The organism is Embleya sp. NPDC056575 (genome assembly GCF_042793325.1).
Classification (GTDB): domain Bacteria; phylum Actinomycetota; class Actinomycetes; order Streptomycetales; family Streptomycetaceae; genus Embleya.
Window position 1 is genome coordinate 55,979 of the sequence record NZ_JBHTVA010000009.1, and the last position, 57,671, is coordinate 113,649.

At 71.4% G+C, this 57,671-nt stretch carries 48 protein-coding genes, 1 tRNA gene and 1 riboswitch (1 of these 50 cut by a window edge); of the genes, 28 read left to right on the top strand and 21 right to left on the bottom strand.

Annotated elements, in window-relative coordinates; all coding sequences use genetic code 11:
* Window positions 1-11: 11 nt before the first annotated feature.
* Window positions 12-1,340, bottom strand: coding sequence for a PIG-L family deacetylase (locus ACFRCG_RS09115; RefSeq protein ID WP_380030144.1), 1,329 nt, complete (start codon window positions 1,338-1,340; stop codon window positions 12-14).
* Between the two features lie 722 nt (window positions 1,341-2,062).
* Between ACFRCG_RS09115 and ACFRCG_RS09120 the strand changes: the two genes are divergently transcribed.
* Complete coding sequence (locus ACFRCG_RS09120) at window positions 2,063-4,096, top strand: hypothetical protein (RefSeq protein WP_380030145.1); 2,034 nt, start codon at window positions 2,063-2,065, stop codon at window positions 4,094-4,096.
* 109 nt (window positions 4,097-4,205) lie between these two features.
* On the opposite strand, the gene ACFRCG_RS09125 is transcribed toward ACFRCG_RS09120, so the two are convergent.
* Complete coding sequence (locus ACFRCG_RS09125; protein WP_380030146.1) at window positions 4,206-4,667, bottom strand: GtrA family protein; 462 nt, start codon at window positions 4,665-4,667, stop codon at window positions 4,206-4,208.
* A gap of 153 nt (window positions 4,668-4,820) precedes the next feature.
* Here ACFRCG_RS09125 and ACFRCG_RS09130 point away from each other — a divergent pair, with 153 nt between their 5' ends.
* The gene (locus ACFRCG_RS09130; RefSeq protein ID WP_380030147.1) at window positions 4,821-6,314 is read left to right on the top strand and encodes a DUF2142 domain-containing protein; all 1,494 of its coding nucleotides are present in this window, start codon (window positions 4,821-4,823) and stop codon (window positions 6,312-6,314) included.
* 31 nt (window positions 6,315-6,345) lie between these two features.
* Here the strand turns inward: ACFRCG_RS09130 and ACFRCG_RS09135 are convergent, their stop codons facing one another.
* From ACFRCG_RS09135 to rfbB, 6 genes are all read right to left on the bottom strand, one after another.
* Window positions 6,346-7,230, bottom strand: a complete 885-nt coding sequence (locus ACFRCG_RS09135) for a glycosyltransferase family 2 protein (protein WP_380008735.1) — start codon at window positions 7,228-7,230, stop codon at window positions 6,346-6,348.
* 171 nt (window positions 7,231-7,401) lie between these two features.
* Window positions 7,402-8,736, bottom strand: coding sequence for a lipopolysaccharide biosynthesis protein (locus ACFRCG_RS09140; protein WP_380030148.1), 1,335 nt, complete (start codon window positions 8,734-8,736; stop codon window positions 7,402-7,404).
* Window positions 8,733-9,434 carry a glycosyltransferase family 2 protein gene (locus ACFRCG_RS09145; RefSeq protein WP_380008729.1) on the bottom strand — a complete coding sequence of 234 codons (702 nt, stop codon included), beginning with the start codon at window positions 9,432-9,434 and terminating at the stop codon, window positions 8,733-8,735. Before ACFRCG_RS09145 ends, ACFRCG_RS09140 begins: the two co-directional genes overlap by 4 nt.
* Complete coding sequence (locus ACFRCG_RS09150; RefSeq protein WP_078976024.1) at window positions 9,427-9,825, bottom strand: DUF2304 domain-containing protein; 399 nt, start codon at window positions 9,823-9,825, stop codon at window positions 9,427-9,429. Before ACFRCG_RS09150 ends, ACFRCG_RS09145 begins: the two co-directional genes overlap by 8 nt.
* Window positions 9,826-9,843: 18 nt before the next feature.
* Window positions 9,844-10,746, bottom strand: coding sequence for a dTDP-4-dehydrorhamnose reductase (gene rfbD / locus ACFRCG_RS09155; protein ID WP_380030149.1), 903 nt, complete (start codon window positions 10,744-10,746; stop codon window positions 9,844-9,846).
* Complete coding sequence (gene rfbB / locus ACFRCG_RS09160) at window positions 10,743-11,726, bottom strand: dTDP-glucose 4,6-dehydratase (RefSeq protein WP_380030150.1); 984 nt, start codon at window positions 11,724-11,726, stop codon at window positions 10,743-10,745. The genes rfbD and rfbB overlap by 4 nt, the downstream gene beginning before the upstream one ends.
* Before the next feature lie 50 nt (window positions 11,727-11,776).
* On the opposite strand from rfbB, the gene rfbA reads away from it, so the two are divergent.
* The 5 genes from rfbA (at window position 11,777) to ACFRCG_RS09185 (ending at window position 18,833) form a co-directional block, all read left to right on the top strand.
* A complete protein-coding gene (gene rfbA, locus ACFRCG_RS09165; protein WP_380030152.1) occupies window positions 11,777-12,673 on the top strand; it encodes a glucose-1-phosphate thymidylyltransferase RfbA in 897 nt (298 codons plus the stop codon).
* A 121-nt stretch (window positions 12,674-12,794) separates the two neighbouring features.
* Window positions 12,795-13,403 carry a dTDP-4-dehydrorhamnose 3,5-epimerase gene (rfbC, locus tag ACFRCG_RS09170; protein ID WP_380030153.1) on the top strand — a complete coding sequence of 203 codons (609 nt, stop codon included), beginning with the start codon at window positions 12,795-12,797 and terminating at the stop codon, window positions 13,401-13,403.
* A gap of 268 nt (window positions 13,404-13,671) precedes the next feature.
* Window positions 13,672-15,624, top strand: coding sequence for a cell wall-binding repeat-containing protein (locus ACFRCG_RS09175; RefSeq protein WP_380030154.1), 1,953 nt, complete (start codon window positions 13,672-13,674; stop codon window positions 15,622-15,624).
* 145 nt (window positions 15,625-15,769) lie between these two features.
* Window positions 15,770-16,738: a UDP-glucose 4-epimerase GalE gene (gene galE / locus ACFRCG_RS09180; RefSeq protein WP_380030155.1), complete on the top strand. Its 969-nt coding sequence runs from the start codon at window positions 15,770-15,772 to the stop codon at window positions 16,736-16,738.
* A gap of 519 nt (window positions 16,739-17,257) precedes the next feature.
* Window positions 17,258-17,479, top strand: a riboswitch (cyclic di-AMP (ydaO/yuaA leader).
* Between the two features lie 4 nt (window positions 17,480-17,483).
* Window positions 17,484-18,833, top strand: a complete 1,350-nt coding sequence (locus tag ACFRCG_RS09185) for a transglycosylase family protein (protein WP_380030156.1) — start codon at window positions 17,484-17,486, stop codon at window positions 18,831-18,833.
* Window positions 18,834-18,965: 132 nt separating this feature from the next.
* Here ACFRCG_RS09185 and ACFRCG_RS09190 read toward each other — a convergent pair whose 3' ends face one another.
* Window positions 18,966-20,993 (bottom strand): PIG-L family deacetylase, encoded by a 2,028-nt coding sequence (locus tag ACFRCG_RS09190; protein ID WP_380030157.1) that lies wholly within the window; start codon window positions 20,991-20,993, stop codon window positions 18,966-18,968.
* Between the two features lie 150 nt (window positions 20,994-21,143).
* Window positions 21,144-22,334: an NlpC/P60 family protein gene (locus ACFRCG_RS09195; RefSeq protein ID WP_380030158.1), complete on the bottom strand. Its 1,191-nt coding sequence runs from the start codon at window positions 22,332-22,334 to the stop codon at window positions 21,144-21,146.
* 235 nt (window positions 22,335-22,569) lie between these two features.
* Here ACFRCG_RS09195 and ACFRCG_RS09200 point away from each other — a divergent pair, with 235 nt between their 5' ends.
* From ACFRCG_RS09200 to ACFRCG_RS09225, 6 genes are all read left to right on the top strand, one after another.
* Complete coding sequence (locus tag ACFRCG_RS09200; protein ID WP_078979333.1) at window positions 22,570-22,893, top strand: hypothetical protein; 324 nt, start codon at window positions 22,570-22,572, stop codon at window positions 22,891-22,893.
* A gap of 316 nt (window positions 22,894-23,209) precedes the next feature.
* A complete protein-coding gene (locus tag ACFRCG_RS09205; RefSeq protein ID WP_380030159.1) occupies window positions 23,210-24,022 on the top strand; it encodes a hypothetical protein in 813 nt (270 codons plus the stop codon).
* A complete protein-coding gene (locus ACFRCG_RS09210) occupies window positions 24,012-25,349 on the top strand; it encodes a hypothetical protein (RefSeq protein ID WP_380030160.1) in 1,338 nt (445 codons plus the stop codon). Before ACFRCG_RS09205 ends, ACFRCG_RS09210 begins: the two co-directional genes overlap by 11 nt.
* Window positions 25,349-26,860: an SCO6880 family protein gene (locus tag ACFRCG_RS09215; RefSeq protein WP_380030161.1), complete on the top strand. Its 1,512-nt coding sequence runs from the start codon at window positions 25,349-25,351 to the stop codon at window positions 26,858-26,860. Before ACFRCG_RS09210 ends, ACFRCG_RS09215 begins: the two co-directional genes overlap by 1 nt.
* 67 nt (window positions 26,861-26,927) lie before the next feature.
* A complete protein-coding gene (locus ACFRCG_RS09220) occupies window positions 26,928-28,283 on the top strand; it encodes an ATP-binding protein (protein WP_380030163.1) in 1,356 nt (451 codons plus the stop codon).
* Window positions 28,284-28,796 (top strand): hypothetical protein, encoded by a 513-nt coding sequence (locus tag ACFRCG_RS09225; protein ID WP_380030164.1) that lies wholly within the window; start codon window positions 28,284-28,286, stop codon window positions 28,794-28,796.
* A 794-nt stretch (window positions 28,797-29,590) separates the two neighbouring features.
* Here ACFRCG_RS09225 and ACFRCG_RS09230 read toward each other — a convergent pair.
* The 3 genes from ACFRCG_RS09230 to ACFRCG_RS09240 form a co-directional block, all read right to left on the bottom strand.
* Window positions 29,591-29,857 carry a hypothetical protein gene (locus tag ACFRCG_RS09230; RefSeq protein ID WP_380030165.1) on the bottom strand — a complete coding sequence of 89 codons (267 nt, stop codon included), beginning with the start codon at window positions 29,855-29,857 and terminating at the stop codon, window positions 29,591-29,593.
* A gap of 101 nt (window positions 29,858-29,958) precedes the next feature.
* Complete coding sequence (locus ACFRCG_RS09235) at window positions 29,959-30,243, bottom strand: hypothetical protein (RefSeq protein WP_380030166.1); 285 nt, start codon at window positions 30,241-30,243, stop codon at window positions 29,959-29,961.
* Window positions 30,244-30,291: 48 nt separating this feature from the next.
* Complete coding sequence (locus tag ACFRCG_RS09240; RefSeq protein ID WP_380030167.1) at window positions 30,292-30,846, bottom strand: MarR family winged helix-turn-helix transcriptional regulator; 555 nt, start codon at window positions 30,844-30,846, stop codon at window positions 30,292-30,294.
* A 370-nt stretch (window positions 30,847-31,216) separates the two neighbouring features.
* Here ACFRCG_RS09240 and ACFRCG_RS09245 point away from each other — a divergent pair, with 370 nt between their 5' ends.
* The 4 genes from ACFRCG_RS09245 to ACFRCG_RS09260 all read left to right on the top strand — a co-directional run bounded on the left by ACFRCG_RS09245 (window position 31,217) and on the right by ACFRCG_RS09260 (window position 35,701).
* Complete coding sequence (locus ACFRCG_RS09245) at window positions 31,217-32,485, top strand: MFS transporter (RefSeq protein WP_380030168.1); 1,269 nt, start codon at window positions 31,217-31,219, stop codon at window positions 32,483-32,485.
* Between the two features lie 193 nt (window positions 32,486-32,678).
* Window positions 32,679-33,824, top strand: a complete 1,146-nt coding sequence (locus ACFRCG_RS09250) for an acyl-CoA dehydrogenase family protein (RefSeq protein ID WP_380030169.1) — start codon at window positions 32,679-32,681, stop codon at window positions 33,822-33,824.
* Window positions 33,825-33,888: 64 nt separating this feature from the next.
* Complete coding sequence (locus tag ACFRCG_RS09255) at window positions 33,889-34,929, top strand: phosphotransferase family protein (protein ID WP_380030170.1); 1,041 nt, start codon at window positions 33,889-33,891, stop codon at window positions 34,927-34,929.
* A 319-nt stretch (window positions 34,930-35,248) separates the two neighbouring features.
* Window positions 35,249-35,701 (top strand): universal stress protein, encoded by a 453-nt coding sequence (locus ACFRCG_RS09260; RefSeq protein ID WP_380030171.1) that lies wholly within the window; start codon window positions 35,249-35,251, stop codon window positions 35,699-35,701.
* A 96-nt stretch (window positions 35,702-35,797) separates the two neighbouring features.
* On the opposite strand, the gene ACFRCG_RS09265 is transcribed toward ACFRCG_RS09260, so the two are convergent.
* The gene (locus ACFRCG_RS09265; protein WP_380030172.1) at window positions 35,798-36,541 is read right to left on the bottom strand and encodes a TetR/AcrR family transcriptional regulator; all 744 of its coding nucleotides are present in this window, start codon (window positions 36,539-36,541) and stop codon (window positions 35,798-35,800) included.
* A gap of 219 nt (window positions 36,542-36,760) precedes the next feature.
* Between ACFRCG_RS09265 and ACFRCG_RS09270 the strand changes: the two genes are divergently transcribed.
* Complete coding sequence (locus ACFRCG_RS09270) at window positions 36,761-38,092, top strand: NAD(P)/FAD-dependent oxidoreductase (protein WP_380030173.1); 1,332 nt, start codon at window positions 36,761-36,763, stop codon at window positions 38,090-38,092.
* A gap of 222 nt (window positions 38,093-38,314) precedes the next feature.
* A complete protein-coding gene (locus ACFRCG_RS09275) occupies window positions 38,315-39,931 on the top strand; it encodes a SpoIIE family protein phosphatase (protein WP_078976044.1) in 1,617 nt (538 codons plus the stop codon).
* A gap of 327 nt (window positions 39,932-40,258) precedes the next feature.
* Here ACFRCG_RS09275 and ACFRCG_RS09280 read toward each other — a convergent pair whose 3' ends face one another.
* Window positions 40,259-42,190 (bottom strand): asparagine synthase-related protein, encoded by a 1,932-nt coding sequence (locus ACFRCG_RS09280; protein WP_380030175.1) that lies wholly within the window; start codon window positions 42,188-42,190, stop codon window positions 40,259-40,261.
* A 626-nt stretch (window positions 42,191-42,816) separates the two neighbouring features.
* Between ACFRCG_RS09280 and ACFRCG_RS09285 the strand changes: the two genes are divergently transcribed.
* The gene (locus ACFRCG_RS09285) at window positions 42,817-44,163 is read left to right on the top strand and encodes an MFS transporter (RefSeq protein WP_380009202.1); all 1,347 of its coding nucleotides are present in this window, start codon (window positions 42,817-42,819) and stop codon (window positions 44,161-44,163) included.
* A gap of 73 nt (window positions 44,164-44,236) precedes the next feature.
* Here the strand turns inward: ACFRCG_RS09285 and ACFRCG_RS09290 are convergent.
* Window positions 44,237-44,310 (bottom strand) — tRNA-Met (locus tag ACFRCG_RS09290).
* Between the two features lie 258 nt (window positions 44,311-44,568).
* On the opposite strand from ACFRCG_RS09290, the gene ACFRCG_RS09295 reads away from it, so the two are divergent.
* From ACFRCG_RS09295 to ACFRCG_RS09320, 6 genes are all read left to right on the top strand, one after another.
* Window positions 44,569-45,963, top strand: a complete 1,395-nt coding sequence (locus ACFRCG_RS09295; protein ID WP_380030176.1) for a cytochrome P450 — start codon at window positions 44,569-44,571, stop codon at window positions 45,961-45,963.
* Window positions 45,964-46,049: 86 nt separating this feature from the next.
* Window positions 46,050-47,267, top strand: coding sequence for an L-2-hydroxyglutarate oxidase (gene lhgO, locus ACFRCG_RS09300; RefSeq protein WP_380030177.1), 1,218 nt, complete (start codon window positions 46,050-46,052; stop codon window positions 47,265-47,267).
* A gap of 52 nt (window positions 47,268-47,319) precedes the next feature.
* On the top strand, window positions 47,320-49,587 hold the full coding sequence (locus ACFRCG_RS09305; RefSeq protein ID WP_380030266.1) for an FGLLP motif-containing membrane protein: 2,268 nt from the start codon (window positions 47,320-47,322) through the stop codon (window positions 49,585-49,587).
* Between the two features lie 12 nt (window positions 49,588-49,599).
* A complete protein-coding gene (gene trmB / locus ACFRCG_RS09310; RefSeq protein WP_380030178.1) occupies window positions 49,600-50,343 on the top strand; it encodes a tRNA (guanosine(46)-N7)-methyltransferase TrmB in 744 nt (247 codons plus the stop codon).
* Between the two features lie 139 nt (window positions 50,344-50,482).
* Window positions 50,483-52,171, top strand: a complete 1,689-nt coding sequence (locus ACFRCG_RS09315) for a PrsW family intramembrane metalloprotease (protein WP_380030179.1) — start codon at window positions 50,483-50,485, stop codon at window positions 52,169-52,171.
* 73 nt (window positions 52,172-52,244) lie between these two features.
* Window positions 52,245-52,733, top strand: coding sequence for a YcxB family protein (locus ACFRCG_RS09320; protein WP_380030180.1), 489 nt, complete (start codon window positions 52,245-52,247; stop codon window positions 52,731-52,733).
* 221 nt (window positions 52,734-52,954) lie between these two features.
* On the opposite strand, the gene ACFRCG_RS09325 is transcribed toward ACFRCG_RS09320, so the two are convergent.
* Window positions 52,955-54,592 carry an MFS transporter gene (locus ACFRCG_RS09325; RefSeq protein WP_380030181.1) on the bottom strand — a complete coding sequence of 546 codons (1,638 nt, stop codon included), beginning with the start codon at window positions 54,590-54,592 and terminating at the stop codon, window positions 52,955-52,957.
* 152 nt (window positions 54,593-54,744) lie between these two features.
* On the opposite strand from ACFRCG_RS09325, the gene ACFRCG_RS09330 reads away from it, so the two are divergent.
* Window positions 54,745-54,948: a hypothetical protein gene (locus ACFRCG_RS09330; RefSeq protein ID WP_380030182.1), complete on the top strand. Its 204-nt coding sequence runs from the start codon at window positions 54,745-54,747 to the stop codon at window positions 54,946-54,948.
* 64 nt (window positions 54,949-55,012) lie between these two features.
* Here the strand turns inward: ACFRCG_RS09330 and ACFRCG_RS09335 are convergent, their stop codons facing one another.
* From ACFRCG_RS09335 to ACFRCG_RS09345, 3 genes are all read right to left on the bottom strand, one after another.
* Entirely contained in the window at window positions 55,013-55,297 is a 285-nt protein-coding gene (locus tag ACFRCG_RS09335; RefSeq protein ID WP_380003513.1) for a hypothetical protein, read from the bottom strand.
* A gap of 70 nt (window positions 55,298-55,367) precedes the next feature.
* The gene (locus ACFRCG_RS09340) at window positions 55,368-55,886 is read right to left on the bottom strand and encodes a nuclear transport factor 2 family protein (protein WP_380030183.1); all 519 of its coding nucleotides are present in this window, start codon (window positions 55,884-55,886) and stop codon (window positions 55,368-55,370) included.
* A gap of 14 nt (window positions 55,887-55,900) precedes the next feature.
* On the bottom strand, window positions 55,901-56,644 hold the full coding sequence (locus ACFRCG_RS09345; protein ID WP_380030184.1) for a nuclear transport factor 2 family protein: 744 nt from the start codon (window positions 56,642-56,644) through the stop codon (window positions 55,901-55,903).
* A gap of 222 nt (window positions 56,645-56,866) precedes the next feature.
* Here ACFRCG_RS09345 and ACFRCG_RS09350 point away from each other — a divergent pair, with 222 nt between their 5' ends.
* Complete coding sequence (locus tag ACFRCG_RS09350) at window positions 56,867-57,289, top strand: hypothetical protein (RefSeq protein WP_078976054.1); 423 nt, start codon at window positions 56,867-56,869, stop codon at window positions 57,287-57,289.
* Window positions 57,290-57,381: 92 nt separating this feature from the next.
* Here ACFRCG_RS09350 and ACFRCG_RS09355 read toward each other — a convergent pair whose 3' ends face one another.
* On the bottom strand, window positions 57,382-57,671 hold the 3' portion of the coding sequence (locus tag ACFRCG_RS09355) for a serine/threonine protein kinase (protein ID WP_380030186.1). 1,780 nt of this gene lie beyond the right edge of the window; the window shows 290 of its 2,070 coding nt (coding positions 1,781-2,070); its start codon lies off the right edge, out of view — the gene reads right to left on this strand; its stop codon occupies window positions 57,382-57,384.

The window sequence follows — 57,671 nt, forward strand, 5'->3', positions numbered from 1 at the left end:
CCGCACCGAATTCACACCGGGATGAAATCCCATTTCTGCAACGGACTCTTGTCGCTCGGCGCCTGGACCACGTCCGCGCCGCCCTGTCGGGAAGCGGTCAACGCCATACCGGAATGCGCGAAGAGAAGTTCGAATCCATCGGCGACATCACCGTGTACGCGCAACGCCTGGGCGGCGTCGAGAGCGCGTTCCACCAGGCGCGCCGGGTGATTGGCCTCCTTATCCGAATCGGGCATCCCGACGATCAGCTCCCCGCCGATCGGCGCCAGTCCCCAGCCGAACCTGATACCGAGCAGTTTGAAGACATTGCCCGGGGTCGACTTGGCCGGCGTCAGGGTCAACGGCGCGTTCTTGCCGTCGGCCCGCACGGCGAGTTCGAGCCGGGTCGCACGATTGACGATGCGATAGCCGGTCCCGACATAGGGTCGACCGGCGACCTTTTCCCGGCGATCGGGCACGGGCAGCGGAATGACGAGATCCCCGCGCCATGCTTCGTTCACCTGGTAGGTCTTTCGCAGCCATGGTCCGTACACTTTGCTGCGCTTGGCGTCCGGGTCGTATTCGGTATACGTCCGAAACGCCTTCGACTTCGCCTCGACCCCGGCCGGCGTGAGGTTCGCGGGCTCGGACTCGATGGTGTAGTCGCGGAAATAGTGGACGGGCGTGGGCACGGTGTCCTGCTCGAGCGCGTACATCACCATCCGCGACACGGCCACGTGGTCCTGGTGGAAGCCGCCCTCGGGCTCGGGCCTGCCGTGCAGGTCGGCGAGCGGGTCCAGGGTGTTGACCCGATCGGGCCGGACCTCGTCGCGCACCGCGCGCAGGAACGCCACCAGCGCGTCCCGGTTGAATTCCTGGACCGGAAACGTGTCCCCGGGACGGGTCTTGATCTGCATGTTCTCGGAATACAGTCCCCACATGCGCTTCGCGCCGAGCGGAGTCTTCATGAAACCGTCCGGGATCCGGGTCTCCAGCATCGAGACCCGGTCGCCGAGCGTCCACAAAGTGGCCTGCACGCCGCCGTGCTCGTAGGGCTGCTTCTTCCACTGCCCCGGCTTCATGCCCAGCGCGTCGGCATAGACCCGGCGCAGGCCGATCTCCCGATCCTGCATGAACTTCGGATAATTCGAATAATCCGAGGCCATGAAATATATGGTGCGCACCGTGGCGCCGGCCCGCAGGTTGTCCAGGAGTTCGGGGCTCAGGAAAAGCAGGTCGTCGTCGTGGTGGGCGACGACATTGAGCACCCGCTCCGCCGAGGAGGCAGGCGGCGGGGACGCCGGATGTGACGCGCCCTGATCGTCGTCCCGAAAGAATTCATAGGCGCCGCCCACACCCACGACGGCGACCAGGCCGCATCCCGAGGCGAGCACCGCCCTGCGCGAAACCGACGGCCGGGAATCCGAGTTTGTTCCCATATGAGAGAATTGTCGACCCTTCTCAATAGATCCCGTCGGGGCGTCGGTGAGTGTTCCTTCGCACACGCAGGCGGATCATGGATACCACGATCCGGCGAAAGGATTCGATTCACGCGACGTGCATCGGATCCATGGGCGCCGGCCACCTTCCGGACAGGCGATAGCGCTATTGTATGTGGCGCCCGACGGCGGCCGACTCCGTCCCCCGATGGTTCGGTTCCCCACGCCTGTCGGCCAAACGGATTTACCGACATCCGGTCGACTTCGAAGATCGCGGATGTCGTGAGAGACCATCCGGGGCGAACCCGACGATTCCGTCCGGTAAACAGGGAGAACAATCCCCATGCCAGGGTCGATCCGCGCGGGCGCACCGGCCCGCACGCGCTCGTGTCCGGGCGATCGCACTCGGGTGCGCACGCCGAATCCGCGCCGGGCGCGGACGGCGAAACCGACGACCTCCTCCGCCGGACTCGTCCAACCGGTCGATTCGTGTTCCCGCTCCCGCCCGTCGGCCGACCGTTCGACTCCTCCGACGATTCCATAGGATCCGCATTGACCCCAGGTATCGGAAGCCCGCCCTCACGCCCCGGCGCCGGCATGGCGGCGACCGCGACGACGCACGGAATCAGCGAGAGAGAGCCCTCATGAGCAGCACCTTGAAATCGGACACGGAGGAGCGGCCGACCGAGCCCGTGCCGACTCCGCGTGCCGGCCGGCCGCCGAATTCCAAAGCCGTGCCGATGTTCGCGGGACTCTTCGTGGGCGCCTGGGCACTGCCCGCGCTGTTCCATGTGGCCCGCCTCGACTGGTTGTCGCTGTTGCTGCTGTTCCTGGGCACCGCGTCGCTGGTGCGCGCGGGGGTCGCGCTGTTCGACCGGCTGATGATCGCGGCACTGTTGCTGATGGGCGAATTCATCGTCGCCGGGCTGCTGTTCTCGGTCTGGCCGTGGGGCCTGAACCCGTTCGCGATGTCGGGCACCCTCCTGTCGGTGACGCTCGTGGTGGCCCTGGTCACCGGCCGCCGGCCGGTGCTGCCGCGCCGCGCGGCCTGGACCGACCTGATCGCCCCCGGCGCGGCCCTGTACGCCATGTACCAGCTGTACAAGCCGCTGTCGGGCAAGTCGCTGACCCAGCGCCTGGCCATCACCGTGATGACCGAGGACAAGCCCAGCCACTTCTCCCTGTTCGACGCGATCCACCGGGTCGGCGGTTACACCTACTTCCACGCCGACAAGGCGAGCACCTCGATGGACCCGGAGATGGCCCGGGTCTACCCGCCGGGGACCCACTTCCTGTACACGGTGCTCGACACGTTCCTGCGCTCGACCACCGACGCCGGCACCGGTCCAGCCGCGTACAACCGGTACTTCCTCTACACCATCCTCGGCTACGGCTTCCTGGTCCTGGCCCTGGTCTGGGCGGCCCGCTGGATCGCCGGACCCAACCTCGCCGGCTGGCGCACCGCACTGGTGTGCGCGACGGTCGGCGGGCTCGCGGCGACCGGACAGATGATCACCGTGTTCACCCTCGGCCACGACTCCGCCGCGCTCGGCGTGGCCGTGCTGGTGATGACGGTGGCGGTGCTGGTGCGGCCCGCCGGGAAGGTGCGCGAACAGGTTCTCGTCGCCGCGGCGGGACTGGTCACCCTGGCCTTCGTCTACAACCTGTTCGTGGTGCTCGCCGCCTGCGCGGTCCTGGCCGCCGCGGTCGTCTACTGGTCGCGCGTCCGCGAGGCGCTGCTGTTCACCTCGATCGTCGCGGCGATCACCGGCGTGATCGTGCTGATCCCGATCATCGGCCCGCAGCTCACCGGCTTCAGCCAGACCAAGCAGCTCCAAGCAGCCGGCGGCATCTACCCGATGAGCCGCAACCTCGTCATCGTGTGCGTCGTGCTCGTGCTCGCCTCCCTGCTCACCCGCGCCGGCCGGCGGTCGCCGGTGTGGCGCGCGATGTCGGCGCAGATCGTGCTCGCCGCGGTCGGTGTGGCGGCGTTCGGCGCCTACCAGGTGCACACCCTCGGGGAGACCTCGTACTACTACGAGAAGGCCGTCCAGGGCCTGTACGGCCTCGGTCTGGTCGGCATCGGGGCGATCGGCCTGCTGCTGCGGCCCAACCTCGCGCCGATCCCCGCCCCGCCCCGGCTGCGCCCGCTCGCCCGCGCGGTGCCGATCGTCGCGGCGGTCGTGGCCGGTGTCACGCTCGCGGGCGCCGTGCAATTCGGCAAGATCAACGCCCGGGCCAACGCCACCGCCCCGGACACGCCCTACTCCGCCGCCTGGGCACACGGGGTCTACCGCCAGGACATCGGCGTGGTCGCCCGCAAGCTGCAGTCCCAGGGGCTGCTGGCCAAGGGCCCCTCGACGCTCTACCTGTTCACCGACAGCAGCACCGACAACTGGCGGGTCACCTTCCTCGACTCGATCCTGCGGCGCGAGCTCGGCGGACAGATCAAGACCGTCTTCGGCATCCAGTGGTTGCGCGGACTCGCCTCGTACAACGAACTCAACGCTCGCGAACGCGTGGACACCCTCAAGGAGCTGGAGAAGGTCATCGCCGACAGCCCCAAGCCGCTGCGCGTGGTGGTCACCAGCGCCTGGCTCGCCAGGGATCTGCGTCAGTTCGCCGCGAGCGACCCCAAGCTCGGCCTGCAGGTGGTGCTGATCGACCCGGTCGAGTAGTCGATTCGCACCGACCGCCACGACCACGAAGCCGGCCACCGACGGACGTCGGTGGCCGGCTTCGGACGCGGACTCGGACTTCGGCCCCCGGAGCCGGGGGCGGCGACGCTCAGGCCACCGGCACGTCCTGCGGCTTGCCGCGGAAGACCCACATGCGGTACGCGAAGTAGTTGACCACGGCGTTGAAGACGACCGTGACCAGCTTCGCCACCATGTAGAACACGCCCATCCAGGCCAGCACGCTCACGAAGACCACCGTGATCGCCCAGTTGACCCCGGCCAGGATGAGGTAGCGCACCATCTGGCCGCCGACCGGGGAGACCGTGCTGCCGAAGGACCAGAAGCGGTTCATCGTGAAGTTGACCGCGAAGGAGGTCGCGGTGGCCAGGAACGTGGCCGCCGGCAGCCAAAGACCCCATATCCCGTGCAGGAGATACAGCAGCCCCATGTCGATCACGACACTCGCGGCGCCCGAGACCAGGAACCGAGGAAGACTATGGGTCAACAGAGCGGCCCACCGGCTCTGCGGCTCAGGGGTGTTGCCCTCGGTGGAACGCTCGGTAGCTGTCACGAAGCCAGAGTATAGAGACCTCTACGCCCGTCGAAACTCCGCCCGCAGACCAACAGGTAAGGTCTTGCCGTGACAACCGATGCCGCCCCGGTGCACACCCCGGGACCGACGCAGGACCCCCACCACGAACGAAGGTCGACCGTCTCCCGGCGCTTGTCGGGACCCGTCCGGCATTGGCTGCTCGCCTTCGTGGGCTTCCTTCTCCTGGGCAGTGCCTGGGCGCTGGCCGCACCATACGACGGCACCCCGGACGAGATGCAGCACATCATCCGGGCGGCGGGGGTCGCGCAGGGCGAGTTCGCCCCCACCCCCACCGACGCCGACACCGGCACCGGCGCCTTCCAGAACGTGCCGCGCAGCCTGGTCCGCAAGAACTGCTGGGCGTTCAAGGAGGAGCAGCCCGCCTCCTGCGCCCGAGAGCCCGGCGGCGACAAGAGCCTGGAGCGCACCGCGACCCGGGCCGGCCGCTACAACCCGGTCTACTACGCCGCGGTCGGCTGGCCGCTGCGGGTGTCGCCGGACTGGACCGGCATCCTGCTCGCCCGACTGATCAGCACCACGATGGTCGCGGCGCTGCTGGCCACCGCCGCCTACAGCGTCGTGCACTGGACCCGGCACCGACTGCTGCTCGCGGGCGTGCTGGCGGCCACCACCCCGATGACCCTGCACCTGTCGGGCGCGATCAACCCCAACGCGCTCGAAATCGCGGCGGGCACCGCGCTGTTCTGCGCGCTGGTGCCACTGCTCCTGGAACCGGGCGCGAAACTGCGGCGATCGGCGCTGGTGGTGGCCGGGATCTCGGGAGTGATCCTGTGCACGCTGCGGTCGGTGGGCCCGCTGTGGCTGGTGGTGGCGCTGGCCACCCTGGTGATCCCGACCCGCCGCACGCTGCTGAAGTCGCTGCGCCGCTCGAAGCCCGCCCTGTGGGCGGGCGGCGCGATCGTACTCGCCGCCGTCGCCGGTGCCGCGTGGACGGTGGGGATGAAGGCGAGCCAGCTCGGCAGCGTGGGCGACCACACCCACATCACCTTCCGCCAGGCGGTGCGCTTCGAGATCATCGGACGATCGGGCAACTACCTCAAGGAGATGGTGGGCGTCACCTCGTGGCTGGACATGTCCGCGCCGCAACCGGCCTACACGGTGTGGTACATGGTGCTGGGCGTGCTGGTGGTCGCCGGCCTCGCGTTCGGCTCCTGGACCGACCGCTGGCGGATGTTCGTCCTGGTGGCCGTGGTCTTCGGATTCCCCACGCTGACCGACGCGATGGGCGTGAACAAGTACGGCTTCGTGGCGCAGGGCCGCTACATGCTGCCGATCGCCGTCGGGGTCCCGATCCTGGCCGCGTTCGCGCTCTCGCGCCGCGAGGTGTTCGGGGCCCGGCGCGACGCCACGCTGATCCGGACCTTCGCGATCGTGCTGATGCCGCTCCAGTTGGTGTTCCTGTGGTTCACCATGATCCGGTGGCAGCACGGCTGGACGAGCACTCCGCGCGGGATGACCCTGAACGCGTTCGCGGGCCCGTGGCATCCGCAGGTCGGCTCGGTGGTACCGGTGGTGTTCGCGCTCCTCGGCGGCGCCGCGATGATCGCCTACTGCTGGACGGTCACCCGGGACCGGGACCTGCCCCGCGAGGTCGCGACCGGCTGAACGGCCGCGACCCACGCGCGAGTTCGGCCCGTCACGCGGTGTGGCGGGCCGAACCGAAGGTGTGCCGGGCCAACTTGCGCACACCCTCGCGGTTACCACTGCGCACCATCATCGGCATCATCGTGAGCGCGTGCAGCCGGGACGACATGTGCTTGCGGGCGACCCGGGCCGCCTCGTGCCAGCCGTGCCGCTCCATGCGCTCCGCGACGTCCAGGAAGAAGCCCCGCTCCTCGACGAACCGGCGCCCGTCGAACGCCTGGAGGGCCGACTCGCTGACCGCGTGCCGGCGATACTGGAAGCAGACCGCGTCGGTCGCCACCAGGTCCTCGCCGCGCTGCAACAGGTCCAGGACCAGCGCGAGATCCTGGATCACGTGCAGGTCCTCGCGGAAGTTGATCGCCTTGACCGCCTCGGTGCGCCAGCACACCGACGGGAAGTAGAGCCAGTTGCCGCGCAGCAGGCTGACCGCCAGGCGTTCGCCGCCCAGGCGCCGGCTGCCCTCGATCTTCGGCGCGTACAACCGCCGCTTGGTCTGGTCGACCAGGGTCTTGGTGGGCAACCCCCGGCCGTCGATGACCTGTACGCCGGGCTGGACCATGCCCGCCTCGGGGTAGCGCCGCAGCACGTCGCGGATGGTGGCGATGTAGTTCGGCAGGAAGACGTCGTCGCAGCCCATCATGACCATGTGGTCCTGCTCGGCGAGTTCCACGCACTTGCGGAAGTTGCCGGTGACGCCGAGGTTCTTCTCGTTGCGCAGGTAGACGATCCGGTCGTCGTCGAGGGCGGCGAACCATTCCGGCACGCCCTTCTCCCGACCGTCGTCCACCACGGTCAGCCGCCAGTTGCGGTCGGTCTGCGCGAGCACGCTGCGCACCGCGTGCTGCATCAGCCCCACGTCGCCGTAGTACGGCATCATCACGTCGATCGTGTGGACCTGCCGTTCGTCGGCCCCTCCCTCGAGTGTCGTCTCGGCGAGACGGACGGTTTCAGAAGGGCCATCGGCGCACTCGCGCACCCTGAACTCCCGGCTATCGATCCCAACGGGCACGAGACGTCCTCGTAGGCCACCCACACGACGCGATCGATCCTACTCACCCCGCGGCGCGCCCCCGACGGGGTTCGCCACCGGCCGCACCGGCGACGCGGTGCGCGCCGGCGCCGGAAAGCGCCGAGCACCGGACCGCAACATCACCGCCATCAGCAGCGCGGTGGCGGCGGTGGCCGCGGCGAAGGCGATCTCCACCCGGACCCGGATGTCCCCGGGCAGGCAGGTGATGGCCACCAGCACCGCGGTGCCACCGATCCAGGCGACGAGTTGGGCCCGATGGCGGTTCATCGCCATCACGCCCTGGCCCAGCACCATGGCCAGCATGTAACACAGCGTGCCCGCCGAGAACCACGCGAAGTCCAGCGGGCCCAGGACGTCCTTCGGGGCGTTGAAGAACACCCGGATGATCCACGGGCCGAGCACCGTGGCGCCCAGCCCGCCGGCCACGCCCAGCGCGCTCACCACGAGGCAGGCCCGGGTGATCAGACCGCGGAAGGCGCCACGATCGCCGTCGGTGAAGGTCCGGGACAGGCCCGGCAACAACGACGCCTGGAGCGAGCCGAAGACGAACAGCGGCACCCGGGCCAGGATCAGCGCGCTGAGCAGCGCGGTGACCAGCGCGGTCTGCTCGGGTTCGAGCAGCTTGACGCTGAGCACCGCGGTGTTGACCATCAGCTGCGCGAGCAGGGTCGAGACGATCAGCAGGCCGAGGCCGCGGTACAACTCCCGCCACGCGAGCACCGTGCCGGGCCGGGCGGCGCGCAGCACCGGCCGCAGCGTGGCCAGCGTGGCCAGGATCGGGGCGACGGTCAGGATCAGCGAGAACAACAGCGGCGAGTGGCTGCCGGCCGCGCCGAGCGCGATCGCGAACACGATCCGCAGCCCGCCGTCCAGGGCCAGCTGCGTGCCGTAGGCGGTGAACGCGCCGTGTCCGGCGAGCACGCCGCGGGTGACCGAGACCACGGCCAGACCGACGAACGCGCCGCCCAGCGCCACCAGTAGCCGCCGGTCGCCGTCGAAGAGCCGATCGGCCATCGGGCCGGACGCGGCGGCGAGCAGCACCAGCACGGCGAGCAGCAGCCCGCCGGCCAGCACCGCGCCGCGCCGCAGTACCGGCGCGGTGCCCGAGCCCTCGGCGGCCCGGGCGGCGACGATCCTGGTGATCTCCTGTTCGACCGGGAAGAACAGGCCGAGCCCGATCGAGAAGATGATGGTCCACAACACCGAGACCCCGGACATGTCGTCCGGGTTCAGCGAGTGGCCCGCGATCGCCAGATGTACATAGGAAGCGCCACCGAGGACGACCATGCCGGCGCCCACGAGGAGGGTGCCCTGGGGCAGCGCGCGGATCGCCCGCAGCAGCAGCGTCTTCATCGGCGGGCGATCGCCAGCAGCAGGGTGATGAACGCGCGGCCGAGGTAGATCATCGCCTTGGCGGGGGAATGGCTGGGCGTGCCGGCCTGGCGGGCCCGCATCGCCACGGGGACCTGCATCACCTTGTGCTTGAGGCGGATCACCCGGACCGTGGTCTCGACCGTGTCGCCCAGGTACTCGACCGGATACCACTCGGCGAACAGCCGGATGATGTCGCGGTTGCAGGCGCGAAAGCCCGACGTGGTGTCGGTGAGCTTGGTCTTGGCCATCCTCGACAACACGCCCGAGAGCATGACCATGGTCCACTTGCGCGGGCCGCGCACGGTGTAGTCGCCCTCGCCGGCGAAGCGCGCGCCGATGACCAGCGACGCCTCGTCGAGGTGATCCACCAGCTTGGGGACGTAGCGGGGGTCGTGCTGACCGTCCGCGTCGATCTGGATCGCCACGTCGTAGTCGTTCTCGTACGCGTAGCGATAGCCCAGCCGCATCGCGCCGCCGACGCCGAGGTTGTACGGCAGTCGGGACACCGTGGCGCCGGCCGCGCGGGCGACCTTCGCGGTGTCGTCGGTCGAGCCGTCGTCGACGACGAGGAGGTCGACCTCGGGCAGTTCGCCGCGGACCTCGCGGATCACGTCCGCGATCGACGCGGACTCGTTCCACGCGGGGATGATGATCAGGACCCGCTTGTTGTTAATCATTTGCGCGTTCCCGCTCGGCCGACTCGGTACGGATGAGGGCGATGGCTGCCGTGCGTTCCTGCTCGGCCAGTTGGGTCCGGATCAGGGCCACCTCTTCGGCGAGCGAACGGGTTTCCTCCTCCAACCGACTCGATTCCCAGCTCAGGTGAATACACACGAGGAGCAGGAAGACGAAGCCGAGGAAGAGGACGAGGCTGACACCCGATCGCACACCCGCGGTGGTGGCCACCGAGTCGAGCATCTTCGGGAACGCGCCGAGCGGTACCACGATCAAGCCGACGACGAGCCACAACACCGCGTACTTTTCACGCAGTTGGCGTCGCCTCAGCAGTTCAAGGATGACGACGACCACCAGCAAGCCGGCAATCGCGGTGACAATCGTAAGTTTCATGACACGCTCGATTTTTGATCAGTCGGGCCGCAGGGCGACGAACCCCGGGCGATCCAATGCCTGTGCAAGCATGTCCCGCCAGTCGGCCATGGGCGGCAGTCCGGCATCGGCCCACCGGTCGTGGGCGAGCACACTGTAGGAAGGACGCTTGGCGGGGCGCGTGAAGTTCTCGGATGTTGTCGGACGAACGCGGTCGGCGTCCAGCCCCGCCCCGGCGAATGTGGCTCGCGCGAGGTCGTACCAGGTCGCCTGCCCCGAAGCCGTGCCGTGATAGATCCCCGCCGGCGCGCGGCCGGACAGCGCGGCCTCGCCGAGGCGGACCACCCGCTCCGCCAGCGCGGCCGACCAGGTCGGCTGACCGAGTTGATCGTCGACGACGTCCAGGGTGTCGCGGTCGGCCGCCAGTGTCAGCATGGTGGAGACGAAATTCCGCCCGTGTTCGCCGTACAGCCACGCGGTGCGGACGATGTAGCCGTCGGTGGGCAGCACGTCGGCGACGAGTTGCTCGCCGACCAGCTTGCCCCGTCCGTACGCGTTCAGCGGTGCGGTGGGCGCGTCCTCGGGATACGGCGCGGTGCCGTCGCCGCCGAAGACGTAGTCGGTGGAGATCTGGATCAGCCGTGCGCCGTGTACGGCGCAGGCCCGGGCCAGGTGACCCACCGCGGTGCCGTTGACCTCGGTCGCGGCCGGCTCGGCCGTCTCCGCGCCGTCCACATCGGTCCACGCCGCGGCGTTGACGACGATGTCGTGTCCGGCCGTCGCGGCCAGGACCGCGGCGGCGTCGGTGATGTCGAGGTCCTTGCGGGCGACGGCGGTGACCACCGCGCCGGGGACCTCGTCCAGGACGGCGAGCAGATCGCGTCCGAGCATTCCGTGTGCTCCGGTGACGAGCCAGCGCCGGCCGTCGACCGAGGTGGTCAAAGCGCCGCCTTGAGCTGCAGTGGCTCCCACCACGCACGGTTGTCGCGGTACCACGCGACGGTCGATTCGAGACCTTCTTCAAAGGACACGCGTGGAGTGTAGCCAAGCTCGTCGCGCAGCTTGTCGATGCTCAGCGAGTAGCGCCGATCGTGGCCCTTGCGGTCCTCGACATGGTCGACGCTGTCCCAGTCGGCGCCGCACGCGGCGAGCAGACGGCCCGTCAGTTCCTTGTTGGTGACCTCGGTGCCACCACCGATGTGGTAGACCTCGCCGGGCCGCCCGGAGCGCATCACCAGGTCGATGCCCCGGCAGTGGTCCGAGACGTGCAGCCAGTCCCGGATGTTGCCGCCGTCGCCGTACAGCGGCACCCGCTTGCCGTCGAGCAGGTTCGTCACGAACAGCGGGATCATCTTCTCCGGGAACTGGAAGTGACCGTAGTTGTTCGAGCAGCGGGTGACCACGACGTCCATGCCGTGCGTGCGGTGGTACGCCAGCGCCAGCAGGTCGGACGCGGCCTTGCTGGCCGAGTACGGGGAGTTGGGCGCCAGCGGCCAGTCCTCGGTCCACGAGCCGATCTCGATCGAGCCGTAGACCTCGTCGGTCGAGACGTGCACGAAGCGGCCGACGCCGTGCTTGCGGGCGGCGTCGAGCAACACCTGGGTGCCCAGCACGTTGGTGACCACGAACGGTCCCGAGCCCGCGATCGAGCGGTCGACGTGCGACTCGGCGGCGAAGTGCACCACGACGTCGTGTCCGGGCATCAGCTGGTCCACCAGGTCGGCGTCGCAGATGTCGCCCTCGACGAACGTGTAGAGCGGGTCGGCGGCCACGGACGCCAGATTCGCCACGTTGCCCGAGTAGGTGAGCTTGTCCAGGATGGTCACCCGGGGTTTGTCCTGCGAGGTTGCGTCACCGGACAACAGATTTCGAACGAACTCGGAGCCGATGAATCCGGCTCCACCGGTGATCAGGATCCTCATGGACACGGGAGTCTACCGATCCCCGGACGCGCAGAGCCTATGGTGTTCGCATGCGCGGCATCCTTCTCGCGGGCGGCACCGGCTCCCGACTCTGGCCCATCACCCAAGCGGTATCGAAGCAACTGATGCCGGTCTTCGACAAGCCGATGATCTACTATCCGCTGTCGACGTTGATCATGGCCGGCATCCGTGAGGTGCTGGTCATCACGACCCCCGAGGACCAGCCCCAGTTCCGCCGCCTGCTCGGCGACGGCTCGCGGATCGGCATGCGGCTCGAATACGTCGAGCAGGCCAGCCCCGACGGCATCGCCCAGGCGTTCCTGCTGGGCGAGGAGTTCATCGGCGGCGAGCCGGTGGCGCTGATCCTGGGCGACAACATCTTCCACGGTGTGGGTCTGGGCCGGCAGCTGCGCCAGGGGGCGGACCCGGTCGGCGGTCGGGTCTTCGCCTACCCGGTCGCCGACCCCAAGGCGTACGGCGTGGTCGAGTTCGACGCCGAGGGTGTGGTCCGCTCGATCGAGGAGAAGCCCACCCAGCCGAAGTCGCGCTACGCGGTGCCCGGGTTGTACTTCTACGACGCGCGGGTGGTCGAGATCGCCAAGGCGCTCAAGCCGAGCGATCGCGGCGAGCTGGAGATCACCGGGGTCAACGCGGCCTACCTGGAGCGCGGCGAGCTGATGGTGAGCGTGCTGGACCGGGGCACCGCGTGGCTGGACACCGGCACCTTCTCCTCCCTGGTGCACGCGGCGGAGTTCGTCCGGGTCATCGAGGAGCGGCAGGGGCTCAAGATCGGCTGCATCGAGGAGGCGGCCTGGCGGGCCGGCTTCATCGACGACGCGCAGTTGGCCGCGCTCGCGCAACCGCTGCTCAAGAGCGGCTACGGCAAGTATCTGATCGACCTGCTCGCCTACGGCGGCGGCATCGCGCCGCTGCCGGACCCCGCCTGAGGCGCCGGCGACCGGCCCGGCTCGACGCGGGTCGCCGACGGCCACCGCGTTCCTTCACGCTCCACCCATGTCAACCCATCCGGACCCGGCCGCCCGGGTCCGCCGGACAAGGACACGACAGATGAAGTTCCGCCCCCTCTCGATCGAGGGCGCCTGGGAGATCAACTTCCGGCAACACGGGGACCCCCGCGGCATGTTCATGGAGTGGTACCGCTTCGATCTGCTGTCCGAGGAGGTGGGACACCCGCTCCGGCTCGCGCAGGCCAACATGTCGGTGTCGGCGCGCGACGTGGTGCGCGGGATCCACTTCGCGGACGTGCCCCCGGGGCAGGCGAAGTACGTGACCTGCGTACGCGGCGCGGTCCTGGACGTGGTGGTCGACCTGCGCGTCGGCTCGCCGACGTTCGGCACCTGGGAGGGCGTCCGGCTGGACGACACCGAGCGGCAGGCGGTGTACATCTCCGAGGGCCTGGGACACGGCTTCTGCGCGTTGACCGACGACGCGACGCTCAGCTACCTGTGCTCGGAGACCTACGCGCCCACGCGCGAGCACGCCGTGCACCCGCTCGACCCGGACCTGGCCATCGCCTGGCCGACGGTGGGCGCCGCGCAGTTGTCCGAGCGGGATCTGGCCGCGCCCACGCTGGCCGAGGCCCTGCGCGACGGGTTGCTGCCCGACTACGGGCAATGCCGGCGATTCACCGAGTCGTTGGGCGAGGTTTCCCCGTAGTCGCCCTCCCGGTGGGAGCGCGAAGAGGTGGGCGTCGGGGCCCGTCTAAACGTCTGGTGGGTGTCGTCGCGCGGCGATAGTGTCTGCGCGACGACGACCCGATGCCGCGGGGGGGTACCCGGCCCGGATTCGTCGTTCCATCGTTGGTGATCCGACTCGACCACACCACGCGCGGAACTCGTGTCCCCGCCGGAAGTACCCGCGTGGAGATGTCGGACCACCCTCCTCGGGAGGACCTTTTTTGAAGATCCGCACGCTCCGCGGTTCCATGGCACTGCTGTCGGCGAGCGCGCTCGCCGGCGGCATGCTGGTGGCGCTGGTACCGACGTCCGCCCAGGCCGCGCTCAGCGGTGGGGACGGCGTCATCGCCGGCACCACGACATCCACGAATCACCTCGAAGCCCGTCGGACCGACGGCACCTCGGTCGATCTCGGTCTCGGTGACGGCCTGTTCCCGTCGTACTCGCCCGACGGCAGTCACGTGACGTTCGTCCGAGGCGACCGGCTCCAGGTCGCCCGGGTCGGTGGGGCCCACCCGATCGAACTCACCGGGGCCTCCGCCCAGCAGGTCGTGATGCCTCGGTTCTCGCCCGACGGGCGCTACATCCACTTCACCGCGTCCCTCAACGGCGCCGCGCCCCAGGCGTATCGGGTGCTCTCGGACGGCAACGGCACCCCGGTGCCGGCGTTCGAGGGGCAGGCCTCCTGCGACAGCTACGTGTCGGCGAACTCGCAGTGGATGTACGTCTTCCGACGCGGGTGCGGCACGGACACCTCGGTCTGGTCGTACAACGCGACGAACGGCGCGACCGCCAAGATCGCCGACAACGCGGGCGCCCCCGACATCTCGCCCGACGGCAAGACGGTCGTCTTCATCCGTGTCGTGGCCAACACGCCCCGGTTGTACAGCGTGGACACGACCGGTGGTCAGCCCAAGCAGCTCAGCGCCGACACCGACGACTCCATCTCGCTGCCCACCTTCTCTCCGTCGGGTGCCAGGATCGTCTACGGCAAGGGCCGCGACACCTGGGTGATGGACAAGAACGGCGACAACGCGAAGCGGGTCGCCGCGAACTTCTGGCAGGCCTCCTGGCAGCCCCTGCGCAAGGAGGGCGTCTATCGGGTCTGGGGCGACACCGCCCACGACACCGCGGTCGCCAACTCGAAGTTCAAGTGGGCCTCGGTCGGCGACACCTCCTCGGGGCTGCGGCAGGCCGACTCGGCGGTCATCAGCCGGGCGGACTACTTCTACGACGGCCTGTCCGGCGCGGCCCTCGCGGGCGCCAAGAACGGTCCGCTGCTGCTCGGCAGTTGGGGCGGACCGGGCAGTCTGTACGAGGAGCTGACGCGCACCCTGCGTCCCGGCTCCAGCGTCTACATCCTCGGCGGGATCAACGCGCTGAGCACCAACTACGAGGACGATCTGCGGCAGTGGGGCTTCACGCCCAAGCGGCTTGCCGGTGCCACCATGTACGACACCGGGATCGCGATCGCCCGCGAGACCAACCCGGCCCCGAAGAACGTGTTCGTGGTCACCGGTGAGGACTACTACGACGGCCTCTCGGCGGGCGCCGCGGCCGGCGGCACCAAGGACAGCGTCGTCGTCTACAGCGCGGGCGACAACATGCCCGCCGCCACCGAGGCGTACCTCAACGCGATCAACCCCGCCACCACCAACGTGATCACCGTCGGCGGGCCGGCCGACCGCGCGCTGCTGTCGGCGAACCTGCCGTCCTGGCCGGACGGCGCGGAGTACTACGCGGTCGCCGGGAACACCGCGGCCGACACCGCGGCCAAGCTCGGCCGGTTCTGGTTCGCCGCCCCGCGCACCGCTGGTCTGGCCACCACCACGACCTGGCAGGACGCCCTCACCGGCGGCGCGATGATGGCCGGGCTCGGCCCCATCCTGCTCACCGACGAGGACAGCCTGGCTCCGGCCAGCTCCTGGTACCTCTACGACAACGGCGCCTCGCTCTCCTCGGTGGTCCTGGTCGGCGGCGAGTCGGCGCTCAACGCGCCGATCGTGGACCAGGCCGGCAACCAGATCGGGCTCCCCGGTCAGTACACCTACGTACCGATGTACAACGGCGTCGAGGCGCCCGCGGGCAAGGCGCTGCGCGCCGCGCCGGCGGACAAGCCCGGCAACCCGGCCGTGAACGGCCCGGCGAGCGGCACCGGTCCGCAGGCCGGTTCGGGCGTCGAGCGGCACACCAAGCGCTGACCGCACGACACCACGCGATACCGCGACACACCGAGGGCCCTCGGCGGGACACGACACGTCCCGTCGGGGGCCCTCGGCCCGTCCCGACGGCGGGGAGGCACGGGCGAAACGACCCCGAAGCGGTCCATCCGGTTAGGGTCTCGACATGAAGTGGCTTGTCACCGGCGGTGCCGGATACATCGGAACGCATGTCGTACGTGGGCTCGTCGCGGCCGGGGACGAGGTCGTCGTGGTCGACGACCTCTCCTCCGGGGTCCGCGAGCTGGTGCCGGACACGATCCCGGTGGTGATCGGCTCCGTGCTGGACCGGGCGCTGCTCGACGAGCTGTTCGGCGCGCACACCTTCGACGGCGTGGTGCACATCGCGGGCAAGAAGCAGGTGCCCGAGTCGGTCGCGCGTCCCCTCTATTACTACGAGGAGAACGTGGAGGGTCTGCGGACCCTGCTCGCGGCGATGGTCGCGGCCGGTGTGCCCCGGATCGTGTTCTCCTCCAGCGCCGCCGTCTACGGCATGCCCGACGTGGACCTGGTCGACGAGGACACCCCGTGTCTGCCGATCAACCCCTACGGCGAGAGCAAGCTGGTCGGCGAGTGGCTGATCGCGGCCACGGCGCGGGCGCACGGGATCTCCTACGCCTGCCTGCGCTACTTCAACGTCGCGGGCGCCGGCGCGCCGGAGCTGGCGGACGCGGGCGTGTCCAACCTCGTGCCGATGGTGCTGGAGAAGTTGACGGCCGGCCGGGCGCCGGTGATCTACGGGGACGACTACGACACCCCCGACGGCACCTGCGTGCGCGACTTCATCCACGTGGTGGACCTGGCCGAGGCGCACGTGGCCGCCGCCCGCCGGCTCGCCGCCGACCCGGACACACGCCTGGTGCTCAACGTCGGCCGCGGTCGGGGTACCTCGGTCCGCGAGATGGTCGAACTCATCCGCGAGGTCACCGGTTTGCGCGAGTTCGCACCCCAGACGCTGCCCCGGCGCGCCGGCGACCCGGCCAGGGTGGTCGCGAGCGCCGAGCGGATCGCGGCCGAACTGGGCTGGAAGGCCCGCCTGGACGTCTCCGACATGGTGGAGAGCGCGTGGGCGGGGTGGCGGGCGCGGCGCGGGTGACGGGCGCGGGACGCGCCACGTGGTGAGCGCCGGGCCGGCCGAACGTGTGCCGCGCGTCCGGTGCTCCCGAATCACCCCGAGTGCTTTCGTGTGCTCCGAACGCCTCGATGCGACGTCTGCCGGCGCGTCGGCGTCGTGGGGAGTGCGTGGGGTGAAGTGCGCCGGGATGAATCGGACTTGGGGCTTTTGTCCTGTGGGCCGAATCACTCCGCCTTCGGGTGCGGACGGGCGCGCCGATGGGTAACGACGCCACTCCGGACCCGAGGCGCGCGATGCGCCTGTGACGAACGGGACTTCGGTGATCATTCCCGGGTGATCCATGCGAGGCTCGATCAAGGTTCTTCGTCACCCGATCCGGCCGAATCCACCACGGAACGCCAACTCCGGTCCTTTCCGTAAGGGATCATCTACATTGCGCTCAACCGCAAAACGGATAATCGGCTTCTATCCGACACAGACTTGTGATCTTCGGCGGGGCCTGCTTAGCGTTCGATCCGTCCGTATCCCACACGGACCCCGATCGCCGGTACGCCGAATCCTGTCGCCGGCCGTTCGGGAGGCTGACGAGCACCACACGACAGGAGCGGGGGAACCACAGGTGAACCGCCGCGCACGGCACCGATCGAGACGGTCGGCGGCCGTGAACGGCTTGGGGTGAAGCCACGTTCTTCGGGACGTGGCCGGGCTATCGATCTCCGGCCCGAATCCGACAGCTCACCTCGTAGGCGTGGGAGAGGATCCAGCCATGCTGTCCGGAACCGGGCGTCATCGCCGTCGCAGCACCAGCAGGACCACGCGTCTGATCGCCGCGGCCGGCGTCGCCGGTGTCGGCGTCGCCATGCCGATCATCGGGGCGGGCACGGCTCAGGCCGCGTCCGTGAGCACCTGGGACAAGGTCGCCCAGTGCGAGAGCACGGGCAACTGGAAGATCAACACCGGTAATGGCTTCTACGGCGGCCTCCAGTTCACCCAGAGCACCTGGAACGAGTTCGGCGGCTCGCAGTACGCCGCGCGCGCCGACCAGGCGACCAAGAGCCAGCAGATCGCGATCGCCGAGAAGGTGCTCAAGAGCCAGGGCCCCGGCGCCTGGCCGGTCTGCTCGGTCAAGGCGGGCCTGACCCGCGGCGGTGCCGCTCCGGACCTCGACACGGGCTCGGCGGGCGGCAAGACCGCGCCGAAGACGGCCCCGAAGACGGAGAGCGCCAAGCCGGCGCCGAAGACCGAGACCGCCAAGCCGAAGATCGAGGTCAAGAGCGAGGCGCCGAAGACCGAGGCGCCCAAGGACGAGACTCCCAAGACCGAGGCGCCCAAGGCCGAGACGACCGCCAAGACGGACGCGGCCGGCGGCTCCTACGTCGTGGTCGCCGGCGACACGCTGTCGCAGATCGCGAACGCCCGGAACGTGCCCGGCGGTTGGCCGAAGCTGTACGAGGCCAACAAGAGCGTGGTCGGCGAGAACCCGGACCTGATCTTCCCGGGCCAGCAGCTGACGGTCGACGGCAAGGCCGCGCCGGCCGCCGAGACCGGGACCGAAACCAAGGACGAGCCCAAGGCCGAGGCGCCGAAGGCGGAGACGCCCAAGGCCGAGGCCAAGACCGAGGTCAAGCCGGCCGCCGCGCCGAAGACCACGGTCAAGACCGAGAGCACCAAGGCCGACTCCTCGGCCAAGGGCTCCGAGCAGGCCTCCGGTTCGTATGTCGCCCCGGTCTCCGGCGCCACCCTGACCGCGAGCTTCGGCTCGGGCGGGTCGCGCTGGTCCAGCGGCCACCACACCGGCCAGGACTTCGCCGTCTCGACCGGCACCACGGTGCGCGCGGTCACCTCCGGCACGGTCGTCTCGGCCGGCTGGGGCGGCGCGTACGGCAACGAGGTCGTGATCCGGCACGCGGACGGCAAGTACACCCAGTACGCGCACCTGTCCTCGATCTCGGTCAAGGCCGGGATGAAGGTGCAGACCGGCCAGAAGATCGCGCTCTCCGGCGCGACCGGCAACGTCACCGGCCCGCACCTGCACTTCGAGGTCCGCACCACGCCGAACTACGGCTCCGCGGTCAACCCGATGACGTGGCTGCGCAGCCACGGCGTGAACGTCTGATCCACCGCACTCCCGCGCCGAACGGCGGGCGTCCCCTTCGCGGGGGATGCCCGCCGTTCGCGTGTGCGGACCGCGCGGGCGCGGGGCGGGCGGGTGGCGGCCTCGGGGCGCGGGGGCTCGGGTGCCGGGGCTTCAGGGCAGGCGGGCGGTGTGCAGGGTGGCGGTCGGGTCGAGCCACAGGGCGAGCGGTCGGCCCGTGCCGTCGAGGGTGGTGGTCGGGCCGGTCGGGGTCGGGCGGTCGTCGAGCACGAGCGGCGTGGGGGTCGCGCCGAGCACCACCGGACGGCCCTCGGCGTCCCGGGTCGAGGTGAGCAGCGTGCCGTCGGGGCGGGGCAGTTGCCACAGCGGCTCGTAGCCGGCCCCGGCCGTGCGCGTGGCCGTGGGAACCCACGCGTCGGGGCCCGCCTCGGTCGTGCCCGCGATCTCCGCCGTCCCGGCCCGCCGGTAGCCGACCGTGACCCGGCCGTCGGCGCCCACCGACGCGGCGGGCGGCCCGACCGGGTGATCCGCCGCGATCGTGCGCGGCGGGCCGGACCGGTCGCCGACCACGTCCCAGGCGCGGATGCCCTCGCGGGCCGTGCCGAACACGGTGACCCGGCCGTCGGGACGGGTGAGCGCGGTCGGGCCCTCGACGATCTCGGCGCCGCCGAGGTCGCGCCACGGCGACCACGCCGTGCTCCCGGCGGGCAGGTACCGCGTGCCGATGCCCTTGGCCCGATCGCGCGCGAACAGGTGCAGCCCGCCCGCGCCGTCGGCTTGCACCACCGGCGGGCCCAGGCCCGTCGCGCCGCCGTCCGGGCCGCCCAGGTCCTGCCACGGGCCCAGGTCGCCGCCGGGCGCCGACTCGATCGCGGTGACGATCGCGAGCCGGTCCCGATCGGCCCGGTCCGCGCCGCCGATCCGCAGCGCGAACACCCGGATCCGCCCGTCCGCCGTGCGCACCACCGCCGGGGCCGGGGCGAGTTCGCCGTCGCCGGGGGCGCCCAGGTCGCGCGCGGCGGACCAGACGCCCGCGCCGTCCTCGGCCCAGCGGGTGATCCGACCGCCGAGCACCGACCAGGCGCTCGATCGGCCGTCCGCGCCGAGCACGGGCCTGGGGCCCGGGTCGGGGAAGCGATAGGTGGTGCTCTGCGGCCAGTTGCTGCGGGACGCGGTGTCGCGCACCTTGAGGTCGCCGCAGTCCGCCCGGCCCGGGCAGTGGTGCTCGCGGTCGGTCCAGCCGTAGACCCGGGTGACCGCGTCCTTGCGCTCGCGGGCGGCCGGCTCCAGGTTGTGCGGCCAGCGCTCGTTGTAGTAGCCGCGATACGCGATCGCCGCGGCGGCCCCGGCGGGCCGGTCGATGTTGTAGCGGCGCAGCGCCTCCCAGGTGAACCGCGCGGCGGCGGTGTGGTCCTGGTGGTCGGAGACGCCGTGGTTGTCGGCGTGCGCCGGGTGCTCGGCGTCGTGCTTCTGGCGGTCGGGGTCCGGGTCGAGCGTGCGCACCACGGTCGGCGCCTGGGCCCGCATCAGGTCGGTCAGGGACCCGATCAGCCCGTCGCGGGTGTACGCGTACGGCCCGCCCGCCGGCTCGTCGAGCGGGGCCAGCGTGTCGAGTTCGCGCTCCTGGCCGTTCCACAGGGTGCGCAGCCGCCCCTTCGCGCCGATGCCCTCCTCCTTGCGGGTGTTGAGGAACACCAGCTTGATGTTGGGCGCGTCGACGAGGCGGTCGAATTCGGCGTGCGCGCCGTCGCGCAGGCGGATGCTGTGGCGTTCCCAGCGCGCCGCGCGGTCGCCGAGTGCCATGAACGCGTAGGCGGCGCGCGAGCCGTTGTTGCGCGCCGCCGCGTACGCCCGCACATCCGGCCGGCTCCCGGGGCCGTTGCGGCCGTCGGCCTCCCCCGCGGTGAGGAAGACGGTCACGTTGTCCGTGCCGGCGTGCACCGCGTGGTCGATGTCGGGGTTCATGAAGTACAGGTCGTCGTCCTGGTGGGCCACCACCTGCATCACCGCGCCGCCGACGCCGGGCGCCGGGGCCAGCGCCTCGATCCCGATCGGCAGGGTCGGCGCGTGGCGGGTCGGCGATCCGTAGGGGCCGGTCAGCTGTACCACCGCGGCGGTGAACGCGGCGGCCAGCACGGCGGCTGCGGCGGTGAATCTGCCGGTGCCGGGGATCATCGCCATCTCGGCCGGGCCTTTCTGCCGTCGGGGCTCGTCCGGCGCGGCTCGGCGGATCGGGTCGCGTCGTCGCCCCGGGCGGACCGCCCCATCATCGCTGCTCGCCCGTCCCCGGCCGCACCCGGCTCGACCGCGCGGCGCGGCGAGCCCCGCCCGTCAGCGCGCGCGGGTCTCGCCCGAGGTCGCCTCGCGCGGCCGGTCGGCGGCGGGCAGTCGCGGCTGCGTCCGGGCGCCGGCCGCGCTCCCCGCCTTGCCCGCGCCCGTCGAACTCGCGTTCCCGGCCGCGGTCTTGCCCGGGTCGGCGGCCGGACTGCCCGCACCCGAGTCGTTGTTCGCCGAGCCGGGGCTGCGATCGGGCAGCGACTTGGCGCCCTCTGGGGTGACCCGGGTCGCGCCGATGTAGTCGGGCTTGTCTATCGGGCCGAACTTGATCACCGTGCCGGTGTAGGGCGCGTGGATCATCTGGCCGTTGCCGACGTACATCCCCACGTGGTGGATGCTGCGCGGGTCGCGCAGGTCGGTGGCGAAGAACACCAGGTCGCCCGGCAGGAGTTGGTCTCGCGAGGGGTGCCGGCCGGCGTTCCACTGGTCGTTGGCCACCCGGGGCAGGATGATGCCCACCGTCTCGTAGGCGGCCTGGGTCAGCCCCGAGCAGTCGAACCGGCCGCCGTCGGCGGCGGTGCCCTCGCCGCCCCACAGGTAGGGCGTGCCGAGCTTGGTCTGCGCCCAGTTGACCGCGCCGGCGGCGAGCGCCATCGGCTGCAGCGGCGTCTGGACCACGCCGAAACTCTGTTCCAGGGCCCGGATGTTCTTCACGTAGTCCTGGGTCTGCGTGTACGGCGGGATGCCCTTGTACTGCATCACCCGGTACGCGCCCGCGTTGTACGCGGCGAGCATGTTGTTGGTGCGATCCCCCGGCACGGAGGCGACGTACTTGGCGAGCGAGCAGTCGTAGCGGGCGGCGGCCGGGATGGCGTCGGCCGGATCCCACGGGCTCGCCTGGCCGTCACCGTTGCCGTCGGTGGCCCACTCCGGCCAGGTGGTGGGCATGAACTGGGCGATGCCCTGGGCCCCGACGTTGCTGACCGCCTTCGGGTCGAAGCCGCTCTCCTGGTACAGCTGCGCGGCGAGCAGCGCCGGCGAGATCTCCGGGCACAACCGCCCCCACTTGTCTATCGAGGACGCGTACGCGGCCGGCACCGTGCCGGGGGCGAGCGCCATCGTGCCACCGGCGCCGGTCTGGCTGCCGGAGGCGGACTGCATCGCGCCGACCCCCACCGTGAGCAGGCCGACCAGACCGAAGGGAATCGCGAATACGATGCCACCGGCGACCCAGGCTTTGCGCATCGCGGATACCCCCCGATTCTCCGCGGCCGGGCGGGGCCGCGACGGACACTCCGAAGCTCATTGTGCGCGCCGTGATTGCTCTGCGCAATCACCCGTGATACACACAGTGAGCAGACACACTTGCCGAGGTGGTAGCCCGATCGGCTTCCCCACAGCACAATAAACGAACGACCCACTCCTGCCGTCGAATGTGACGACAGGCAACCAAAGCCCGACCTCGGGGGCGGTGAAAAACGTGTTTCTTGCAGAAGGCAAAGGCAACGGCGGCAACGGCGACATCAATACGATCATCGGCGGGATAGCTCCGAACTGGGGCCCGTTCGCAAGGCTGGGCGGCGAAGCCCGGATCATGGTCGAGGTGATCATGGCCGTGGCGCTGCTGCTGTGCCTGGCGATCGCGATCTGGGGCGCGGCGAAGCAGCGCATAGGAGCGACCGCGATGCGCGACACGTTCAGCGCGGAGCAGGGCAAGGGCCTCATCATCGCCGGTCTGACCGGCGTGTTCATCATCGGATCGCTCGGGACGCTGTTCACGATTGTGTACGGAATGGCGATCTAGACCGGTTCGCACCCTGCCGTCCCCAAGGTGGCGAATCCCGTGGTGTTTCATCCCGGGCGCGGCGCACTCCGGCGCGTCGTGCGCCCCGAAAACGGAATGCCCCATTCCGCATTCGGGGCACAGCAGCAATTCCGGTTCCTTTCCCGGACAATCGAGCCTGTGTTCACGCAACAGCGCGGTGCCACCGGTATGACCGCCCATCTGGGAAGATCGTTCCGGCTGCAACCGAACCCCGAGGCGCTCGGCCGTCGGGGACTGTGTTGTGCGCGCAGGTCGTCCGCGATGTCCGGCCTGCCGCGGTAAGGGGGGACAGGCCATGAGCGACGAGGAACCCGCCACGCGTACCCGCCTGCCCAGACCCACCACCTCACCGGAGGGTCCGGAGCCCAGGCGCAACCCCATACTGTCCGGGATCGGCGTCGTGGTGGTGATCGCCGTGGTCATCGTGTCCCTGCTCTTCGCCGCGAATCGCTCCGAGAACGGCGACAAGGGCGGCGCGGACGACACCGCGAAGAGTTCCTCCGCCGCGCCCGAGGCCCCGGCGGGCGGACCGCCGCTGTCCGCCGCGCAGGTGCCGGAACGCACCGAGTCGGGCGTGCCCGTCGGCTATCCGCAGACCGCCGAGGGCGCCCAGTCCGCCGCGGCCAACTTCGTTGTCGCGTACGGCTCGGCCCGGATGTTCCGCGCCCAGCCGCGCACGGCGATCATCACCGCCATCACCGATCCGGCCGTGCGCGACGGCCTGCTTGCCCGGGCCGACCAGGCGTTCCGGACGCAGACCACCGTGTTCGGCCTCCAGCCCGACGGCACCGCGCCCAAGGGCCGCACGTTCGTCTGCCGGGCCGTGCCGATGGGTACCAAGTCCATTGCCTACACCCCCGCTTCGGCCACCGTCGAGGTGTGGAGCGTGGGCGTGGTGGGGTTGGCGGGGGCCGACTCCACCAAGCCCGTGGCCGAGGCGTGGAACACCACCACGATGCGCCTGTCGTGGGTGAACGGGGACTGGAAACTGACCGAGTTCAGCCAGAAGGAGGGTCCGACGCCGGTGGCCGGACTGCAGGATGCGTCCGGCGCCAACGACATCGCCAAGGCCGACGGGGAGTTCGGGGAATTGCGCCATGCACGCTGACCGGGAACGCCGCAGCCTTCGCACCCGATTCCTGACCGCCGGCGGGGTGTTCGCCACCCTCCAGGCCCTCCTCGTGCTCGGCGCCACCCGCGTGTGGGCCGACCCCACACCCGGCGCCACCACCTCTCCCGGCGCCTCCCCCGGCGCCTCCGCGAGCCCCAGCGCGCCGGCGAGCAAGCCGGAGTGCGACCTGCTCACCGGCCCCGCCAAGGACATCTGCAACAACGGCGGCCCGGGCGCGCCCGGTTCGGGCCCGCTCGGCACCGTCACCGACCCGCTCGGCTCGATCGCCAAGGGCTGCGCCGACGCGGCCACCTGGATCATCGACAAGCTCGCCGGCGCGGTCAACGACACCACCCAGGTCGACTTCACCAACCCGGGCTTTCTGCGCCAGTACGCGGTGGTGTTCGCCGCGTCCACCTTCCTCACCCTGATCCTGTGGATCCTGGCGGTGGCCAAGCGCGCCGTGCGCGGCGTCCCGATAGGCACCGCGATCAGCGAGGCGATCGGCTACCTGTGGCTGGCGGTGATCGCCTCCGCGTTCACCCCGCTGGTGCTGTACTTGGCCGTCTCGATGACCGACGCGATCACCGCGGCCATCGCGACCGGCACCCAACAGGACACCAACAAGTTCCTCGGCGGCTTCTCCAAGGCCCTCGATCCGGCGAGCGATCTCGGCGGCGGCCCGGTCATGCTGATCTTCGTGTCGCTGCTGTCGATGGCGGCGGCGGCCGTGTTGTGGGTCGAACTCCTGGTCCGCGCCGCGATGTTGTACGTCGGCGCGATCCTGGGCACCGCGGTGTACTCGGGCCTGGTGGACAAGGCGATGTGGCACCACGTGCGGCGCTGGGCCGGGATCATGATCGCGGTACTGCTGGCCAAGCCGGTGATCGTGATAGTGCTCGGCCTGGCCACCGCGGTCTCCACGGGCGGCAAGGACGACGCGTTCTCCGCGGTGCTCTCGGGCCTGGCGATCCTGTTCCTCTCCATTTTCGCGAGTGTGCTCATCTACCGGTTCGTGCCCAGCATCGGCGACGACATGGCCGCGCTGCACAGCAGTCGCAAGGCGATGCAGTCGTCCGGACCGGCCTCGGCGGTCAACGGACCGGCCACGTACGTGAAGCAGGGCATCCAGGCACACGCCTCGCGCGGATCGACCGGTTCCGGCGCAGGCTCTGCCCCGGTGACCGCGAACGCCGTATCGTCGGGCATTGCGGCCCATGGCACCAGGGGCGGGGGATCGGGCGGCGCTCCGGCTCCGACGCCGACCCAACCGCCCACGGCCAGTCCCGCGGCAACGCCTCACGCGAGGAACGGTAAAGAGTAATGACAACGCAACCGGTCGCCCGACGCCGGACCTTCCTGATCGGCAAGGCCAAACCCACCGCGGTCATCGGCAAGAACCGCGAACCCGGCGAGATCTTCCTGATCATCGCGGCCGGCGGCCTCGCCCTGCTCTGGGGCCTGGTGGTGCCGATCCTGGTGCTGCGCATCGCGGGTCTGGTCGGTTTCCCGTTGCTCGCCTTCGCCGCGGTGTACATGCCGTACAAGAAGCGCACGTTCTACCGGTGGTGGGAGATCAACCGGACGTACAAGCGCACCATCAAGCGGGGTGCGAAGTATCGTTCGGCGGTCACCGAGGCGGGCACAAAGCTGACCGGGCAGGGGGTCGCGGTGGGCGCGCCGCCCGGGGTCGGCCGGGTGGCCTGGGCGAGTGTGCCGTTCGGTCCCGACGATCTGACCGTGCTGATGCACCTGGAGCGGCGCACCGTCACCGCCGCGATCGAGATCGAGGGCCCGGGCGTGGGGCTGCGCGACTCGGAGGACCAGGAGGCGCTGGTCGAGCGGTTCGGCACGCTGCTCAAGCACGTGGCCAACGGCGACGGCTTCGTCACCCGCCTCCAGGTGCTGGCCCGCACGCTGCCGGCCGACCCCGACGCGCACGCCAAGGACGTGGCCCGGCGCGGCGATCACCGGGCGCCGGCGTGGGTGCAGGACTCGTACGAGCAGTTGCAGTCGATGGTGTCCACCTCCTCCGAGCAGCACCGCGCCTACCTGATCGCGTGCATGCACTACACGCGCGAGCTGGCCGCCGAGGCGAACGTGATGGGCAAGGGCGACAAGGGCATCGGCGTGGTGATGGCGCGCGAACTGACCGACGTGTGCGCCCGGTTGACCGAGGCCGACATCCGGGTGCGGCAGCCGCTGAACGAGGCCAGGCTGGCCTCGTTGATCCACTCGATGTACGACCCCGAGCACCAGATCGACGCGTTCGATGGCATGCAGGCCCGCTACGCGTGGCCCGCCGAGTTGGACGCGACGCATCCGAACTACCTGGAGGCCAAGACCCGCGAGTCGGACTCGGCCGAACCGTGGTGCCACGCCACGGCCTGGATCAAGGAGTGGCCGCTGACCCCGGTCGGGGTCAACTTCCTCGCCCCGCTGCTGGTGCACACGCCCGATGTGATCCGTACGGTCGCGGTGACGATGGACCTGGAGCCGACCGACGTCGCGATCGAGCGCATGCTCACCGAGAAGACCAACGACGACGCCGACGCGGCGCGCGCGGCCAAGATGAACCGGGTGGTCGACCCGCGCGACATGGCCCACACGGGCCGGGTCGACCAGCGCGGCGAGGACTTGGCGGGGGGCGCGGCGGGGGTGAACATCGTCGGCTACATCACGGTGTCCTCGCGCAATCCGGACCAGCTCTCCCGGGACAAGCGCACGATCCGGGCCTCGGCGGGCAAGTGTTTCCTCAAGCTGGAGTGGTGCGACCGCGAGCAGCACCGCGCGTTCGTCAACACGCTGCCGTTCGCGACGGGTATCCGCAAGTGAGCGCGGGCGGTTCGGCCACGGCGAGTGTGGGCGGTTCGACCCGCGCGGGACGGGAAGGGGTGAGCGCATGCCGGGTCTGATCTCCACCTTGACCCAGGGCTTCTCGGGCATGATCTTCGGCCGGGGCGAGACCCAGCGCCTGCCGGTGCGCACGTCCACCGGCCAGGCCCAGGCGATCTACCTGCCGACCGCCGCGCCCGGGCTCGGCGACTCCGGCGTGATCATCGGGCGCGAGGTGTACTCGGGCAAGGGCTACATCTACGACCCGTTCCAGCTGTACGGCCAGCAACTGCCCGCGCCGCACTGGCTGGTGCTCGGCGAGTCGGGCAACGGCAAGTCGGCCCTGGAGAAGACGTACGTACTGCGCCAGTTGCGCTTTCGCGACCGCCAGGTGGTGGTCCTGGACGCCCAGGGCGAGGACGGCGTCGGCGAGTGGAACCTGATCGCCGAGGCGCTGGGGGTCAAGCCGATCCGGCTCGACCCGAACGACGTCTCCGGCGACGCGGTGCGGCTGAACCCGCTGGACCCGGCGATCGCGGTGACCGGCCAGCTGGCCCTGCTGCGCACGATCATCGAGGTGGCGATGGGCCACGCGCTCCAGGAGCGGGCGGGCTACGCGCTCAAGGCCGCGCACACGCACGTGATGCGCACCGTGTCCGGGCGCCAGCCGATACTCCCGGACATCGTCGAGGCACTGCGCAATCCGACACCGGAGTCGTGCGAACTGCTCAGCCTGGACGTCAAGGACGTCCGGGTCTGGGGCCTCGACGTGGCACTGGTCCTGGACCGCCTCACCGACGGCGACCTCAAGGGCATGTTCGAGGGCCCGACCACGGACGGCATCGACCTCGACTCGCCACTGATCATCTTCGACCTGTCACACATCGACCGGAACTCGATCGCGATGCCGATCCTGATGGCGATCGTGGGGGTGTGGCTGGAGCACACCTGGATCCGGCCGGACCGGGTCAAGCGCATCTTCCTGGTGGAAGAGGCCTGGCACATCATCAACAGCCCGTTCGTGGCCCAACTCTTCCAGCGCCTGCTCAAGTTCGGCCGACGACTCGGCCTGTCCTTCGTGGCGGTCGTGCACCACCTCTCCGACGTGGTCGACGGGGCGGCGGCCAAGGAGGCGTCGGCGATCCTGAAGATGGCCTCGACCCGCACCGTCTACATGCAGAAGGCCGACGAGGCGCGCGCCACGGGCAAGGTGCTCGGCCTGCCCAGATGGGCGGTGGAGATCATCCCGACGCTGACCCCGGGCATCGCGGTGTGGGACGTGAACGGCAACGTACAGGTGGTCAAGCACCTGATCACCGACACCGAACGCCCGATGGTCTACACGGACCGGGCGATGACCGAGGACGCGGTGGAGGAACGGGTACGGGCCGAGGCGGCGTTGGCCGACGATCCGGCGGCGTAGATGGCGGGGTCGGGACGGCTGCCGGTGCCGCGCGAGCCCACCCCGGGGCGGGTGCCGTCGCGGGGCGTGCCGGACGGCCTGCTGCTCGCGGGGCTGCTGCTGCTCGTGGCCGGCACCACGGTGATTTGGCTGTCCACGGGGCTGGCCGCGCTCGGATCCGGCAAGGACTGGCCGGACCGGGTCACGTACCACGGCTCGGCGTTGGCGGTGCACCCGCTCTTCACCCACCCGGACGACCTCGCCCAGGCCTGGCCGGACACCCCACCTGGCCAACTCCCCTCCCCCACCGCGTTCTGGGTGGCATTCGGCCTGGTATGGCTGGTCCTGCTGGTCGCGGCGGCGTGGGTATTCCGGTGGTGGCTGCGCCGATTGCGACGGCGAGCAGAGGCACCGGCCGCCGCAAGGGCGGAGATGCCGGCGGACCCACCCCCCGCACAGCCCGCCAACACCTCACCGGAATCCCCGAATTCCCCCACCCCAAAGCGGAATCACCAGCTCCCGAACGGGGAATGATGCACCCGCGCGCCCCACACGGGAAGCGCCCTCGCCCGTGGCCGGGCCTGGTCGCCGCGTGGCCGTAGGGTCACCCGACGATCGGCCCGACCCACCAACTCACAACCACATGGCCCCGCCAACGCCTCCGGCCGGGCCGAAGGGTTAGACCCCGTCCACGTTTCGCCGTGCGCCCGTCTTCGCCTGCGCCGGTTGGCCTCAAGCGCCGGCCGGGCTGAAAGGTTAGGTCCCGTTCACGTTTCGGCATGCGCCCCTCTTTGCGTGCGTGGGTTGGCCTCAAACGCCGGCCGGGCTGAAGGGTTAGGTCCCGTCCACGTTTGGGCGTGCGCCCGATCTCGCTTACGCCGGGTGGCTTCAAGCGCCGTTGGGCCGGCCTCGGTGCCATTCGCGCTCTGGCGTGTGCCTGGTCTTACGCCTGCGGTGCAGCCTTGAGCGTCCACCGGGCCGGAGATAGTGCCGTTCGTGTTTCGGGTTGTACTCAGCCGGGCCGGCGCTTGAGGCCAACCCACGCAGGCGAAGACGGGCGCACACCGAAACGTGAACGGGACCTACTCCAGCCCGGCCGGCGCCTGAGGCCACCCGACGGAAGCGAGATCGGGCGCACGGCGAAACGTGGACGGGGCCTAACCTTTCAGCCCGGCCGGCGTTTGAGGCCAACCCACGCAGGCGAAGACGGGCGCACACCGAAACGTGAACGGGACCTACTCCAGCCCGGCCGGCGCCTGAGGCCACCCGGCGGGGGCCCGCCCAAGGGCCCGGGGGAGACCCCTCAGGGCCATGCGGCCACGAGCATGTCAGTCCGTCCACGTCATGCATTCCTCGCACCGGTACGCTCGTGGGCCGGACTTGTACTCGACCTTGTCCGACCTCCGGTAGTACTTGCACGCGCGGTTCTTGCAGACCACCGGATGCCCGTCGACCGCGTCCAGGGGCAACGGCGCCGTGTCGTACGTGCAGGGCGTCGGGGGCAACTTCTTGTAGTAGCCCCCCGTCGCCGGCAGCGCCGTCGGGTCGAACGGGGCGTACGCGGCCCCGTCGGACACACCCTCGGATACGGCCATCCACACGCCTCCCGTGACTCCCGCGCCTCAACGTGTCCTGGGGACGCTAGCCGAGAAACCGCCCCGGTACGGGGGCTTCGGGAGGGTTCACCCCGAAGGGTTCACGCCCGCTCGGGCCGGAGCCAGTCCAACAGCCGCGCCGCGTGCGCCCGCACCGGACACGGCGAGGGCACCCCGCACACACAGGTCCCCTCCCCCGTGGGCCGATGCCGCCCCAGGGTCCGGGCAACCACCAGCCGGTAGTCCAGCAGCGCGTCCTCGGCCGACCGCGCACCACGAGGCCGCGGCGCGCGCAACACCCGCGGTGCCGGTCGCGGCAGCCCCGCCGGCAGCGGGCGGTCCAGCCGCTCGATGTCCGTACGCTGCCTCGGAATACGCACTCGCATCTGCCCAGGTCCTCTTCTCGTCCGCCGGCCCGCCGCAGGCGAACCGCATCACTCCGTGTCGAGCCGCCCACCGGCGTCCGGCTGGGATTCCTCGACCCGCGCCAGCATCCCGCGCAACCCCGCGGCCAGCGCGTGCCGCTCGGCCGGGCCCAGGTCCTGGAGCAGACCCGCCTCGAAGCCCGCGGCCTCGCGGACCACCCGCAGCCACACGTCGCGCCCCGTACCGGTCAGTTCGACGATCACCCGCACCCGGTTCTGCTCGTCGCGGGTCCGGGTGACCAACTCCTCGGCGACCATCCGGTCCAGCCGGTGGGTCATCGCCGCGGGGGTCAACCCGAGCCGACGGGCCAGGTCGCCGGGGCTGAGCCGGTAGGGTCGGCCGACCAGGACCAGGGCCTTGAGCACCTCCCACTCGGCGTTGGTGATGCCGAGGGCGGTGAGCTGGCGACCGTAGGCCACGCTCATCCGGCGGTTGAGTTTGGACAGTGCCGCCACGATCGTCTCGACCTGCGGATCCACCTCGGGGAATTCGCGCTGGAAGACGGCGAGGTATTCCTCGATGTCGCCTTCGTCCGGCGTTGCCTGCTCGGCCCCCTCTGTCATGCGGGGAAGTATCCCATCTCCGCACCCCCGGTCCGTCGCGCACGGACCCGGTCGGCGGTAATGCATTGGACGCGAACGCTATAGATCCGTATAGTTTAGCTCTGAAGTCTTCAGGCTTGAGGACTCGGACCATCGGATCAGGCACGGCGGCACCGCCGGCGCGGGCCCGGGACACCCCCGGCTGCCCCCGGCGCGCCCGCCTCGACGCGGACCAGGCGATCCCCCTCGCCGGACACGGGCATGCCCCCGTGCCGGCCACGGGCCGGATCGGTTGCCCCGTCACGCCCCCGTACCGCCGAGACCCGCCTGCGGGCCGATCCCCGCGGGCCGGAACGGCCGGGCCGCGCGACCGACAGTCGGGAGGTGTGCGGTGGCAACCCGGGGCGCTCTGCGTCGAATCCAGCTCGGTAACGCGCTCAGCGCGTTCGGCAGCGGCTTCACGGTGCCGTTCCTGTTCGTATACGTGACGCGGGTGCGAGACCTGTCCGCCGGTCAGGCCGGACTGATGTTCAGCGTGCTCGCCGTCGCCGCGCTGTGCGTGCTCCCGATGGTCGGTCCGGCGATCGACCGGCGCGGCCCGCGTCCGGTGCTCGCGGTCGGCGCGACGGTCGCCGCGCTCGGCTCGCTCACCCTGGGCCTGGCGCGCACCGGCGTGTTCGTCATGCTCGGCGCCGCGCTGCTCGGTGCGGGCATCGCCGCGATCCAGCCCGCCCTGGCCACGATGATCGTGCGGCTGACGACGGCGCCGACCCGCGCCCGGGCGTTCGCGCTGCAGTTCACCTTCAACAACCTGGGCCTGGGCATCGGCGGTCTGATCGGCGGCCTGATCGTCGACGAGTCGCGGCCCGCCAGCTTCACCCTGCTGTTCGCCATCGAGACCGCGATGTTCCTGGTCCTCGGCGCGGTGTGCGGCACGGTCCGGCTGCCCGCGGTACCGCCGATGCCGGCCGGCACCACGCCGGGCGCGGGCTTTCGGCATCTGCTGCGCAACCGGGCGATGGTTCGGCTGTGCGTGGTGAGCGCGGTGATCTTCTTCACCTGCTACGGCCAGTTCGAGTCGGGCCTGACCGCCTTCGCGACGGAGGTCAGCCGGATCTCGCCGCGCATGCTGGGCGTGGCACTCGCGGCCAACACCGCGGTGATCGTGCTCGGCCAGCTGACCGTACTGCGCATCACCCAGCGCCGCCGCCGCAGCACGGTGATCGCGGCGACCGGCCTGGTCTGGCTGCTCGCCTGGATCGTGACGGCGGTGTCGGGCCTGGTACACGACAACTCGGTCGCCGCCGCGAGCACGATCGTGATCACCTTCGCCCTGCTGGGTGTGGGCGAGTCGCTGCTGGCGCCGACCCTCGGCCCGATGGTCGCCGACCTGGCCCCGGCGCACCTGCTGGGCCAGTACAACGCGGCCCAGTCGCTGGTGAAGCAGCTGGCCATGGCGGCGGGCCCGGCCTTCGCGGGCGTCATGGTCGGCGCGGGCCTGTACGCCCCGTACCTGGGCGTGTTGATGGCCTGCTCGATCCTGATCACGGTCCTGGCGCTGCGCATGCGCCACAGCCTCAACCCCACCCAGAACGGCACGGTGGTGGCGGAGTCGACGATCACCCGCCAGCCGGCCACCCCACAGGCCCTGACGGCGTAGCCGGGCCCGCCGCTCCGGTCCCCCGTCCCGGAACCGGAGCGGCGGCCTCGTCGGCCCGAGACGGGCTCCCTCGTACCCGAAGGGTTGATCGCCCTCGTGTGCACGCCTACCATGCGTGCACACGGAACCTACCGACCGGTAGGAATGTTCGAACCGGCGTGGTCCGTCGCGGGACCGCAGGGGGAGTGGACACATGAGGGACCGGCACCTCGAACCCGAGCACATCGCGTTTCGGGGAAGCGTTCGGGAGTTTCTTCAGCGCGAAGTCGTGCCCTTCCACGATCAGTGGGAGAAGGACGGGATCGTCGATCGTTCGCTCTGGCTGAAGGCCGGCAAGCAGGGGCTGCTCGGGATCGATGTGGACGAGCGCTTCGGCGGCGGCGGAGTCGCCGATTTTCGCTATCTCGCCATCGCGTCCGAGGAACTGATCCGGGTGGGCGCCTCGGGGGTGGGCTTCGGGCTGCACAACGAGGTGGTCGCGCCGTACCTGAACGACCTCGCCACCGACGAGCAGAAGCAGCGCTGGCTCCCGGGCTTTTGCTCGGGCGAGATCATCACCGCGATCGCCATGACCGAACCCGGCGCGGGCAGCGACCTCCAGGGGGTGCGCACCACGGCGCGGCGCGACGGCGACCACTACGTGCTCAACGGCGCCAAGACCTTCATCACCAACGGGATCAACGCCGACCTGGTGGTCGTGGTCGCCAAGACCGACCCCGCGGCCAAGGGCAGCAAGGGGATCAGTCTGATCGTGGTCGAGCGGGGCATGCCCGGCTTCGAACGCGGGCGCAACCTGGAGAAGATCGGGATGAAGGCGCAGGACACCGCCGAGTTGTTCTTCTCCGACGTCCGGGTCCCGGTGGCCAACCTGCTCGGCGAGGAGAACCGAGGCTTCTACCACCTGATGCACAACCTGCCCCAGGAGCGGTTGGGCATCGCGTGCACCGCGGTGGCGGGCGCCGAGCGGGTGTTCGCGCACACTCTCGAATACGTCAAGACCCGTACCGCGTTCGGCCGTACGATCGGCTCGTTCCAGAACACCCGGTTCGAACTGGCGGAGATGGACACCGAGTTGGACATCGCCCGGACCTACCTCGACGACTGCGTGATGAAGCACGTCGCGGGCGAACTGGACGCGGTGGCCGCCTCGAAGGCCAAGTGGTGGACCACCGACCTGCAGTCCCGGGTGGTCGACCGCTGCCTGCAACTGCACGGCGGCTACGGCTACATGCTCGAATACCCGGTCGCCAAGGCATTCGTGGACACCCGCGTGCAGTCGATCTACGGCGGGACCAACGAGATCATGAAGGAGATCATCGGTCGTTCCCTCGGCATCTGACGCACCGCGGCCCGCCGGCCGCACCACCTCGCCCCCGAGCAGCACCGAAGCGGAGAGTGCCACCATGCCGCAGAGTTCCCCGTCCGAGGCGCTGCGCCCCGAGGCGATCACGACCTGGCTCGCGGAGCGTACGGCCGTGCGGCCGCCGCTCGACTTCGAGTTGGTGCTGGGTGGGCGGTCGAACCTGACCTACGTGGTCGCCGACGCCGACGCGCGCCGGTGGGTGTTGCGGCGGCCTCCGCTCGGGCATGTGCTGGCGACCGCGCACGACATGGGCCGCGAGTACCGGATCCTGGCCGCGCTCGGGGCGGGGCGTACCGATGTGCCGGTGCCGCCGGTGCTCGGGTACTGCGCGGACGACGCCGTCAACGGCGCGCCGTTCTTCGTGATGGACTTCGTCGACGGGCACGTGATCCGCAGCGCCGAGGACGCGAACCGGCTGCTCACCCCGCAGGCCCGCCGGCGGGCGGGGGAACAGCTGGCGGACGTGCTGGCCGCGATCCACGCGGTGGACGTGGACGCGGTGGGCCTGGGCGAACTCGGCCGCCGCGAGGACTACATCGGCCGCCAACTGCGGCGCTGGCAGCGCCAGTGGGAGGCCACCCGGGTGCCCGGGATGGACACGATCGACGAGGTGCACCGGGCGCTCGCGGCGTCCGTGCCGGAGCAGCAGGGCGCGACGATCGTGCACGGCGACTTCCGGCTGGACAACGTGATCCTGGGTCCCGACGGCACCGTGCGCGCGGTCCTGGACTGGGAGTTGTGCACGCTCGGCGACCCGCTCGCCGACGTCGGCACCACGCTCATGTACTGGGTCGAGGCGGGCGAGGACGGCACGCTGCTGCCGGCGGACGGCACCGCGAGCGAGGGGTTCGTCGACCGGGCCGCGTTCGCCGCGCGCTATGCGGCGGCCACCGGTCGGGACCTGGGCCACATCCGCTGGTACCAGGCGTTCGCGTGCTGGCGGCTGGCCTGCATCCTCGCGGGCGTGCTCGACCGCTACACGGCCGGCGCGATGGGCGATCAGGACACATCCGGCCGCTTCACCCCCGACGGCCTGCGGGCACTGGCGGAGCGGGCGAAGGAGATCCTGGCCGCCGCCTGACCTGCCGGACACCGGGGACCGGGCACCCGAGCGGGCCGACGCCCGAGCCGCTCGATGCCCGAGACCGCCGGTGCCGAGGCCACCCGCGCGCGGTCCGCCTCCGCACCGCGACGACGTATGCCCGAGCCTGTCGGTGCCGCGGCGATCCGGCGCCCGGGCCGGTCCGTGCCCTGCCCACTGCTTGCCCCCGCGTCGACGTGCGGGTGTGTCCGCTCGGCGCACCCCGCCGTCCGGGTGGCATTCCGGTGGGGAAGTGAGCGCGCGACGTCCCGGTGGTATCGGGCCCTCCACATCCGGTTCCGGTGGACGAGGAGGGCCCATGACCGACGCTGAGCCGAAGGGCGTCGTGGTCGGCGTCGACGGATCGGAACCGTCCCGGCGGGCACTGGACTGGGCGATGACCGAGGCCGAACTGCGCGAACTGCCGCTCTACGTGGTGACCGCGCAGCCCGCGACGCCCGGCTACGTGGTGATCGCGCCCGGCCCGCACTACCAGGAGGACCTGGAACGGACGCTCGCCGAACTGCGGACCCGAACCGAGGCCACGGTCGGCGAGGTGAACGGCGAGCGCGAACACACGTTCAGCGGCCGCACGGTCGTCCAGGTCCACGCGGGTACGGCGACCGAAGTACTGCTCGGCATGTCCGAACGCCACGAACTGCTCGTGGTGGGCTCGCGCGGCTCCGGCGGATTCGCCCGCCTGCTGCTCGGCTCGGTCAGCACGGCGGTGGTACACCATGCCGCGTGCCCGGTCCTCGTGGTGCGCGGCTGAGGCTCTGTACGGTCGGTGGTGGCGGTTTGCGGTGGCGGCGGCGCCGAGTGACGGCGGTCCCGGGGCCACGAGGCGCCCGGACTCCGAGGCTTCGCCTCAACTCAGGAACAACGTGTCCAACTCGTCCTGCGTGAAAGGTTTTCCGGGCAGCGGCGAGGAGTGTCCCGCATGCAGCCCGTCGAGCAGAATCTCCAGATAACGACCGGCGATGGTCAGCCGTTGTGGATGCGGCAGCCCCGACGGAGGCAACAGACACGACATCATCAGCGAGATGTCGGCGTCGGACACATCCGCCCGAAGCAGGCCGCCGGCCTTGGCCCGGTCGACCAACATGCCCACCGCGTCGTTGAGTTCGGCGCGCGAGGTGCTCATTTCCTCGGTGACCGGGACCCGCCCGCTGAGCGCGGGGAACAATCGGCCGGCACCCGAGCCGACCGCGCGACGTAAGTAGCGCGCCAGGGCGGACCACGCGTCGGGTTCCTCGTCCAGGGCGTTGACCGCCTCGGCCGTCAGTCGGTTGGTCTCGGCGATCATGATCCGCTGGACCAGTGCCTCCTTGCCGGTGAAGCGGCGGTAGATGGTGCCCACCCCCACGCCGGCGCGGCGGGCTATCTCCTCCATCGGAGCGTCGTAGCCCAACTCGCCGAACACCTCACGGGCGGCGCGCAGCACCTGCTCCAGATTGCGCCGGGCGTCGGTGCGCAGCTGTGGTGACGGCTCGGCCGGCCTGCCGCGCTGCGGCTTGCGTGCCGATGGAATCGTCGTTGTGTGCCGACCTCCGATGCCGTCGGCTCCGGTGTCCTGCATCTTGGTGGTCCGCGTGCGCGAAGCGCCGCTCATAGCGTCTCCCCCGGAAGGCAAGTGTGTCGATTCCCCCACCAGACCCCGCTTTGCCCAGGGCGTCGAGACTACCCGAACCGACCCCGGCCAAGAAGCGGAATCCGACAGCACGGTTGTGAAGATATCGCTGAACGCTGACGTCTCGTCACCACCAGTACGGACGGTGGAAACCCGTCGAACACCTGGATGCGTCCCCCGGAAAGGGGCAGAGTGGGACGCATGACGACCTCGACTCGGCCCGAGCGCATCCTGATCGTCGGCGGCGGCTATGTCGGCCTGTACACCGCTCTGCGCCTGCAACGAAAACTCAAAACGGGAGAGGCGACGGTGACCGTCGTCGAACCGCAGTCCTACATGACCTACCAGCCCTTCCTTCCGGAGGCCGCGGCCGGCGCCATCTCGCCGCGACACGTGGTCGTCCCCCTCCGGTCGGTACTGCCCAAGTGCCGGATCGTCACCGGGACCGTCGAGCACGTCGACCACGCGAACAAGACCGCGACCGTCGAACTGCTCGGCGGGGAGACCTACGCCGAGCCCTACGACCTGCTCGTGGTCGCGCCCGGCTCGGTGGCGCGCACGCTGCCCATCCCCGGTCTGGCCGAGTGGGGCATCGGCTTCAAGACCGTGGAGGAGGCCATCGCGCTGCGCAACCACGTGCTGGAGCAGTTGGACACCGCCTCCTCGACCCGCGACCCGTCGATCCGCGACCACGCGCTGACGTTCGTCTTCGTCGGCGGCGGCTACGCGGGCGTCGAGGCGCTGGCGGAGTTGGAGGACATGGCGCGCTACGCCTGCCGCTACTACCACAACATCACCCCCGCCGACATGCGCTGGATCCTGGTCGAGGCATCTCCCCGGATCCTGCCGGAAGTCGGCGAGGACATGGGCAGGTACACGGTTGCCGAATTGCGCCGACGCGGCATCGACGTACGCCTGAACACCCGCCTGGAGTCGGCGGTGAACCGGCACGTGGTGCTCTCCGACGGCACCGAACTCGACGCGAGCACGCTGGTGTGGACCGCGGGAGTCAAGCCCAGTCCGATGTTGCTCTCCACCGACCTGCCGCTGGACGACAAGGGCCGGCTCCGGGCCCGGGCGACGCTGGAGGTGGACGGTGTACCGGGGGTGTGGACCGCGGGGGACTGCGCGGCGGTGCCCGACCTGACCAAACCGGGTGAGGAGTTCACCGGGCCCAGCGCGCAGCACGCGGTGCGCCAGGCCCGGGTGTTGGCCGACAACATCGTGGCCAGGCTGCGCCGCCAACCGCAGCGGCAGTACCGGCACAAGTACGCCGGCTCGGTCGCGTCCCTCGGGCTGCACAAGGGTGTCGCGCAGGTCTACGGGATCAAGACCAAGGGCCTGCCGGCCTGGTTCATGCACCGCACCTACCACCTCAGCCGGGTGCCCACGGTGAACCGCAAGATGCGCATCATGGCGGAATGGACACTGTCCCTGATGTTCCGGCGCGAGATCGTCTCGCTGGGGTCGATCGAGCACCCGCGCGCCGAATTCGAGTACGCCACCCGAGGCGACCGCGGGCGCACCGGGTAGGCACGTGCGACCGCGCGGCTCGTAGGCTGCCGTGTTGTCCGAGGGTTGAGTGTGTCGCGACCGGGTCCCGTACATTGCCACAGCGCACTGCTGCGGTACCCCGAACGGGGGCCGGTCACGGGACGTGATTCCCTCACGACCGACTTTCGCCCACACTGGGGATGTCACCTGCGGTATATCTCCATGCGCTTTGCGTGAACGAACTCTCCAGGAAGCGAGCGGTTGAACATCACTCGGTGGGGCGCCCGGCTGGCCGGTGACCGGCGGCGCTCGGTGCCGGCGGCACGCAGCCAGGAATCGAACGACACCTTCCCGCTGCGCGACGTGCTGGCCCACGCGCCCGCGCTGATCGCGGTCACCCGGGGGTCGAACCACGAGCTGTGTTACGTCAACGACGCCTACCGGGCGGTCTTCGGCGCGCGCAGATCGGGGGTGCCGGCGCGGGACGCGCTGCCCGAACTCGCCGAGCACGGGCTGCTGACCCTGATGGACCAGGTCTATCGGACCGGGCGCGGGCGTACGGTGCGGGCGCGACGGGTGGATCACCGCGGCGAGACGTACCCGGGCATGCCGGAGAGCGAGCGCAGGCACGGTTACTACACGTTCGTCTGCACGCCGGTGCGCCCCGAGGCGGCCGGGCGGGGCGGGGACACGCGCGGTGTGCTGGTGTTCGCGGTGGACGTCACCGACCAGGTCCAGGCCACCGATCGGTTGCGGGAGAGCGAGCGGCGACACCGGCAGGCCGCGGTCACCCTGCAGCGGAGCCTGCTGCCGCAGCGGTTGGAGAACCCCGACGATCTGATCGTGGCCGCGAAGTACCTGCCCGGCGGCACCGACGCGGCGGTGGGCGGCGACTGGTACGACGTGATCACCCTGGGCGCGGGGCGCACCGCGCTGGTGATCGGCGACGTGATGGGCCGCGGGGTGCGGGCGGCGGCGGTGATGGGCCAACTGCGCACGGCGGTGCGGGCGTACGCGCGGCTGGATCTGCCGCCGCACGAGATCCTGCAGTTGCTGGACGAGACGGCGATGGAGATCGACGCCACCCAGATCGCCACCTGCGCCTATGCCGTCTACGACCCGGGCGAGGGCGTGCTGACCTATTCCACGGCGGGCCATCTGCCGCCGCTGGTGCGCGACGGCGACGACGTGATCCACAAGCTCGACGACGCCAACGGGCCGCCGCTGGGCACCGGGGCGAGTTGGCCGCACACCTCGGGACGGATCACCCTGGATCCGGGCTCGACGGTGGTGCTGTACACCGACGGCCTGGTCGAGCGTCGGGGCGAGGACCTGGACGAGGGCATCGACACGCTCGGCGCGGCGCTGCTGTCCTCGGTGGGCGAGCCGGAGGCGGTGCGCGACCACCTGATCGCGCACATGCAGCTGCCCGAGGAGCACGACGACGACATGGCCATGCTGGTGCTGCAGCTGCCGCGGCGCGAGGGGGCGCAGGCGCGGTTGTTCCGGACCGCGTCGCTCGACCTGCTCGGGGGCAGTGAGGTGGCCGCGCGGGGGCGGGCGTTCACGTCCGGGGTGCTGGCGAGTTGGCAGGTGGGCGAGGAGCTGCGCGAGCTGGGGGTGCTGGCGGTGAGCGAGTTCGTGGCGAACGCGCTCACGCATGGCGCGGCCCCGATGCGGTTGCGCCTTCGGCGCACGGATCGGCGGTTGATCGTCGAGGTGTCCGACGCGGACGACCACGTGCCGCGGCGGCGGCGGGCGGCGGCCGATGACGAGAGCGGGCGGGGCGTGGCGATCGTGGCGACCATCGCGAAGTCGTGGGGGAGTCGGTTGACGGACGAGGGCAAGACGGTCTGGTGCGAGTTCCCGTTGGGTTGACCGGGGTTTGGCCTCAAACGCCGGCCGGGCTGTTTCGCCTCAAGCGCCGGCGGGGCTGATTCGGCCTCAAACGCCGGCCGGGCTCCTTCGCCTCAAACGCCGGCGAGGCTGATTGGCCTCAGACGCCGGCCGGGCTGGTTCGCCTCAAGCGCCGGCGAGGCTGATTGGTCTCGAACGCCGGACGGGATGTTTGGTCTCAAGCGCCGGCTAGGCTGATTGGTCTCGAACGCCGGACGGGATGTTTGGGCTCAAGTGTCGGCCCGGCCTTCGCCTCAAACGCCGGTGGGGCTGGGTGGCCGGCGTTTGAGGTGGAGGGTTCTTGTCGGGTCAGGCCACGGCGGCGGCGATTCGGATGCCTGGGGCGGAGCTGGGGGTGGCGTCCCAGCGCATTACTCGGCCCTCCCAGACGCCGCGCAGCCATAGTTCGGCCGAGACGATGTCGGCCAGTGGGCCCAGTGGCAGCTCGGGGCGTACGGCCTGGTCGCCCTTGGCCAGGCTCGGGCCGCCGATGGCCAGGTCGAGGGCGTGTCGCACCTGGACCGGGTCCAGTACGCCCAGCTCGCCCAGCAGCGGGTCGGCGAACAGTTCGCGCAGCGTGCGTGCGTTGATCCGCAGACCGCGCCGTTCGGCCTCGGTGTAGTCGGCCCGGTGCACGGTGCCGAGCGCGTGCGGGGGGATCAGCCCCTGTACGGCCGCGGTGAGCAGCGCCCTGGGGCCGTCGTCCCGATCCCGCGCCCACGCCGGCAGCGCGAGCCCGGCGCGCACCACGGCGGTGTCCAGGTACGGCGCCTGGACCCGCACTCCGACCCGCTCGGCGAGTTGCTGGTAGGCCCGTTGCCGTTCGGCCGCCCGGCGGACCGCGACCCATGCGGCGCGGTCCCCCGGACGGCCGTGGACAGCCGGATCCGCGGCGACTACGGATCCGGCCGAGACCACCGACTCGCCCGCGAGCCGGCGCAGCGATACGGCGAGGCGGTGGCGCATCTCCGGCGTCGTCCAGACCGCCGTGGGGGCCGCGGTGCACCACGCGATGGCGGCGGCCGGCCCCGTGTCCACCCGACCCGAGCCCGCGAACACCTCGGCGAGCCGGTCGAGTGCCTGGGGGAAGGTGGTGCGGGCGACCCGACTCGCGGTGCTCGCCAACTCGAAGCCGCTCATCCCCAGGTTGCGCCCCCAGGTGCGGGCATGCCGGGCGGTGGTGACCCGGCGGCGGTCCATCGCGAGGTCGGCCAGGTAGGCGAGCGGGGTGCCCAGTACGGCGTCGCCGCCGTAGCCGGTGATGTGCATGTCGATGCCGGCGTCGCGAACGGCCTCCAGGGTGCGGCCGGTTCGGGCCATTCCGATCAGCGAGAAGCCGGGCTCGTCGGGCATCACCGTGCCGTCGAGCACGTCGGCGAGGCCGGTGTAGGGCAGGTGGTCCACCCCGCCCGGGATCACCAGGTGGCGCAGCCGCGCCGAGCGGGCCACGATGTCGGCCGCCGAGGCCGGGTCGCCGGGAGCGCACGGCTCGGCCCAGGTGACCGCGACCAGGTCGCGCGCGGTGCCCTTGGTGAGCGAGCGCGCGCCGAGCAGCGCGAGCACCGCGGAGTCGCGCCCGCCGGACAGATCGGCGCCCGGGCGCTCGGATTCGGCCACGCGCCGACCCACGGCGTCGGTGAGCGCGCGCCCGAGCGCGTCGGCCGCGCCGGGGAAGTCCAGGGGAGAGCGGTGTTGTTCGTAGAGCCGCACCCGGGGCACGCCGTGGGTGAGTTCGAGCGCATGGCCTGGTTCCAGCCGGCTCACGCCGGTGAACATCGAGCGCCCGGCCACCAGTTCGGGCACGTCGGGGCAGGCGAGGCGGGCGGCGAACGCCTCGGTGTCCAGGCCCGCCCGGGTCAGGTCGGCGAGCGGGAGCGCGTGCGAGGCGTAGACCACGCCGTCGCCCGGGTCGGCGTGGAACACCTGGCGGACACCGGCGAGATCGCCCAGCACCACGGTACGCCGACCGGCGCGCAGCACCACGTGGTAGCTGCCCGCCCAGCCGGTCAGGTGCCGCAGCGCCCCACCGCGGGCCACCGCGAGGCCGACCTCGAGTTCGGCGTCGGTGGCGCCGCAGACGCCGAGCACGGCCATCTGCAACCTGCCCCGACTGACCACCCGCACCTCGTCGGCGGGCCAATTGCCCACCAGCCACAGCGGATCGGAGCCATCCCACAGCGTCCTGGCCCCGGTCGGCCGGGCCACGCTCGGGCTCTCGGACGTCCCTGCGAACCAGCGCATCTCGACCCCCTTCGGGTAAACGGCACCGCGCAAACCCACCATGGATGCCGGCCGTACAGGTTCCGACGGTTCCATGGAACCAAGGTTAGGCAAGCCTGAGTAGAGCGCATTCGACGGCGCACGGGGACACGCACCCGGCGCATGGTTCCTTTTGACCGTGCCTGCGTACTGACGTGTCGTCAAGTACGGTCTGTCAATGATTGACTCCCCGGCTTGGTGATTGCTTGGCCGAGGGTTGCCCCGCGGACGGCCCGAAGGGCCGGGTCGGAGGCAACACCTCGGACGAGACCCCGGATTGGCGAATATCTCCCTTACCGACGGTGGCCGGCCCGGTTACGCTGAGGCGGACGGAGGGTTGCCTTTGGGGGCAAACTATGCGCGGCAGTCCCAAGCAGGATCGGTCGGGGCGTTCGGGCTCCGGCCTCGAGGACCGGGAGGTCCCGGATCCGGGAGTGGTAGGCGGAGGCGTCGGGGCCGGGGCCGACGACTCCTTCGGCGATTCCCCGGCGGGCGCCGGCGTGAGACCCCTCCTCGATTCCCCGGCGTCGCGACCCGCGACCTCCGATCCCGTCGACGCCCGTCCGCGGGTCTCGCGCGAACGCGGGCCCAACGGCCGGCTCGGCGACCTGCTCGGCGTCGCCGGGGTCAGCAACGCCGGACTCGCCCGTCGGGTCAACGACCTGGGCGCCCGGCGCGGCCTGTCCCTCCGCTACGACAAGACCTCCGTGGCCCGCTGGGTCGGCAAGGGCATGACTCCGCAGGGCCCGGTGCCGCACCTGATCGCGGCCGTGCTCGCGGAGCGGCTCGGCCGCCCGGTGCCGCTGGAGGAGATCGGCCTCGACGACAGTCGGCCGGTGGATCCCGATCTCGGCCTGGCCTTCCCACGCGATGTCGGGGAGGCAGTTCGCACCGCCACCGACCTGTGGAGGCACGACCACGTGAATCGACGCGAGTTGCTGGCCGGGACGTTCGCCGTCACCGCCTACGGCACCCCCATGGCCCGGTGGTTGATCACCCCGGCCGACGCCCGCGCCGAGCATCGCGGAAGCGGCCCGCACGTCGGACACAGCGACGTGACCAAACTGCGCGAGGCGGCCGAGGAGGCCCGCCGCTGGGACAGCAAGTACGGGGGCGGCGACTGGCGGGCGTCGATGGTGCCGGAGTGCCTGCGGTGCGACGCCACGCCGCTGCTGCGCGGGAGCTACCACGACGACGTGGGCCGTCGGCTGTTCGGTGCGACGGCCGAACTGTCCCGGCTGGCGGGGTGGATGGCGTTCGACACCGGGCAGCACGAGGTGGCGCAGCGCTACTACATCCAGGCGCTGCGGCTGGCCCGGGCGGCGGCCGACGTGCCGCTGGGCGGCTACGTCCTGGCCTCGATGAGTCTGCAGGCCACGTATCGCGGCAACCCCGACATCGCGGTCGACCTGGCCCAGGCGGCCATCGAGCGCAACAAGGGCATCGCGACCTCGCGGGTGACCGGCTTCCTGCATTTGGTCGAGGCCCGCGCGCACGCCCGCGGGGGTGACGCGGCCGGGTGCGGGCGGGCGCTGAACGCGGCCGAGGCGCACCTGGAGCGGGCCCGCTCCGGCGACGACGACCCGGAGTGGATCGACTTCTTCACCTGGGACCGGCTGTGTGCCGACGGCGCCGAGTGTTACCGCGACCTCGGCGTGCCCGAGCGCACCCGGCACTTCACCGTGCAGGCGCTGGCCGGGCTGCGCGGCGAGGCGTACCAGCGCTCGCACGGGTTGCGGCTCGCGGTGGGCGCCCAGGCCGAGTTGCGCGCGGGCGAGGTCGAGGCGGCGTGCGCGGCGGGCCGGCAGGCGCTGGAGATCGCCGACCGCGTGCACTCGTCCCGCAACGCGGCCTACCTCAACAACCTGCTGGTCGGCCTCAAGCCGTACGCCGACGTCCGAGCGGTCAAGGACTTCACCGACCGCGCGCGCCTGGTCGCCGGCATCACCGCCTGAACCGACGGTGGCGGATCCGTTCCCGGAAAAACGCCGCAGGCCCGACATTTGCATGTCGGGCCTGCGATCCAAGTAGCGGGGACAGGATTTGAACCTGCGACCTCTGGGTTATGAGCCCAGCGAGCTACCGAGCTGCTCCACCCCGCGTCGGTGAACCCAACTGTACGCCATCGCGGACGCGCCCGTGACCAATATCCGCGACGCCCGGCCCGGCCGGCCGCGCACGGCCGGCGCCGAGCACCGACTCCCTTGCGGGAAAAGGCCGTTCCCTCCCGATTCGACCCGGTGGCAAACGGCGGCGGGCACGATATGGTTCCGGGCCGTAGAAGGCGGGTCGCCTACCGGGGGCGGGCCGATGTGCGCCGGCGACAGCCGCGGCAGCGGCGGAGCGGGGTGTGTCCCGAGATGACCGAGAGATCCGGCTGCCCGTACGTGGCCCTGTCCGGCCCACGCTTCGAGACCGACCCGGCCGGGCTGTACCGCGAGTTGCGCGAACAACACGGCGCGGTGGCGCCGGTCGTGCTGGAGGGCGGCGTGCGGGCGTGGCTGGTCCTGGGCTACGCCGAGGCGTTGGCCGTGCTGCGCGACCCGGAGTTGTTCTCGCACGACTCGCGGTTGTGGCGCGACCGGATCAAGGGCCTGGTCCCGGCCGACTGGCCGCTCGCGTCGATGGTCGAGTATCGCCCGTCGATCCTGTGCACCGACGGAGCCGAGCACCGCCGGCACAGCACGGCCGTCGCGCACAGCCTCGGCCGCATCGACCGGCGCGCCTTTCGCGGCGAGATCGAGCACATGGCCGACTCGCTGATCGACACGTTCGTCGCCCGGGGCGAGGCCGATCTGCTCACGGAGTACGCGCAGCGGTTGCCGCTGCTGGCGATGGGCCGGTTGATCGGCCTGTCCGCCCTGGAGGGACCGCACCTGGTCCGGGTGATCAACGGACTCTTCGACGGCGGCCCGGACGCGCCCGAGCATCAGCGGGTCCTGCTGCGCATGCTGACCGACCTCGTCGAGGCCAGGCGCGTCACGCCGGGCGCGGACATCGCGTCCTGGCTGATCGAGCACCCCTCCGAGCTGACCGACGCCGAGGTGATCGAGGACCTGCTCGTGATCACCCCGACCGAGCCGACCGTCAACTGGATCGGCAACGCGCTGCGCATCCTGCTGACCGACCACACGCTGCACGCGTCCCTCACCGGGGGCCGGCGGACCACCGACGAGGCGCTCGACGAGGTGTTGTGGCTGGACCCGCCGATGCAGAACGTGGCGGGCCGCTGGGCCACCGAGGACACCCTGCTCGGCCGCACCGCGATCCGCGCCGGCGACTTCCTGGTCCTGGGCCTGGCGGGCGCCAACGCCGATCCCGCCGTGCGTCCGCCCGGCACCGAGCTGACCGGCAACCGGGCACACCTGGCCTGGGGCGGCGGCCCGCACACGTGTCCGTTCCAGGGGCCCGCGCGGCTGATCGCGCAGACCGCGGTGGACACCCTCCTGGACCGGCTGCCCGACATCCGCCTGGCCGTCCCGCCGCGCAAGCTGACCTGGCAGGCGTCCCCGTGGATCCGCGGCCTGACCGCGCTGCCGGTCGTCTTCACCCCGGATCAGCCCGTACACGGCGGCACCCCCTGGCCGGAGCCGGCCGCCGCCACGCCGCCCAGGCTCGACCCACCGCCCCCGGCCCCCGCCGAGCCCGCACCCGAGCCCGCGCCCCGGCCCGCCCCGGCCGCGGACCCGCCCCCGGCCGCCCCGACCACCTCCACCGCGTGGTGGAGCCCGTCCCGCTGGCTCCGCAACCGCTGACCCCCACCGCGCCCACCCCCGAGTCCCCACATCCGCCCCGCCCGCCGGCCGGCGACGGTCTAGGGTCGAAAGCCGGAGGTGGGCTCATGACCTTGACCCATGACGTGGTGGTGATCGGCGGCGGCATCGTCGGGCTCGCCACCGCCTACGCGCTCACCGAACAGGACCCGGGGCGCACCGTCGCGGTCGTCGAGAAGGAGACCTCGTGGGCGGCCCACCAGACGGGCCGCAACTCGGGCGTGATCCACTCCGGCCTGTACTACCGCCCCGGCAGCCTCAAGGCCCGTTTCGCCGTCGAGGGCGCCCGGCGGATGGTCGACTTCTGCATCCGGCACAGCATCGCGCACGACGTCCCGGGCAAGCTCGTGGTCGCCACGAGCGTGCATGAACTCCCGCGCCTGCGCACCCTGTTCGAGCGCGGCCTGGCCAACGGCGTGCCGGTCGCCGAGCTGACCACCGAGCAGGTCCGCGAACACGAACCGCACGTGTTGTCCGTCGGCGGCCTGCACGTGGCCTCCACCGGCATCGTCGACTACTTCGACGTGTGCCGGACCCTGGTCCGCCTGCTGCACGACCGCGGTGTCTCGCTGCGCACCGGCGCGGAGGTGGTCGACCTCGCCGTACACGCCGACGAGGTGGTCGTGCAGACCCGCCTCGGCGAGCTGCGCGGCCGGGTCCTGGTCAACTGCGCGGGGCTGCACAGCGACCGGATCGCCGCACTCGCCGGCGACCCGCCGCCGGTCCGGATCGTGCCCTTCCGCGGTGAATACCACGAACTGGTGCCCTCCCGGCGCGGCCTGGTGCGCGGCCTGGTCTACCCCGTGCCCGATCCCGCCTTCCCGTTCCTGGGCGTACACCTGACCCGGGGCATCCACGGCGACGTGCACGTCGGGCCGAACGCGGTCCTGGCACTGCGCCGCGAGGGCTACTCGTGGGCCCGGATCGCGCCGGGCGAGTTGGCCGCGACGCTCGCCTACCCGGGCATGTGGCACATCGCCCGCCGGCACTGGCGCTACGGCGCGGGCGAGTTGCTGCGCTCGGTGGCCAAGCCGGCGATGGTGCGCGAGGTGCAGCGGCTGCTGCCCGAGGTGACCTCGGCCGACCTGGTCCGGGCGCCCGCCGGGGTGCGCGCCCAGGCGGTGCGGCCCGACGGCGAGCTGGTCGACGACTTCCTGATCACCGGCGGCCGGCGCACGATCCACGTGCTGAACGCGCCCTCCCCGGCGGCCACCGCCTCGTTGCCGATCGGCGACGAGATCGCGAAGCGTGTCGCGCGGCGGCTGGGCGAACTCGCCAAACGGTAGCCGCCCGTGGATCATGGTGGCCGGCCTGCCGATCGGGGGAACCGCCTTGGCCGTGAGACCCGTCGTCCTGCGCGCACTGCTCGCGGGCGTCGTACCGCTGTTGTGCGCAGCACTGTTCGCGCCTCTGTTCGGCGGCGCGACGCCGGCCCGCGCGGACACCCCGGGGGCGCGGTTGACCGTCTCCCCCGGCGGGCCGCTGCGGCCGGGCGACGTGGTGACGATCCGGGGCACCGGCCACACCGGCTGCCCCACCGGGCGGATCGACCTGATCGGCTTCGACGCGCGGCTGCGCACGAACGTCGAGGGCGCCGACCGGTTGATCGCGGCGGACGTACCGCTGGACCCCGACCACGGCTTCACCGTGCGCTTCACCCTCGATCCGCCGGTCTACCTCGGCAACCAGGGCTTCCGGACGTTGTGCACGAACCGGGGCGCGGAGCCGTTCGCGCCGCCGCTGGCGCAGACCACGTTCGAGTATCCCGCGAGCGAGCGGGGCAACCCGAACGGCTTCCCCGCGCCGGGTCCGCCGCCCGCGAACCTGACGAGCCGGCGCCTGGTGGTCGACCCGGCCGACGCCGGGCCCGACCGGCTGGTCACCGTCTGGACCGACCTGCGCTGCGGCGCGGCCACCGCCAACCACAACGGCGTACTCCGGTGGGACGGCCGCTTCGTCACCACGTTCTACGCCCCCGCCGAGCCGACCGAGACCCGGGCACTGCGGGTGCACCTCCCGCAGACGCCCACCCGGGGCACCCACCGGCTCTCGGTGGCCTGCCTCTCCGACGACGCCCGGTTCGGCGTGGTGGACGCCGGTGTGACGCTCGACGCCCAAGTCGCCTTCGCCCCCGCCACGTTCACCCTGTCCGCCCCGCGCGGCGGCGGCGACCGGATCCGGGCGAGCGGGGCCGGGTTCACCGGCTGCGCCGCCCCGGTCGACGGCGCGCCGGCCGAGGTGGCGCTGCGGCGCGGCGACCGGGTCGTGGCCCGGGTGCCGGTCGGCGCCGACGGGCGGATCGACGCCGAGCTGACCCTGCCCGCCGGCCTGCCGGAGGGGCCGACCGAGCTGACGGCCGGCTGTACCGCCGAACGGCTGGACGGCACGGTGCGCTTCGCGTTCACCGTGCGCCCGGACGCCCGCGCGGCGGACGCCGTCGCGCCACGGGCCGCCGACCGCGCCGACTCCGCCCTCGACCTGCCCTCCCCCGGCGACCTGCTCGACCACCCCGGCCCGCTGGTGGTGGCCGGCGCCGGCACCGCGCTCGCCCTGCCGTTGGTGGGCTTCGCCGCCGAACTCTTCAACAAGACGATCGAGGAGAACCGGCTGCGGATCCGCCGCCGGCTGCGCCCGGGCGCGGCCCGGCCGCGCTCGATGCCGCGTGCGCCCAGGCTCCAGGTGCTCGTCTTCCTCGTGTTGTCCGCGCTGTGCACGGTCGCGGTCGAGCCGACGATCGGCTTCGACCGGGCCACGTACGCGCTCGCGCTGTCCATGCTGATCGCCGTGCCGTCGACCGTGCTCGCCTACTCGGGGCCGGCCGAGCTGTACCGTCGTCGGCTCTCCCGCATCCGCGCCTTCCCGCAGTTGATCCCCGGCGCGCTGGTGGTCGCGGTGCTGCTCGGGGTGGTGTCGCGGACCGCGCATCTGGTGCCGGGTTACGTGTACGGCCTGTTCCTGGCCTTCACCCACGCCGGGCTGCGGCAACTGCCCGCGCGCGAGGAGGGGCGGGCCACCGCGCTCGGCGCGTGGGCACTGGCCGGGCTCGGGGCGGCGGCGTGGGTGGGGCGGATCCCGGTCGAACGAGTGCTGGCCGGCGACGGCTCCCCTGCCTTCGGCTGGGTGCTGGCGGAGAACGTGCTCACCCAGATCTACATCGCCGCGATGATCGGCCTGGTCTTCGGCCTGTTGCCGATCACCTGGCTGGACGGGCGGTTGATCTGGCGGTGGAATCGGTGGGCCTGGGCGGCGGTGTACGCGGTCGCGGTGTTCCTGTTCCTGCTCACCCTGCTCGACCCGACCGGGGTCACCACCGGCGCGACGCGGCAGATGTGGACGCGGGCGGTGTGGGTGTTCGGCGCGTTCTGCCTCGTCTCGGTCGGCTTCTGGGCGGTGTTCCGGCTGCGCCCGGCGCCGCCGCCCGGACCGACGGGGCCGTGGGGGACGCCGACGGGGCCGTGGGGGACGCGGTCGGGCTCGGGAGTGCCCGGGCCGGCGACCGCGCCGGGATCGGATGTCCCCCGGCCGGCGACCGCCCCGCCGCCCATGCCGAACGTGCCGCCGACCGTCGGCCGCTCGTCCCCGCCGCCGCCGAATCCCGGTCTGTAAAATCCTGGTCTTATGTCCCCTCTTCCCGTAACCCCTCTGCCCGGCGCCTCGACCGTCCCGGACGTCGCGTCGATCGATCCGGCGGAGCGCCACATGGCGACGGTGCGCAGCTTCACCCCGCGTCGCGGCCGGGTCACCCTCGCCCAGCGGGACGCGTTGGACCGGTTGTGGGCGCGGTGGGGCTTCGACGTCGCGGACCGCCGGCTCGACCTCGGCGAGCTGTTCGGCGACGACCGGCCGGTCGTGCTGGAGGTCGGCTTCGGGATGGGCGAGACCACGGCGGCGATGGCCGAGGCCGATCCGGACACCAACGTGCTGGCGATCGACGTGCACACCCCGGGACAGGGCAGCCTGCTGCACGACGCCGAGCGCCGCGGGCTGACGAACATACGGGTCGCCAACGGCGACGCCATCGAACTGCTCCGGGACATGTTGCCGCCCGCCTGCCTGGCCGGCATCCGGATCTTCTTCTCCGACCCGTGGCCCAAGACCCGCCACCACAAGCGGCGGCTGATCCAGCCCTCGTTCGCGGCGCTGGCCGCCTCCCGGCTGGTCCCGGGCGGGGTCCTGCACTGCGCGACCGACTGGGCGCCCTACGCGGAATGGATGCTCGACGTGCTCACCGCCGAGCCCGAACTGGTGAACACCGTCGAGGGATACGCGCCCAGACCGCAGTGGCGGCCGGTCACCCGCTTCGAGCAGCAGGGGCTGGCCAAGGGCCATCGCGTCGCGGATCTGCTCTTCCGCCGGCGCTGAGCCGAGGGTCGGTTTTCCCCGGGTCCGCGCCTGCGCGGCCGGCGGCGGCCCGATCCGGGCAGGGTCACCCATTCCGACCACGTCACAGCCGACCGAGAGAGGCGCGCCGCGGCCCCGCGCGGCGTTATCGTCACCCCATATGGACGCATCGCAAGGACCCGACACGCCGGCCGGTCCCGTCCCCGCGGACCCCGCCGCGTACGAGTTCGCCCTGTACGAACCCGGACCCGCGGAGAAGTCGTGGCCGCGCCGGCTCGTGGCGAACCAGACCGCGCGAATAACCGCGCTCGTCCTGGCGTTGCTCGGCTGCGCGATCACCATCGCGGTGATGCTCGGCGACACCATCGGCGCCCAGGGCCTCCTGGTCGGCGCGTTGTTGGCGCTGGTGCCCACCCCGCTGGTGGTGAGCGCGATCGTGTGGCTGGGTCGGGTCCGGCCGCTGCCCTGGAAGAGCCTGCTCTTCGCGTTCGCGTGGGGCTCGTGCGCGGGCGCCCTGGTCGCGCTGTTGGCGAACAGCTGGTCGTTCGACAAGCTGATGGACCTCAAGGGCCAGGAGGACGCCGAACTGCTCGGGCTGACCATCGTGGCGCCGGTGGTCGAGGAGTGCGTCAAGGGGCTCGCGGTCGTGCTCCTGTTCGTGACCGTACGGCGGGAGTTCCGCGGCGTGCTGGACGGGCTGATCCCGGCCGCGATCAGCGCCGCGGGCTTCGCGTTCACCGAGAACGTCCTCTATTTCGGCCGCGAGTTCGCGGCGAGCGAGGACAACGGCGACGGCCTGGGCACCACGTGGGGCGTATTCATCGCCCGGGGCATCATGTCGCCCTTCGCGCATCCGCTGTTCACCTCGATGATCGGGCTCGGCTTCGGCCTGGCGGTCCTGGCCCGCTCGCGGCCCGCGCGGATCCTGCTCCCGCTCGCCGGGTACGTGTGCGCGGTCGGGCTGCACGCGTCCTGGAACGGCTCGGCCACCCAGGGCCTGGCGTTCCTCGGCGTGTACTTCCTGGTGATGATGCCGATCCTCGGCGCGCTGATCTGGTACACGGTGGTCGTGCGGCGGGACCAGTTGCGCGCGGTGGAGGACGAGTTGCCGGGCTACGTCGCGGCGGGCTGGTTCCGGCCGCACGAACCGCTGCTGCTGTCCTCGATGGCGGACCGCTCGCGCGCGCTGCGCACCGCGCGGACCACGCTGGGGCCGGAGGGCGTCGCGCGGCTGCGCGCCTATCAGGCCGATGCCACGCTGCTCGCCGAGCTGCGGCGGCGCGCGGGTCGGTCGCGGCGCGGTCCGGCGCCGGAGTACCCCGGGCAGGAACGGGAGTTGCTGGAACGGGTATGGGCGGCCAAGCCGGCCGTCGCGCGGGTGATCGACCACACGATGCCGTCGCCGAGGTGGCGCTACGTCAAGCCGCCGCCGGGGATGCCGCCGTGGGGGATGCCCTACGGCGGGCCGGGCGGTTGGGGCGCGCCGGGGTGGGGTGCGCCGGGGACGATGCCGTACGGAACGCAGGCGGGGGCGGCACCATACGGCCCGCCGACCGGCATGGCGCCCTACGGAGCCCCGACCGGTTTCGCCCCGTACGGCCCGCCGCCCGGTGTGAACCCCTTCGGCCCGCCGCTCGGGTGGATGCCGCCGGCCCGGCATCCGGCCGCGCATCCCGCATGGGGTCCCCTCCCACCGAGCGGCCCGCCGCCGTGGGGCTCACCGCCCCCGGCACAGGTCAACGGCGGCGTCCCCGCCCCGGCCGAACCGCTGGGCCCTCCGGCCTGGTACGCCCGCCCCGGCGACTCCCCGAAGCCGCCCGCCGACCCGCCCCCGCCGGACAGGGCCTAGCCCACCGGACACGGCCCGGCCCCGACTCGCAGCCGTAATCGGGCCGGGCCGACCCCCGTGCGACCATGACCGGGTGCATATCTCGACCACCTACATCCCCACCGAGGCCGACATCGCGGAGGGCGTGCTCGCCTTCCGCCGCGGCCTCTTTCGCGGACTGCTCGGCGCCGGGGCGGTGCTCGCGGCCCTCGGGGTGGTGCTGGTGACGCAGGCCCTGCTGACCGGCACCACGGTGTTGTGGCCGTCGGCCTTCGTCGGCTTCGGCGTCGCGATGTTGGCGCTGCGGTTCTGGGCGCCGATCCAGGCCGCCCGGCAGAACAAACACATGCACGGCGTGCCCTGCGAGGTCACGCTGACCGACGAGGAATTCGTCACCACGCTCGGCGGCACCCGCAGCGAGACGCCGTGGAGCACCTTCCGCAAGGTCCGCCGCGTGGACACCCAGTGGATCTTCGAGTTCGGTCCCACCCAGGCGGTGACCATTCCGAGGCGGGTCTTTACCGACGCGGAAAACCTCGAACTGGAGACGTTTATCCACAGCCGGGGCCGGGCAGCGCGCTGATCTTCCACAAGGAAGATCCACATCCTGTGGAAAACCTGTGCGCACAGGCATTCGGCGCGCCGAAGCCGCTCGAAATGGCGAGAAACAATGCCGATTCGACCTGATCGGGCGTGTTTATCCGGTTGCGTGCACACCGATGGCTTTCGTCCATCGGGCATTTCCCGCATCAACCACAAAGGCGACCTCTCGCGAGGTCGCCTTCGGGTCCTGCCGGTGATCCGTCAGCGGCTGCCGACCGCCTCGGCCACGTGCGTGGGGACGACGGCGGCGCCTTCGGTGGCCTTCACGATCGTCGTGCCCTCGACCTGCTCCGCCTGCTCGGTCGGGTCCGCCTGCTCGCCCTGCTCCGGCACCGGCACCCCCCGCAGCAGCCAGGTCGCGCCGAGCGCCGCCAGCGTCAGCAGCACCGCGCCGCCGAGGGTGGCGTACTGCATACCGTGCGTGAAGGCGTCCCGCGCGGTGTCGAGCAGGTGCTCCCCGGCCCCGCCGGAGACCCGCCCGGCGCTCGCGCTCGCCGCCGCCAGCGTGTCGTTCGCCGCGTGCACCGCGTCGGCCGGCACCCCGTCGAACGTCGCGTCGCGCATGTCCCGCCCGTACACCGCGTCGGCGATGCTGCCCAGGACCGCGATGCCCAGCGCCCCGCCCAACTCGCTGCCGGTCTCCGAGGTCGCCCCCGCCGCACCGGCCCGCTCCGGCGGCGCCGAGGTCAGCACCATCTCGGCGGTCAGCGTGGTCGCGATCAGCACCCCGGCGGCGACCAGACCCGCGCCGACCAGGACCACGACCAGCGGCGTGCCCGGACGGGCCCGGCTCATCACCACGAAACCGGCCACCGACAGGAGCAGGCCGCCGCAGATCAGGAACCCGGGCCGGACCTTCTTGGCCAGGATCCCGGAGACGGTGAGCGCGACCGTGATCCCGGGCATCACCGTGAGCGACCACAGCGCCGCCGTCAACGGCCGCATGCCGAGCACGAGTTGCATGTACTGGGTGTTGAACAGGGCCGAACCCATCAGCGCGACGGCGGCGATCACGTTGACCGCGATCGAGGCGCTGTACGCCCGGTCGCGGAACAGCGCGAGGTCGATCAGCGGGTCGGCGACGGTGCGCTGCCGACGCACGAAGAGGTATCCGACGACCAGCCCGACCACGATGCTCGCCAGGTACGCCGGCGCCACACCCTCGGCCGCCGTCTCCTTGATCCCGTAGATCACCGCGAGCACCGACACCAGCGAGAGCCCGGCACTGACCAGGTCCAGCCGACCGGCGGCGGTGTCCTTGAACTCCGGGAGCAGGAACGGACCGACCGCGAGCAGCAGCACCATCGCGGGCACGTTGAGCAGGAACGCCGAACCCCACCAGAAGTGGTCGAGCAGCAGGCCGCCGGCCACCGGGCCCAGCGTGGCGCCCGCGGTCAGCGCGGCGGTCCAGATCGCGATCGCGGTCCGCCGCTGGGCCGGGTCGTGGAAGAGGTTGCGGATCAGCGCCAGTGTGGAGGGCATCAGCGTCGCACCGGCCACACCGAGCAGCGCCCGGGTGGCGATCAGCATCTCGGGGCTGTTCGCGAAGGCCGCGGCCACCGAGGTGGCGCCGAACGCCGCCGCGCCGATCAGCAGCAGTCGGCGGCGGCCGATCCGGTCGCCGAGCGCGCCCATCGTGATCAGCAGGCCGGCCAGCAGGAAGCCGTAGATGTCCATCATCCAGAGCTGCTGGGGAGCGGTCGGCTCCAGGTCGTCGCTGATGAACGGAAGCGCGAAGTACAGCACGCCCATGTCCATCGACACGAGCAGGAGCGGGAGGAGCAGGACCGTCAGGGCGATCCATTCCTTACGGCCGGCCTTGACTGCGGTGGAGGTCATGACAGGAACAGTACAAGCGTCTAAGACGCTTGTCTATGACGCTTGTATAAAAAGCTTCCGGCCGACTCCCGGAGGGTTCCCGCCCCGCCCGCAGCGGGTACCCGGATGCCGTGCGGGGGCACCGACTCCACTCCCGAACGAAGGAAGGCGACATGAGTGACGAGCGCATTCCCGTGGACCGGATCCCGAAGGGCGACCGGCCGAGGATGGACCTGCGCAGCGGCGCCGAGACGCCCGTGGACCCCGAGGACCTGGTCCTGGCGGAGGGCAAGGACCTGACCGAGAAAAACATCGAAGAGGCCCGCCGCAGGCTCGCCGAACTGGGCCCGGCCGCGGTCGAACGCGTAGTCCCCTGACCCCGCCCCGCACCCACAACGAAAACTTCGGTCGTGGGGACGGCCGGGCGGCGTTCCGGACGCGTCAGCGTCCGGAACGCCGCCTGGGTCGCATTTCGACCGGGCGGACCTGATACACACCCCGGTCCCGGTCCCGCTGCTCCTCGGCCACCTGGAGCGCGATCAGGATCTCCAGCGCGCTCCAGGCCATGCCGAGCATGCCGAGCCCGACGAAGAGCATCGCCCAGACCCAGAACCAGGTGTGCGCCCAGACGCCGAGCAGCGCGACCATCGCCGCGACGATGGTCAGGGCCAGCAGCACGCCGGTGCGCGCGGCGGCGTTTCTCGCGCCGTCCGGAAGCCTGGCCATGGCCGGTCCTTCCTTCCGCCGAGAGTCCGGTCGATCCTCGCCTGCCCCCTGTGCGGCGAACGGAACCCGCTCAGGCGTCTTCGTCCGGGATTCGATGGAACTCCCGCCAGGTCTCCCAGATTCCCGGCACGGTACCCGAACCGTAGGAGCGCTCGGGCCAGTTGGCCGGCGGCAGTCCGGCGGGGTTGGCGCCGACGTTGGCGCCGTACCAGAGGTCGTGCCGACGGCGCGCGAAGTACCACGTGCCGTCCCGGCGTTCGTACACGTCGCGATACAGGATCGCCTGGTGCAGCCAGCGCGGCCCCTCCTGGATCTCGCCCTTGCAATACACGTGTCCGGTCGCGTGGTCCGCGTCGAGGAGGTCGATCACGTGGGTGCCCACGTTGAGGATGGTCACCCCCAGGGGCGCGAGTTGGGTCGCGAAGGACGCGCGCAGCGCCGCGCGTCCGTTCTCCTCCCGGGTCACCCGCACATCCGGCACGAACAACGCGCACAGCGCGTCCAGGTCCCGGCTGTCCAGGGCCAGCGCGTAGCGGGCGGCCAGTTGACGGATCTGTTCGTAGGCGAGCAGCCGTTGTACGTCGTCCATGGACCGACACCCTGTCAGGCGGACACGCGGGCGAGCCGCCGCGGGTCGTACACGACCTCGACGTAGGACCAGCGGCCCGCGCCCGCGTAGTGCAGCACCACGTTGACGTCCAGACCGACGTCGGCCCCCTCGGCGCGGAGCAGGACCGCGACCCGGTTCCCGTCGACGAGCCGCAACACGACGCGATAGCCGGTGAACGGCGAGCGGCGCACCCCGTCCAGGATGTACGCGTGCAGCGCGTGCCGGCCCTCGACGAAGCCGACCACGTGGTCGCGCACCCGTACCTCGTCGGTGAACAGCGCCGCGACCGGCGCCCAGTCGCCGTGGGCGGGGGCCGCGGCCAGTCGGCCGGCGAAGTCGGCGAGGGCCCGCTCCACCTCGGCCCGGTCGGCGGCGCGGGGCGTCGGCTCGGGCGCCCAGCCGACGATCCCGCGCAGCTCGCCGCCGTCGGCCCCGGGGACCGCGCCGCCCGCGGCCCGCCAGCGCGCGATCATCGCGGCAGCGTCGTCGCCGTTGTGGAACTCGCCCACCATCTCGAACCGATCGCCGACCCGGCGCAGGATCTCCGTCCCGGGCAGCGTGTAGCGGGCGGTGCCGCCGGTGGGGTCGGGCAGGTTGTGCCAGACGTAGCGGCAGACCAGGTCGCCGTCGACCATCGTCCACTCGGTGAACCGGGACACCTCGGGAATCGGGTCGGCACCGCCGATCCGCGCGCTCCGCGCGAGTGCCGCCGCCACCGCGTCCCGGCTGCCGCCCATCGTGCCTCCCCGCAGTCGTCCGGCGAACCCGGCCGCGCGCGAGGATCCGGGCGCAGGTCGCCTCCGGTCCGCGTGATCCTGCCCGCGCCCCGTCGGGAAGTCCAGCCCCGACACGATCGTCGGAACGGAACCGTCGCCGGCTGGTATACGTATTACCGGTCGCAACCAGCCGGCCGGGCTCCGACGCGAGCACGAGACGAAGATGAAGCGGAGGGGACGCGAGTGATCCGGTACCGGGTCCGGGTGGACTTCTACCAGGACGTCCCGCCGGACCGGCCCCCGACGGGGTACGTGGGCTCGTTGCTCTCGGGCGACTTCGCGGGACCCGCGCTGCCGCGCGGCGGCGACTCCATCTCGGCGATCCCGCTGGGCGGTGCGCACATAGGGCCGTGGACCGGCGGTCCCTACATGATGGTCCACCGGGTCGAGCACCATCCGGTCCCCGTCGACGGCGAGGGACACATAGTGGAGTGGTGGGAGCAATACCCCCAGCCCTCCGTGCACGTGGTCGTCAACGCCGAGTGGCCGGACACCGAGGAGTCCGAGCACGAGTTGATGAACCTGTACGAGGAGCAGAGCTGGAGTTCGTTCCCGGCGGGGCCGGAGAACCCGTTCCTGCCGGTGGCGGCGGCGGCGGACTTCTAGGCCCTTCCGAGTCTTTCGCGCCTTTCCGGCCTTTCGGGGTCCTTCCGGACCCTTCCGGGTCCTTCACCCCGTTCCACCCGTGACGCGGCGGGCTATCCCTTGGGCTTCTTGTAGCCCGCCGTGTCCACCGATGCCAGGATCCGGTTCAGGTCGGCGTCGTATTCGCGGGACAGGCCCGCCGTGGAGAACGAGATCATCGACTGCGGCAGCCACCACAGTTGCGGCTGGAACGAGTCGCCGCTCTTGCAGGTCACGCTGTACGACGCGTAGTCGTACTTGAGGCTGACCTTGCTCGGCTCGGCGAGCTTCTTGCCCTCCGACTTACTGGTCGGCGCCGCGGTCTCCTCGGGCTTGGTCACACAGGTCGGCGCGGCGCCCAGGG

Coding starts and splice junctions, on each gene's coding strand:
- ACFRCG_RS09120 (WP_380030145.1), top strand. CDS start 2,063: ATGAGCAGCACCTTGAAATCGGACACGGAGGAGCGGCCGACCGAGCCC.
- ACFRCG_RS09135 (WP_380008735.1), bottom strand. CDS start 7,230: ATGATGCCGTACTACGGCGACGTGGGGCTGATGCAGCACGCGGTGCGC.
- ACFRCG_RS09140 (WP_380030148.1), bottom strand. CDS start 8,736: ATGAAGACGCTGCTGCTGCGGGCGATCCGCGCGCTGCCCCAGGGCACC.
- ACFRCG_RS09145 (WP_380008729.1), bottom strand. CDS start 9,434: ATGATTAACAACAAGCGGGTCCTGATCATCATCCCCGCGTGGAACGAG.
- ACFRCG_RS09150 (WP_078976024.1), bottom strand. CDS start 9,825: ATGAAACTTACGATTGTCACCGCGATTGCCGGCTTGCTGGTGGTCGTC.
- rfbB (WP_380030150.1), bottom strand. CDS start 11,726: ATGAGGATCCTGATCACCGGTGGAGCCGGATTCATCGGCTCCGAGTTC.
- rfbA (WP_380030152.1), top strand. CDS start 11,777: ATGCGCGGCATCCTTCTCGCGGGCGGCACCGGCTCCCGACTCTGGCCC.
- rfbC (WP_380030153.1), top strand. CDS start 12,795: ATGAAGTTCCGCCCCCTCTCGATCGAGGGCGCCTGGGAGATCAACTTC.
- ACFRCG_RS09175 (WP_380030154.1), top strand. CDS start 13,672: ATGGCACTGCTGTCGGCGAGCGCGCTCGCCGGCGGCATGCTGGTGGCG.
- galE (WP_380030155.1), top strand. CDS start 15,770: ATGAAGTGGCTTGTCACCGGCGGTGCCGGATACATCGGAACGCATGTC.
- ACFRCG_RS09185 (WP_380030156.1), top strand. CDS start 17,484: ATGCTGTCCGGAACCGGGCGTCATCGCCGTCGCAGCACCAGCAGGACC.
- ACFRCG_RS09190 (WP_380030157.1), bottom strand. CDS start 20,993: ATGGCGATGATCCCCGGCACCGGCAGATTCACCGCCGCAGCCGCCGTG.
- ACFRCG_RS09195 (WP_380030158.1), bottom strand. CDS start 22,334: ATGCGCAAAGCCTGGGTCGCCGGTGGCATCGTATTCGCGATTCCCTTC.
- ACFRCG_RS09205 (WP_380030159.1), top strand. CDS start 23,210: ATGAGCGACGAGGAACCCGCCACGCGTACCCGCCTGCCCAGACCCACC.
- ACFRCG_RS09210 (WP_380030160.1), top strand. CDS start 24,012: ATGCACGCTGACCGGGAACGCCGCAGCCTTCGCACCCGATTCCTGACC.
- ACFRCG_RS09215 (WP_380030161.1), top strand. CDS start 25,349: ATGACAACGCAACCGGTCGCCCGACGCCGGACCTTCCTGATCGGCAAG.
- ACFRCG_RS09220 (WP_380030163.1), top strand. CDS start 26,928: ATGCCGGGTCTGATCTCCACCTTGACCCAGGGCTTCTCGGGCATGATC.
- ACFRCG_RS09225 (WP_380030164.1), top strand. CDS start 28,284: ATGGCGGGGTCGGGACGGCTGCCGGTGCCGCGCGAGCCCACCCCGGGG.
- ACFRCG_RS09230 (WP_380030165.1), bottom strand. CDS start 29,857: ATGGCCGTATCCGAGGGTGTGTCCGACGGGGCCGCGTACGCCCCGTTC.
- ACFRCG_RS09235 (WP_380030166.1), bottom strand. CDS start 30,243: ATGCGAGTGCGTATTCCGAGGCAGCGTACGGACATCGAGCGGCTGGAC.
- ACFRCG_RS09240 (WP_380030167.1), bottom strand. CDS start 30,846: ATGACAGAGGGGGCCGAGCAGGCAACGCCGGACGAAGGCGACATCGAG.
- ACFRCG_RS09250 (WP_380030169.1), top strand. CDS start 32,679: ATGAGGGACCGGCACCTCGAACCCGAGCACATCGCGTTTCGGGGAAGC.
- ACFRCG_RS09255 (WP_380030170.1), top strand. CDS start 33,889: ATGCCGCAGAGTTCCCCGTCCGAGGCGCTGCGCCCCGAGGCGATCACG.
- ACFRCG_RS09260 (WP_380030171.1), top strand. CDS start 35,249: ATGACCGACGCTGAGCCGAAGGGCGTCGTGGTCGGCGTCGACGGATCG.
- ACFRCG_RS09265 (WP_380030172.1), bottom strand. CDS start 36,541: ATGAGCGGCGCTTCGCGCACGCGGACCACCAAGATGCAGGACACCGGA.
- ACFRCG_RS09270 (WP_380030173.1), top strand. CDS start 36,761: ATGACGACCTCGACTCGGCCCGAGCGCATCCTGATCGTCGGCGGCGGC.
- ACFRCG_RS09280 (WP_380030175.1), bottom strand. CDS start 42,190: ATGCGCTGGTTCGCAGGGACGTCCGAGAGCCCGAGCGTGGCCCGGCCG.
- ACFRCG_RS09295 (WP_380030176.1), top strand. CDS start 44,569: ATGACCGAGAGATCCGGCTGCCCGTACGTGGCCCTGTCCGGCCCACGC.
- lhgO (WP_380030177.1), top strand. CDS start 46,050: ATGACCTTGACCCATGACGTGGTGGTGATCGGCGGCGGCATCGTCGGG.
- trmB (WP_380030178.1), top strand. CDS start 49,600: ATGTCCCCTCTTCCCGTAACCCCTCTGCCCGGCGCCTCGACCGTCCCG.
- ACFRCG_RS09315 (WP_380030179.1), top strand. CDS start 50,483: ATGGACGCATCGCAAGGACCCGACACGCCGGCCGGTCCCGTCCCCGCG.
- ACFRCG_RS09325 (WP_380030181.1), bottom strand. CDS start 54,592: ATGACCTCCACCGCAGTCAAGGCCGGCCGTAAGGAATGGATCGCCCTG.
- ACFRCG_RS09330 (WP_380030182.1), top strand. CDS start 54,745: ATGAGTGACGAGCGCATTCCCGTGGACCGGATCCCGAAGGGCGACCGG.
- ACFRCG_RS09335 (WP_380003513.1), bottom strand. CDS start 55,297: ATGGCCAGGCTTCCGGACGGCGCGAGAAACGCCGCCGCGCGCACCGGC.
- ACFRCG_RS09340 (WP_380030183.1), bottom strand. CDS start 55,886: ATGGACGACGTACAACGGCTGCTCGCCTACGAACAGATCCGTCAACTG.
- ACFRCG_RS09345 (WP_380030184.1), bottom strand. CDS start 56,644: ATGGGCGGCAGCCGGGACGCGGTGGCGGCGGCACTCGCGCGGAGCGCG.